The sequence below is a fragment of the Acetobacter pomorum genome, from assembly GCF_002738225.1.
GTDB classification, from domain to species: Bacteria; Pseudomonadota; Alphaproteobacteria; order Acetobacterales; family Acetobacteraceae; genus Acetobacter; species Acetobacter pomorum.
In genome coordinates this window covers 1-47577 of the sequence record NZ_PEBQ01000178.1, presented here as the reverse complement: position 1 = coordinate 47577, position 47577 = coordinate 1, and the positions used below count along the sequence as shown (strand labels likewise).

Sequence of the window (47577 nt, the reverse complement as noted above, 5' to 3'; positions counted from 1 at the left end):
GGCATAGCATAGTGGTAATGCAGTAGCCTTCCAAGCTACTGAGGAGGGTTCGATTCCCTCTGTCCGCTCCATTTTCATCTTCCCCAAAAAGATATTGTTCAAAAACTTCTCTACTCACTTGGTGAGGAAGAGTTATTTTTATTTGTGTATCTGGTGTCTTTTTGTGTTTCGTGTTTTGTGGTGGTTTATCGCCTGTTTTTGCGCTCTTTTGTGGGCACGAAGGATGGCGGAAATAAAATTGGCGCCTCAGGGATGTTGCGTGGGAATGATGAGCATGCTAGAGGCCGCGCCGATGGTTGCGTGCTGTTAAGCCTGCTAACGGATTAGCTGCGGCGCCGTCAGAGTTTGTTAGTGTGGAATGCCGGCGCGCACAGAAGGAAAGAACCAAAAGAGTGGTGGCCTCGGGCGTAACGACAGCACAACCGGTTGCTTTTGCTTCCAATGGTCTTGAAGGCCGTTATGCAACGGCGCTTTATGATCTTGCAGCCGAACAGCGCCAGTTGGATGCAGTGCTTGATGAAGGTGCCGCTCTTGCGCGCCTGATTGATGAAAGTGCGCCTTTGCGCACGGTGTTGGAAGACAGGCGTCTGGATATTCTTGTGTCTCGCAAAGCCGTTTTGGCTGTGCTTGAAGCGCAAGGGTTCGGGCAGATTCTTCGTAATTTTGTGGGTGTTGTGGCTGATAACCGCCGCCTACCTGTTTTGCGCCGGATTCTGGCAGCGCTGGATGCGTTGGCCGTTTCCCGCCGGGGTGAAGTGGTGGCAGAAGTTGTCAGCGCTTATCCGCTTACGCCAGAGCAGCGTGCCCAGGTGCAGGCACGGCTGGCTGAAGCCGGATACTCCCGTATCAATATTCGCGAGCGTGTCGATTCCTCCCTCCTCGGCGGTTTGGTCGTGCGGGTGGGGGCAAAGCTTTATGACGCCAGCCTTAAGACTCGCCTGTTTCGTTTGCATTACGCCATGAAGGGAGCCGCGTGATGGAAATCCGTCCCGCAGAGATTTCGGATATCCTCAAGCAGCAGATTGCCTCGTTCGACAAGGAATCTGATGTTGTCGAAACCGGCACGGTTCTGTCTGTTGGAGACGGTATTGCCCGTGTGTTCGGTCTGCAGAATGTAATGTCAGGCGAACTGGTGGATTTTCCGACCGCTGGTCAGAAGGGCATGGCCCTGAACCTGGAAAGTGATAACGTCGGTATCGTTATTTTCGGTGATGACACCAACATCCGTGAAGGTGATACCGTCACCCGGTCCGGTATGGTGGTGAGCGTTCCCGTTGGTAAGGGGCTGCTTGGCCGCGTTGTTGATGGTCTGGGTAACCCGATTGATGGCAAAGGTCCGCTGACAGACGTTGAGCTGCGTCGCGCTGAAGTTAAAGCGCCTGGCATTATGCCGCGTCAGTCCGTGCATGAACCCATGCAGACCGGTATTAAAGCCATTGATGCTCTTGTGCCGGTTGGCCGCGGACAGCGTGAATTGGTGATTGGTGACCGTCAGACCGGTAAAACCACCATTCTGACAGACACCATTCTTGCCCAGAAAACCGTGAATGATGAAGGTGACGACAAAAAGTCACTTTACTGCATTTACGTTGCTATCGGCCAGAAGCGTTCTACAGTTGCGCAGCTTGTGCGCCTGCTGGAAGAAAAAGGCGCGATGAAATACTCCATCGTCGTTGCCGCCACCGCATCCGATCCGGCTCCGCTGCAGTATCTGGCACCTTATGCCGCTTGCGCGATGGGTGAATACTTCCGCGATAACGGCATGCATGCCCTGATCTGCTACGATGATCTTTCCAAGCAGGCTGTGGCTTACCGTCAGATGTCCCTGCTGCTGCGTCGTCCGCCAGGCCGTGAAGCTTATCCGGGTGACGTGTTCTTCCTGCATTCCCGTTTGCTGGAACGTGCTGCGAAGATGTCTGATGAATATGGTGCAGGTTCCCTTACGGCTCTGCCTGTTATTGAAACGCAGGCCGGTGACGTTTCTGCCTATATTCCGACAAACGTTATCTCCATTACAGATGGTCAGATCTTCCTTGAAACGGATCTGTTCTATCGTGGTATTCGCCCTGCGGTGAACGTGGGTGGTTCTGTGTCTCGTGTGGGTTCTGCTGCACAGATCAAGGCCATGAAGCAGGTTGCTGGTAAAATTAAGCTGGAACTCGCGCAGTACCGTGAAATGGCTGCGTTCTCACAGTTTGCCTCTGACCTTGATCCGGCAACCCAGAAGATGCTGGCGCGTGGTGCCCGTTTGGTTGAGTTGCTGAAGCAGAGCCAATCTTCACCGCTTACGGTAGAAGAACAGGTTGTTGTGCTCTTTGCCGGTACCCGTGGTTTTGTTGATGGTATTGCCGTTGATAAGGTTGTGGGCTGGGAACGTGCGCTGCTGAACGATGTTCGGAGCGCAGGAAAAGATATTCTGGATACCATCAAAAAGGAAAAGGCTCTTTCCAAAGATCTGGAAGCGCGCCTGACTGAATATCTGACCACCTTCAACCGCAACTTTGCCGGCTAAGAGGGTAGATATCGTCCAATGGCTTCCCTAAAGGAACTCCGCGCGCGTATCGGAAGTATCAAATCGACACGGAAGATTACGAGCGCCATGAAAATGGTGGCGGCTGCCAAGCTGCGGCGGGCTCAGGCCAGTGCGGAAGCCGCGCGTCCCTATGCTGCGGCCATGCGCCGTATGCTGGGTGAGCTTGCCGCTGCCACAAAAGGTGAGGACGGTGCACCGCGCCTTTTGGCAGGCACAGGGCAGGACAAAGTGCATTTGCTGGTACCTCTGACCAGTGACCGCGGGCTTTGTGGTGGTTTTAACTCCAATGTGCATCGCCTGACAGTTCAAACAATCCGTCGCCTTCAGTCTGAAGGTAAAACGGTAAAGCTGTTGCCTGTTGGCCGGCGCGCGTTTAACTTTTTTTCGCGTGATTACGCTGATCTTATCATTGATAAGGTTGTCGGAGTTAGCGGTAAGGAAGTTCCTTTTTCTGCTGCCAGCAATTTGGGTGAAAAAATCAACGCCCTGCTGGAAGCGGGAGAGATTGATGTCTGCACACTTGTGTTCAACAAGTTTAAAAATGCGATGACGCAAGTGCCGACGTGTCAGCAGCTGGTGCCTATGGTTATGGATGAGGCAGACGAAAAACCTGCTGCGGCATCTAATGATGTGGCTCTGTATGAGTTTGAACCAGATGAAGGAACGCTGCTGGAAATGCTGCTGCCTCGTAATCTGCAGGTTCAGATTTATGCTTCGTTGCTGGAAACTGCAGCGGGCGAAAACGGTGCCCGTATGACGGCAATGGATAACGCCACGCGCAACGCTGGCCGTTCCATTGATAGTCTGAGCCAGGTTTATAACAGAACCCGCCAGACAAATATTACTAACGAATTGATCGAAATCATTTCGGGCGCACAGGCTGTCTGAGCCCGCTCATTTGCCCCGCAGGAGCTGACCCATGTCGGATACCACAACCCAGACCCAGGCCCCTGCGGCCACGAAGACCAATGCTGTTGGCCGCATTACCGAGATTAAGGGCCCGGTTGTTGACGTGCAGTTCGAAGGTGAACTGCCTAAAATTCTGAATGCCTTGCATGTCAAGCTTGGTGAGCACACACTGGTGCTGGAAGTTGCTCAGGAAATTGGTGAGCATGAAGTGCGCTGCATTGCCATGGACAGCACAGACGGTCTTATCCGTGGTGCAGAAGTGGCTGATACAGGTGCACAGATTTCCGTGCCAGTTGGCCCCGAAACGCTCGGTCGTATTCTGAACGTGATCGGTGAGCCGATTGATGAAAGAGGGCCTATCCCCACTTCTCGTCGTGCTCCTATCCATCGTCAGGCCCCTTCCTTTGAAGATCAGGCTGCTGCATCAGAAATTCTGATGACCGGCATTAAGGTTGTTGATCTGCTCTGCCCCTATCTTAAAGGTGGTAAAATCGGCCTGTTTGGTGGTGCCGGTGTGGGCAAGACCGTTATTATCCAGGAACTGATCAACAACATTGCAAAGGCACATGGTGGTGTGTCTGTGTTTGCAGGTGTTGGTGAACGTACCCGTGAAGGGAACGACCTGTATTACGAAATGCAGGACGCCGGCGTGATCAAGCTGGGTGAAAATGGATCTACCGAAGGCTCCAAAGTGGCGCTTGTGTTTGGGCAGATGAACGAACCACCTGGTGCGCGTGCCCGTGTTGCTCTTACGGGGCTGACACTGGCTGAATACTTCCGTGACGAAGAAAATCAGGACGTTCTGTTCTTCGTTGATAATATTTTCCGCTTTACGCAGGCTGGTTCGGAAGTGTCCGCTCTGCTGGGCCGTATTCCTTCCGCCGTGGGTTATCAGCCAACACTGGCTACGGAAATGGGCGCACTGCAGGAACGTATTACGTCCACTAAAAAAGGGTCCATTACATCTGTGCAGGCCGTGTACGTGCCAGCCGATGACTTGACTGACCCTGCCCCGGCCGCAACTTTTGCTCACTTGGATGCCACAACGGTTCTTAACCGTTCAATTGCAGAAATGGGCATCTACCCGGCAGTGGATCCGCTGGATTCCACATCACGTGCTCTGGATCCGCAGATTGTTGGACAGGAACATTATGATGTGGCCTGTGAAGTGCAGCGCATTCTGCAGACCTACAAATCCTTGCAGGATATCATCGCCATTCTGGGTATGGATGAACTGTCTGAAGACGATAAGCTGATTGTGGCGCGTGCCCGCCGTATCCAGCGTTTCTTGTCTCAGCCGTTCCATGTGGCGGAAGTGTTTACGGGTGCACCGGGTAAGCTGGTTTCCGTGGCTGATACCGTGCGTTCCTTTAAAGCCATCTGCGCTGGTGAATATGACGATCTGCCAGAAGCTGCCTTCTACATGGTAGGTTCTATTGAAGATGTTGTTGCTAAAGCAGAAAAACTGAGGGAATCGGCCTAACAGCCGGTTTCGGGAAGGAGCGCATTCATGCCGGTCCAGATTGAGATAATTAGTCCTGAAAAGGTTCTGGTGTCGCGTGAAGTAGATATGGCCGTTCTGCCTGGTATGGAAGGTGATATTGCTGCCATGCCAGAACGTGCGCCTATGATGCTTCTTCTGCGTGGTGGTATTGTGGCCCTGTATGAAGGGGAAACAGTAACGGATCGCTACTTTGTTGGCGGTGGCTTTGCAGATATTACGCCGACACGTTGCACAGTGTTGGCTGATAAGGCTGTGCCGGTAAGCGAAATTTCTATTGATAACGCCACAGCTCAGCTGGAGGCTTTGTCTGAAGCTTGGGATCAGGCGGATAAGACGGATACAACCCGTTTGAGTGTTCTGCAGGATCAGATTCAGGCTGTACGTGCTGAAATTGAAGCTGGTTCTTCAGCTGGCTGAGCATGTTGAGGCTATTAAAAAAAGCCACCTATATGGTGGCTTTTTTTATGGTTTTTAGCCACGTCCGCGGTAGGTAGGCACATCTTGTGCAGGCACCCAAACACCCACCGGGGGTTCACCTGTTTGCCAGAAAACATCAATTGGAATACCGCCGCGAGGGTACCAATAAGCACCAATTCTTAGCCACCGCGGCGCTAATCTTTCCACAAGCGTGGTCGCAATCTGAATTGAGCAGGCTTCATGGAAAGCACCATGATTGCGAAAACTGGTGAGATACAGTTTGAGCGATTTGCTCTCTACAATCCATTTGTCCGGCACATAATCAATCACAATATGCGCAAAGTCAGGCTGGCTGGTGATGGGGCAAAGTGATGTAAATTCTGGCGCAGTAAACCTTATCAGGTAATGTTTGTCTGGATACGGGGCTGGCACGCGTTCCAGAATGGCTTCTTCCGGGCTTTGCGGGGCGGCAACAGGTTTGCCAAGTTGGGTCAGTTGGTCTCGACCATCATCTGATGGGGTCATTATTTGCTCCTGCATGTCTGATTTTGCAGATGTTCCGTGAGTTGGCTTTTACGTCAAGTTTCACGTGTAACGTTTGGTCACTTCTTTTTCCAACAGTCTGGATGTATGAAGAAAAACATGGCCAGATCAGCAACACCTGAATTTCCTCCCGCACGCCTTATTTCCTCTACTCAGGAGTTAGAGGCGGCTCTTGCACCTTTTCATAACGAAAACTTCGTAACTGTTGATACGGAGTTTATGCGTGAGCAGACATATTGGCCGGAACTCTGTCTGGTCCAGATTGGCGCTACAGATGACATTGTGCTGATAGATGCGCTGGCTGAAGGAATAGATCTCACACCGCTCAAAAATCTTTTTGCAGATACAGCGGTGTTAAAGGTGTTTCATGCGGCCCGGCAGGATTTGGAAATTTTCCTTCATTTGTTTGATGCATTGCCAACGCCTCTTTTTGATACACAGGTTGCGGCCATGGTGGCCGGTTTTGGAGACCAAGTTGGGTATGACAGCCTGGTTGGTTCTTTAACTGGACATATGATTGATAAAAGCCATCGCTTTACAGATTGGTCTGTACGGCCGCTTTCTCCGGCACAGCTGACATATGCCGCGGGGGATGTAACGTGGCTGCGGCTGGTTTATGAACGGCTTGTAAAAAAGCTGGAGCAGGAAAAGCGTTTGGATTGGGTTGCGGCAGAAATGGCCGAGCTGGAAAATCCGGCCACTTTCCGCCCAGACCCGGAAAAACAATGGGAGCGCCTGCGCGCGCGCACCAACAACCGGCGCATGCTTGCTGTTTTACGTGCTGTTGCAGCCTTGCGTGAGCGTGAAGCCCAGCGCGTGAATGTCCCACGTCAGCGGCTTGTGAAAGATGAAAGCTTATTGGAAATTGCGGCAACCACCCCCGCAACAACAGAGGCACTTATGCGTGTCCGTGGTGTTTCACGCGGGTTGGCAGAAGGGCGTACCGGACAAGCCCTGCTGCAAGCTATCAAGCAAGCGCAGGCATTGCCGGATTCGGAGCTTCCGCGGTCTCCACGCGGCAAAAGCAAAGATACGCCGCGGCCTTCTGCATCCCTAGTGGCATTGCTGAAAGTACTTTTAACATCATGTTGTGAGAAACATGATGTTGCCCCGCGTTTGGTGGCCTCTGCGGATGATCTGGATGCTTTGGCACTGGACCCGGCGCAGCCTCATGCTGTGCTGGCAGGATGGCGGCGGAAGGTATTTGGCGAGACAGCACAGGCTTTGTGTGAGGGAAAAATAGCCTTGTGCGTAAAGTCCGGGCGTGTGGTGGCCATACCACAAAATGTGGAAGCGCCTTCTGCCTGATTCCAAGGCAGAAGGCATATCTATAAGGCTTAGAAGCCCATTTCTTCCCACAAGTTGGAAAGTGGGCGTGCGCCGTAGTGTGAGATAATCTCAGAAGCTGCAACTGAAGCCAGACGCCCACATTCCGGAAGTGTGCGGCCAGATGTCAGCCCGGCCATAAAGCCAGCAGCATACGCATCTCCAGCGCCTGTTGTATCCACAACCTGTGTGGGCACCGGCGCAACCTTGGTCATTTGCCCATCGTGTAGGACAACGCTGCCCAAGCCAGAGCGTGTGAGCGCTGCAAAAGTTGTATCCTGTGCGGTATGACGTGCAGCAACGTCAAAATTTTCTGTTTCGTACAAAGCGCAGATTTCATCCTCATTTGCAAAAAGGATGTCCACATGGCCTTTAACCAGATCAAGAAAGGCCTGACGGTGGCGCCCAACGCAGAATGGGTCTGAAAGGGAAAGAGCAACTTTGCGCCCGGCTGCATGTGCCAGTGCGGCTGCGCGGCGGAAAGCTTCCTGCGCATGAGGCGGATCAAACAGATATCCTTCCAGATACACAATGCTGGAATCGGCAACAACGTCAGGCAATACATCTTCTGGTGTAAAGCAGGTGCATGCGCCCAAATAGGTTGCCATTGTGCGCTGCCCATCCGGGGTGACCATAACAATGCAGCGTGCGGTGGGCAGGTTATCAAACACCTGTGTGTTCAAGGGCGCAGATGGAAAGGTAATGCCGTTGCCGCGCATATCTTCGGTAAACTGTTTGCTGGCCTCATCTCGTGCAACTTTGCCCAGATAGGCCACGCGTGCACCAAACTGGGCAGCAACAACACAGCTATTTGCCACAGACCCACCGCCCATAATCTGTTCGGGAGAGAGAAGGGCTTGCAATGTATCTGCGCGGTCAGCATCAATAAGTGTCATGCTGCCGGGGGTGAGGCCCTGCTTTTGCAAAAAGGCAGGTTCTACACGTGCCAGAATATCCGTAATGGCATTACCAATACCAAGGATGTCATATTTTACATCTGAAACAGTCATGATAACGGAAGATTTTCCTGAAAAATTTCATATACCGGCTATTTCGCTACAGTGCTGCCATAAAAAGGGCAACACTAGGCCTTATGGAATGCTTGCCGCAGGACCGCCTGGCTGTATAAGAAAATGAGTACATGGCGAGACGGTTTGATGCGGGTGGGTGCCTGAGCGGTGGGGCCCGTCCAATAGTGAACAGCCAGCAAGGCGGGGGATTTTCTTGTTTAAAAGACGTAAGCCCGAAGATAATCGGCCATCTGAGCAGTCTGGTTCCGCCAGTCAGGCGGGCGCACAGCGTTCCGCTGGCGGGTTTGGTTCCATTTTTTCTTCTAATCCAGCGGGAACGCCAGCAAAACCTGCGCCCCGCCCTGATACAGTAAAGGAGACCTCATCTATGGGTCGTGCGCCTCTTCCTTCCGGTTCCCCCCTGCCTTCTGGTGCGGGCCTGCCTCCGTTTCCGGGTGCTGCTGCAGCACGCGGCATGCCGCAGCAACCCCAGCAGCCTAAAAAGGATGTGCCGGAACAGCGCACTCTGGTTGTGGGGCGTGGTATTAGCGTGCAGGGCACGGTGCAGGATGCAGAACGCCTTGTGGTTGAAGGTACGGTTGAATCCAGCATGATTACCGCCAAAGAACTGGTGGTTATGCCGGGTGGCTTGTTCCGCGGCGGTGTTGAAGTGGAAAACGCAGAAATTGCAGGCACTGTTGATGGCACGCTGACAGCCCGCGGAAGCCTGACTTTGCAGGGCAGCGGCCGCCTGCTGGGCAAAGCTGCCTGCCACCGCCTAAAAGTTGAAGATGGTGGCCAGATTACCGGTCAGCTTGAAATGCTGAGCGGTGATGCGGCCTCCAAACCCGCTTCTGCAACGCCAGAACCGGAAAAATCCGCAGCAGCTGAAAGCTGATTGGCACGCCCCTGACTTGCCCCTGAAGGATTGTTTTTTAAAGCCTTCAGGGGATGGGGTTTTGATAATTTAAGAACAGTTAGGCGACGTTATCACGCCTGTCGCGCAGCCTTACATAGGCAATTTGCGCATGTTCCTCGCAATAGGGTTTGCCCGGTATTGGCGTGGCTCCACAAAAATGAAAGCCTGGAGTGCCTGGGTCTCCAATAGGCCAGCAGCAGGATGGGCCGCGGCGTTTTTGTGGTTCTGGGTCAGAAATACTGCGTAAAGATGCCTTGGGCTTGCTTTTGCTGGAAGCGGCAGGCTTTTCCTTTTTAACAGGTTTTTCTTCTGCTGTAGGGGCTGCCGGCGCAACGGGTGTTGTAACGCGAGCAGAAGTTGGAGCCTGTGGTTTTTCTGCTGCTACGGCGGGTGTGGCTTCAGCCTGTTTTGCAGGTTGAGAAGGTATGGCCGTTTGTGCTGTTGCGGGCGTAGAAGCTGCTTCTGTCTTTTCTGTTGTTTTGGGTTTGGCGTTACGCCGAATGGGAGAGGGCCGCGGTGGCAACCCCAGACGATGCGCCTTTCCGACAACTGCATTTTTGGTGATGGAAAGACGCCTGCCAATTTCTGCCGTTGAAAGACCTTCCGCCCATAATGCCTTGAGCTGGGCGATAATTTCTTCGGTCCACTCCATTTACGGCCACCTTACTAAAAATAATATTGCATCGTTCACGGGTAAAATACCACGCTTTCAGTCGCAGAGATATTACGGTGATGCCCGCTGCACCTCAAGAAGAAAGCCTGCAGAACAGGGAACTCCCAAAGAATAAGTTGGTTGCCACAGATTAGTCCAGCTTGTTTACAGAATCTGGTGTGTCCGGCAAATCATCTGTCAACGTAATGGAAAACTGCGTGGGTGGAACTAGGGGGAGAGGTTTGTGGCTAAAGATTTTCCAGCCAATAAACAGAATGATAGCCAGAATGGGAATGCAGGCGACGGAGAATGATCCTGTCGGGTAATCAAATGCCATCAGCACAATGACACTACAGAAAAACAGGATAGTAGCCCAAGATGTAAACGGTGCACCCGGCATGGCAAATCCGGTAGGGGCGATACGGCCAGCTTTGATAGCCTGCCGCAGTTTGATCTGACTGAGCAGAATAAAGCACCATGTGCTGATAATGCCTAAAGAGGCCAGATTAAGAACAATTTCAAAGATTTGCGCTGGCAGCAGATAGTTCAGAAAAACGCCAATAAGGTAAATGCCGACCGTTGTGAGAATGGCGGCAGAAGGCACGGATTGTTTGCTCATATGTGTGAGATAGCGTGGTGCCGAACCGTTTAGGGCCAGTGCGCGCAAAACGCGACCAGTGGAATATAGGCCGGAATTGAGACTGGAAAGTGCTGCTGTCAGCACCACGATATTCATAATGGAATCAACGCCCGATATACCCAGATGGGAGAAAAACGTTACAAACGGACTGGTGCCAGCCTGATAGGCAGACCAGGGCAGCAGCAGAACCAGTAAGGTAACGGTGCCCACATAAAAAATGGCAATGCGCCACATGACGTTATTGATGGCAGCAGGCAGAATAGAGCGCACATCCTGACATTCTCCAGCGGCGGTGCCTATCATCTCTATGCCTGAATAGGCAAAAATAACCCCCTGTGTCAGCGCCAGAGCTGGTAACACACCATGCGGAAACAGGCCTCCATGCTGTGTAATCAGGTTCAAACCGGTTTCGTGGTGATCTATGGGCATGCGCAGGCCCAAAATGGCGCTGCCAATAACAAGAAAAAGAACAAGTGCTACAATTTTGATAAGGGAAAACCAGAACTCCATTTCCCCAAACCATTTAACCCCAATCAGGTTCATGCCGGTTATGAGCAAAAGCGCCATCATGGCAAATACCCATTGGGGCATATGCGCAAATGTGCCCCAGAAGTGCATGTAAAGGGCCACAGCCGTAATATCGACAATGCCTGTCATGGCCCAATTGAAAAAAGACATTGCCCCGGCAATGTAAGATGCCTTGGGGCCCAGAAATTCCAAGGTGTAGGAAACAAAGCTGCCGCTGGTGGGGCGGTACATCACCAACTCACCCAAAGCGCGCAGCATAAGAAAACAGAAAACACCGCATACTAGATAAACAAGGGCCAACGATGGCCCAACAGCTTGCAAGAGGCCTCCCGCCCCTAGAAACAACCCTGTGCCAATAGCGCCTCCAATGGAGATCATCTGGATCTGCCGTTTATTGAGCGCGCGATGATAACCCTCTGATGTATGTGATGGCGTTGTGTGTGGGGCGGAGGGCGTATTGGGCATACAGACATTCCATGCAGATGGTGGTTCTGTGCCTTCACAGTAAAATGAAAATACAGAACCGATTTATACACAAATGCAAAAGGTTATAGTAAGTTCTTGCATATAAAACGTTATTCTAACGCAACATATAAAATGAGTGGTGTCAATCCAGTGTTATAAGAGGGCCTTTGCCTTACCGAATATTCGGGAAGATTTTACCCTGAGAAATATCGAGCCCAAATTTTTCATCTTCTGCATGCTCTGTTATTACAGGTGTTGTAATATCAAGTGTCCGCTGCGTGGTTTTTACAGTGTAATGATACAAACCATTTGGGTTTCGGGTTTGGGAAAGAATATGCGCGGCTCCCTTGTGCGCGACAAACCGGACCTCGGAGGGGCGAATAAAGACAGTTGTTTTGCCGTTATTTTCAGTTACCGGAAATGGCAGAACATCCGTATCTTCGGGAATAAAGTGTTTATTCTGTATCTCACCGGCAAACTCCAGAGTTTCACCTAGAAACTGCATGACAAAAGGTGTTTGTGGGTAAGCGTTAAGCGTATTGGCATCTGCATCCTGTACAATACGCCCATCCTGCATAACAACAAGCCTGTCAGCAATATCCAGAGCTTCTTCATGATCATGCGTAACAAGAATGGTGGTCAGGCCCAACTTGTCGTGAAGTTCGCGCAGCCAACGCCGAATGGTGCGGCGCACTATGGGGTCCAATGCTCCAAAAGGTTCATCCAGCAAAAGCAGCTTGGGTTCTGTGGCCAGTGCGCGTGCCAGAGCAACACGCTGCCGCTGGCCACCAGAAAGTTGATCTGGCCGGGCATGTGCCAAATGCGGCAATTGGATGAGATCAAGAAGATCCTGCACCCGTGCAGAAATATCTGCGCGATCTGGCCGATGTTTGCGAGGCAAAACATCAAGCCCAAAGGAAATATTGCGCGCCACACTCATATGCCTGAACAAAGCATAGTTCTGGAAAACAAAACCGGTTTTGCGTTTTGGAAGATCAGAATGACCAATGGGGAGGCCATCAATCAGCAAATGCCCCTCATAAACCGGAGACAGGCCACCAATTGCACGCAGCAAAGATGTTTTGCCAGCGCCAGATGGGCCAACAAGCGCAATAAAGGCCCCATCTTCAACAGTGAGGTTTATGTTGTCCAAAATCTTGCGGGAGGAGCCGGGCGCATATTGTGTAAATGACTGTAAGGTAACGCTCATGAAGGCTGTTTCCTAAAGGAATTCTCAAATAGGGTACGCAGCACAACAGTGCTCATGGCGCACAGGGCAAGAAGGGCGGCCATACTAAAGGCCGCAACTGTTTGGTAACCATTGTAAAGTGTTTCAATATGCAGGGGCATGGTTTCTGTCACACCCGGAATGTGACCAGATACAACAGAGACAGCTCCAAACTCTCCAATAGCGCGGGCTGTCGTGAGGAGAATGCCAGAAAGCAGTGCCCACCGTGCATCTGGCAAAGTTACCTGCCAGAGTGTTTGCCAAAAATTTGCACCAAGTAAAAATGCAGCTTCTTCTGCATCGCGCCCCTGTTGTTCCATATAAGGCATAAGGGTGCGCGTAACATAAGGAAAAGTTACAAACAGCGTGGCTAGTACTATGCCCGGCACAGCAAAAGCAATTTGCATGTTATGCGCAGTCAACCAGTTTCCCCACCAACCTTCCTGACCGAAAAGAAGAAGCCATATCAAACCCGCAATAACGGGCGAGACACTGATGGGAAGTTCTATCAGCATGATAAGAAAACGTTTGCCGACAAAAGAATATTTTGTCAGGCACCAGGCTGCGGCAATGCCACCCAGAGTGTTTATGACGGTGACAATAATGGTGACAAAAGCGGTCAGTCGAATAGCTGCAAGGGCATCTGGTTCTAAAAGTGTTGAGAAAGCCGTGTGAAGTCCCTGCCGGAGCGCTTCTGTAAAAATCAGCACAAGTGGCAGCAAAAGCATAAGAAGCACAACAGCATAACTGCAGCCGCATAGAATAAAGCGACTTATGGAAAAGCGTGCAGGTGTCATTTCACTTCTTCCATAATCAACCCGCGTGAAAGGCGCAGGCGCAAAAAGCTTACGCCAGCAAGGCAAATAAGTGCAGTAAGCAACAGCAGCACTGCAATGGTGGTGGCGCCGGAATAGTCAAACTCCTGCAAGCGCATAACGATCAGCAACGGCGCAATTTCACTCCGAAAAGGTTGGTTGCCAGCAATAAAGATAACAGACCCGTATTCTCCAATGCAGCGGGCAAAAGCCAGGCCAAAACCACTTAATGTTGCCGGCAGAATGGCCGGAAGAATAACCCGGTAAAATTTCTGAAAAGGCGTTGCACCAAGAAGAAAAGCCGCTTCCTCCACTTCTGAAGGAAAGTTTTGTAAAACAGGCTCAATTGTGCGTACCAGAAATGGCAGGCCTACAAACATCAGGGCAATTACAATCCCGGCTGGTGTAAAGGCAATCTGCAAACCTGCATGTGCCAGCAGCTTTCCCATCCAACCGTTGGGGCCATATAACGTAGCAAGGGTAATGCCAGTGACAGCCGTGGGAATGGCAAAAGGCAGATCAATGCAAGCAGTGATAATCCTGTAACCCGGCGGCTGAAGGCGGACCAATGTCCATGCCAGCAGAATACCCAAAGGAAGATCAAGCAAAGCGGCACAAAGTGCACAACTGAAGCTGACACGAAAAGCCGCAAGGACGCGTGTATCATGCAAAGTTTGCAATATAGTAGCTGTGCCATCCTGCCAGGGGCGCACAACAAGAGCAATAAGGGGTAAAACAACCAGCAATCCTACCCATAAAAGCGTGATACCAAAGGTAAGCGGAAAGCCGGGCAGGGTATGACGGCGCAGAAAGGACATGGGCAAGCAGATAAATCCATCGGGAGGCATGCTGTAAGCATAATTTGTTTTGAAAATGGAATATGCCATGCGGCATACTCTGTTGGTCAAACCATGCTGGGTCTTCTGAATTTTCCCTATGCTGTGATTATTAAAACATATCCTACCGCGAGAAATAACAAAATACGAAAAAGATACGTGCTAAAAAATTTTTGAGTGATTCGCGCAATTTTTTTGGTGTTTCAGAAAAGATTTCTGAGGCAGGTTTTTTAATAACTTATTGATAACAATCATAAAAATAACATACGTTGTTTTTCGTTGTTAAAAAAAACAACAAATCATAATGGTTTATTGTTGCGCAGTTGTGTGTTTCCTCATAATGTCATCTCGTAACAACGCAGCAGAATCACAAAGGTGATGCGCATGTATCCGGTTTGTTTACGAATGTGTAGGGCCATTCGATGTTGTTCATCCACGATGGGTGAACATACGCCTGTTTTCTCTTTCTGATCTGGCCGGATGCTTTGGTTGCCGGCTGGATGTTATATTTATCCAGAGGCATCAACATGCTGGAATCTCAAATTATTGAAGTAAATGGTACTTTTCTGGGTACTATTATCTTGGAAGCGGATCGATCCACACGTCGTTTTTATGCTGCGCATGAAAGTGTAAAGTCTTTGCACAACAGTAAGTTTGCGCAGACAGATGACCCGGTAGTGTCAGTTGCATATGTGTTTCGGCGGGGCCATTAGGGTGAGGTTTCGATATTGAAAATCGGCCTGAATGATCTGTTCCTTGCTTATAAAAAGTAACCTTTCTGGGAAAAATTTTGAATTTTAACCCAGAGGGTTACAGCAAGTTAATGGTTCTCAGGTCGAAACAATATACGTGAACGTGTGTTCAAATAAAATCATAAGTATTTTTTCATATGGGTTAAAAACAACCATGGAGGTTGTTGGGGGCGTTTAATGACAGGTTCCGTTCGCTCTGGTTTTTTGCTGACAACAGCCATATCGGGTCTGTTTTTTCCATGTGTATTACATGCAGAAACATCGGAAGCTGAGGTTGCGGCCTTGCGGCGTGAAATGGCCATGATGCGCCGTGACATGCAAGGTGAAATCCACCGTTTGCAAATGCGCGTTGCACGGTATGAGCATGTTGCACAAAGTAATGGCAAAAATGCCAAAGTGGCCTCTCATGCTGCACATCCACACCTTGTTGCAGCCGGGCCGGAAGAGCCGCAACCTGTGTTTGCAGAAGAACCTTCACACCCTGTGCAGCATGGTCCGCGCATGGGTGCGGAAGGGCATATTGCCCTGCCAGAAGGTCCGGTCGCATCATGGGCAGAATTCAAGGCCGCTTCGGCTAAGGAAGAAACCGTTCATATTGGCGGGATTCAGGTCGGCTTTCCAAAAGGTCGGCCGACCATTGCCTCAGATGATAAAGCATATGCTTTTTCTATCGGTTTGCTGGCGCAGGAAGATGTTGGCGGATTTTTTGGAATGTCTCCACGTAATGGAGAAACCAAAGGTAATTTTAATTCATTAACGCAAAATGCACGCCGTCTGCGTCTTTATCTTTCATGGAGATATAAGGATTGGGTCGTTAACGTCACGCCAGATTTTGGATCCAGCAGTGTGGATGGTACAGTGGGCTTGTTTGAAGCAAATCTGAACTACACAGGTTTGCGAAACACAACGCTGACAGTTGGGTATTTTCAGCCGCGTATGGAAGAAGAAAGTGCGGAACGTTCAGGCGCTTTCGAATTTCTGGAACGCCCGACCATTGTGGATCTGGTGCGTAATCTTGCCGGTGGTGTGGCGCGCTTTAGTATTGGTGGTGAACATTACGAAAAACGCTGGCTTGTTGCAGGATATTTTACGGGTCAGAAGTTTGGGGATCGGTCCAAGGATACAACTATCGTTGATAGTCAGACCGGTGCTGTTGTGCGGGCTGCGGGGCGGCCATATGTTTCAAAAGATATTGATGTACATGTGGGTGCAGGTGCAACATCCGTATTCAAGGTTAATGAAAACAGTAGTGGACGACAGCTAAAATTATCAGACAATATGGAAGTTCCTTTGGGAGAAACCAGCCTGCTAACATCTGGCGCATTGACGGATGTTGCACAAATTTGGGCGGCTGGTCCACAGTTGGCGCTACGTTGGAAACGTTTTTTGTTGAAGGGTGAATACTATCATATTGGCGTGCAGCGTGATCATCAGGCGCAAACCGTGCATCTGCCTTCCCTTGGGTTTGATGGTTGGTACGTGGCGGCTAACTATACTCTTTTAGGAACTCCTAGAGTTTATAGTGAAAAAACGGCAGCCTTTACTACACCTGGCGTAACGTATGATTTTGATCCGGCAACGGGACACTGGGGTGCGTTAGAAGTGAGTGGACGCTGGAGTGTGACAGATTTGTACGGCACGGAAAATCAGGGTGGAGAAGGTGTTAACGGAAACCAGCAGACTGTCTGGCAAGGTGGGTTCAATTGGTATCCTAACCGGCATATCAAGGTAATGTTGGATTACGCACACTTTATAGTCACGCGCTCCAAGGGTGTATCTGGGGGTGTTAATCTGTTTGGGCGTGATGGAAATGCGGTTGTTGGCCGTGTGCAGGCTGCATTCTAAAAACTGCTTTAAAGGTCTCATAATCATGAAAAATAAAACCTTTTCTTTGTCTCGCCGTCGCCTGCTTGTTGGAGCTGCTGCTCTGGGGGGAGGAGTCTTGTTGGGTGGGCATATAAAGCAGGCACAGGCTGCTTCTCTCAATCTGCTGAATGTTTCTTATGATCCCACGCGTGAACTTTATGCTGAAGTAGACAAGGCTTTTGCAGATACGTGGCATAAGGCACACCCAGAAGACAGTGTTACGGTAAAAACAGCACATGGTGGGTCTGGCGCGCAGGCTCGTTCTGTTCTGGAAGGTGTACCTGCAGATGTGGTGACACTGGGCTTGGCTTACGATATTGATTTGCTGGCTCAGAAAGGTTTGATTGCGCCAGATTGGCAAACGCGTTTGCCGCATAATTCTACGCCTTATACAAGCACAATTGTTTTTCTTGTGCGCAAGGGAAACCCAAAAAATATTAAAGATTGGTCAGATTTGGTGCGTGATGGCGTGCAGGTTATTACGCCTAACCCCAAAACATCAGGCGGTGCACGCTGGAATTATCTGGCCGCGTGGGGCTGGGCTTTGCATCAAAACAGTGGTTCGGAAGATGCTGCAAAAAACTATCTGAAAAGTTTGTTTAAGCATGTTCCTGTTTTGGATACCGGAGCGCGGGGCGCAACAAACAGTTTTGTGCAGCGTAATCTGGGGGATGTATTACTGGCATGGGAAGATGAAGCTTTGATGGCTGCCCGTGATATTGGGCCAGACAAGTTTGATATTGTTGTGCCCTCACAAACCATTCTTGCAGAACCACCTGTTTCTTTGGTGGATAAAAATGTAAAGGCGCATGGCACAGAGGCTGTTGCCAAAGCATATCTGGAGTTTTTGTTTAGTCCAGAAGGCCAGAAAATAGGAGCCAAGCATTATTTTCGCCCGGTAGATCCAGCTGTATTATCAGAGTATGGGCAGGTTTTTCCAAAGGTAGAGACGTTTGATGTTGCAAGTCTTGGTGGTTGGACAAAGTTGCAGAAAGACCATTTCTCCAATGGAGGAATTTTTGACAGCCTTTACAGATAAGTCATGAATTGCAAAAATGTATGAGAGTACACATGGCGCTGGCATTTTATGTGAGCGCCATGTAGCCGTTATATGATCAAGCATGACTGTGCTGAAAATTTATATAAATGTGCAGTCTCCAGTATCAAGTAAAAGGGATAGATAGATCCTTTATCTGTGTGGATGGCTGAAGTTTTTTTATTATATATTTAAACACATTAAGAATAATTGCATCTATAATGTATTTATGTAATATAAATCAGTATAATATAGAAATATAAAAGAATATTTAATTTAAAATTAGAAATATACGCTTAAAGGCTTGTGTGTAATACACTACACAGCATATTATCACAAAAAAGTGATCATGACACAATCAGATCCAGACTGCTATGCCGAGAGTCGCTGTACCCGGTAGGATTGTTGCGTTCTAGGCAAACCAGATATGAATATAGTGTTTGACAAGCCGAAGGTTTATGCAAGAAACAGGACCAAAATGATCTTGTATAGGCAGTTCCTGGTTGTATCCTGAAGGGCTGACATTGTGCGGATGAAATATGTGGTTTTTTGCGCGTGCAGGGTGAGCAAGATGTTAATTTAAAACAGTATCTGTAGAGGTTGGAGCAACGATTATTTTAAAATTTCTTAAAAGGATTCCCATATGAAGCGGGAAGTCAGAGGTTTAACCCATGCTGCTGTTGTGGGGATGCTTATAGGATTGTCAGGGTGTGATCAAAAGGCATCAACCCCTGAAATGCCACCGCAGAGCGTGCAGATTCAGGTTATGAAAAAGCAGTCTGTTGCGGTGCATACATCTCTTCCCGGTCGTACGGATGCCTTTGAAATTGCACAAGTTCGCCCTCAGGTTACGGGTGTTATTGAAAAACGATTGTTCCGTGAAGGCGCAGATGTTGTTGCGGGCCAACAACTCTATCAGATAGATCCTTCACGGTATAAAGCGGTGTATGATACAGCGCGCGGGCAGTTGGCTGAAGCACAGGCAGCCGAGGTAACAGCACGCGCCAAATTAAACCGTTATCGCGGTCTTGTACAATCCCATGCGGTGAGCCAGCAGGATTATGATGATGCCCTGGCCGCAGAAAAGGAAGCCCAGGGGCGTATTCTGAACGCACAGGGGCAGGTGGAAAGCGCCCAGGTGAATCTGGGCTATACAAAAATGTATGCGCCTATTTCCGGCCGTATCAGCCGTACGCTGATAACCGTTGGCGCATTGGTTACAGCAAACCAGACAGACAATACGGCCATCATTACGCGGCTGGACCCTATTTATGTTGACGTCAATTTGCCCGCCATCACGCTGCTACGCCTGAAGCGAGAACTGGCAGATGGACGTATTCAACGGCAGGAAGATGGCAAGGTTCCGGTAAAAGTGACATTGGAAGATGGATCTGTATATGAACATACAGGCCAGATGGCACTTTCTGAAGTGAATGTGGATACGGCCACATCCACCGTTATTGTACGTGCCATCATGCCCAATCCGGATAAGTTGCTGCTACCCGGTATGTATGTGCATGCCCAGTTGGATGAAGGTGTGGACCCCGCAGCTCTTGTCGTGCCGCAGGATGCCGTAACACGGAACACACATGGTGATCCGCAGGTGTGGGTGGTGAAACCCGATAACACGGTTGATCTGCGCCAGATCACGACCGGGCAAACCGTTGGCAGCAGTTGGATTGTGACATCCGGGCTGAAGGAAGGCGAACGCATTGTTGTGGAAGGGCTGCAAAAAATTGCGCCCGGCGCCAAGGTGGATCCGCATGAAGAGGCCTCACAACCCGCAGCCAGTGCGACTAGCCCCGTAGATCAGAACTCTCAAAAGAGCCAGTAACCAGCATGAGCCTTTCACGTTTTTTTATTGATCGGCCAATTTTTGCGTGGGTGATCAGTCTTATCATCATGCTGGTTGGGGGGCTGTCCATTTTTCGGCTGCCTATTTCCCAGTATCCCAGCATTGCGCCACCACAAATTGCTATCAGTGTCACGTATCCGGGTGCCTCGGCTGATACGGTGAATGATACCGTTGTGCGCCCGATTTTGCAGCAGATGTTCGGGCTGGATCATCTGGAGTATATCTCGGCACAATCCTATGCCTCGGGTCAGATGGAAATTGATCTGACCTTTGCGCAGGGAACGGACCCTGACATTGCGCAGGTACAGGTACAAAACAAGCTCCAGCTTGCGCAACCAAAACTGCCAACAGAGGTCACAGCACAAGGCCTGAGTATTACCAAAGCCGTGAAAAACTTCATGCTTGTGGTGGCCTTTATTTCCACCGATGGCAGCATGAATGGTGGTGATATTGCAGATTATGTGGCGTCTAATATCTCGGACCCACTCAGCCGTGTTTCTGGTGTTGGGGACCATACGCTGTTTGGTTCCGAATATTCCATGCGTATCTGGATGGATCCTGCCAAGTTGTTCAACTATGGCTTGACCGTAAGAGATGTTGAAACAGCTATTCAGACCCAGAATATCCAGCTTTCATCTGGTGAGCTTGGCGGCTTGCCAGCCACCAAGGGTATTCGGCTGGATGCCACCATTATTGGTCCGCAACGTCTGACATCCCCAGAAGAGTTTCAAAGAATTCTGCTGAAGGTGCAGCCCGATGGCTCTCAGGTGCGTATTCAGGATATTGCCAAGGTTGAGCTGGGGCCGCAGACTTACAACACCAATTCCTATTACAACAATATGCCCGCTTCTGGCATGGCGCTCAAACTAGCGCCGGGTGCAAACCAGATTGCAACAGAGGCTGCTGTACGGGCCCAGTTGCAGGAGCTGGAACAGTTTTTTCCGCCGGGTTTGAAAACCGTTTATCCGCTGGATACCGAACCTTTTATTACACTTTCCATTGAGGAAGTGGTTGAAACACTGCTGGAAGCCATTGGCCTTGTTTTTCTGGTCATGCTGGTGTTTTTGCAGAACTTTCGCGCCACGCTTATTCCCACCATTGCGGTGCCCGTTGTGCTGTTGGGTACTTTCGGGCTGCTGAATCTGTTGGGCTATTCCATCAATACGCTCACCATGCTGGCCATGGTGCTGGCTGTTGGCCTGCTGGTGGATGATGCCATTGTGGTGGTGGAAAACGTTGAACGTGTCATGACGGAAAAGCAGCTTTCCCCGCGAGAAGCTGCCCGTGTTTCCATGGATGAAATTTCTGGTGCGCTTGTTGGCATTGTGCTGGTGCTGTCTGCCGTGTTCCTGCCTATGGCGGCGTTTTCTGGGTCAGTAGGGGTTATTTATCGGCAGTTCTCCATCACCATTGTTTCGGCCATGTGGCTTTCTGTGTTGGTGGCTATGGTGCTGACACCTGCTTTGTGCGCCACTATGCTCAAACCTGGTCAGCATGAAAAAACCAAAGGTCTGGCCGGGTGGTTTAACCGCCACTTTGCAAGGCTGACGCAAGGATACCTTGGTGGTGTAAATTACCTTCTGCGGCATTTTGTGCTGGCAATGGGGGCTTTTGTTCTTATTACAGCTGTTGTGGTTGTTTTGTTCCTGCGGGTGCCGGGTGGCTTTTTACCGGATGAAGATCAGGGGCTTATTTTTGGGCAGATTACCATGCCGCCCAATGCCCCCATGGAAAAAACAGCCGAGATCAATCACGATGTTGCGGACTATATTCTCAAGACAGAAGCAGATTCCGTTGAATCTGTTTATGCCGTAAACGGCTTTAACTTTGCCGGGCAGGGCCAGAACTCTGGTGCGTTCTTTATCCGTTTGAAAGACTGGTCTGTCCGCCCGAAGGCTTCACAATCTTCTGCGGCCATTGCAATGCGGATTATGATGCACTTTTGGGGCAGCCCCAAAGCGCAAATTTTTGCGTTTAATCCGCCAGCAGTTCTGGAGCTGGGTAACGCAACAGGCTTTGACCTGGAACTGGAAGATCGGGCTCATCTAGGGCATCAGAAACTGCTTGAAGCCAGAAATATGATTCTGGGTCTTGCTGCGCAGGACCCCAGCCTGATGGCCGTGCGCCCGAATGGCATGGAAGATGCGGGCCAGTATCATCTGGATATTGACCGCGAAAAAGCAAATGCCCTTGGTGTGACAATTGATGATATCAACACCACGATTGAGGGGGCGTTGGGGTCCATTTACGTCAACCAGTTTACACGTAATGACCGTGTCAAGCAGGTGTATATTCAGGGTGTTGCCAGTTCCCGCATGCAGCCGCAGGATCTGGATAAATGGTATATCCGCAATTTTACAAACACATTGGTGCCGCTGAATGCTTTTGTAAGTGCCCATTGGATTTCTGGCCCGCAGAAGGTTGAAAACTATAACAGCTTCAACGCTTTTGAAATTTTGGGCCAACCGGCGGAAGGGTACAGTTCTGGGCAGGCGCTGGCAACAATTACCAATATTCTGAAAAAACTGCCCGCAGGGATTGGGTATGAATGGACGGGCCTGTCTTTTGAACAGAATGCATCAGGTTCTTCTACAGGCCCACTCTATGTGCTGGCTATGATTGTTATTCTGTTGTGTCTGGCGGCTTTGTACGAAAGTTGGGCTATCCCTCTGGCCGTTGTGCTTGTGATTCCTCTGGGGGTTATTGGTGCAATTATCGCAACACTTGTGCGGGGGTTGGCAAACGATGTCTATTTCCAGGTAGGGCTGCTTACAACAGTTGGGTTGGCGGTAAAGAACGCCATTCTGATTGTTGAATTTGCCAAAATGGGTTTTGAGCAGGGTAAAACTTTGGAAGACGCTGTTTTAACAGCAGCGCGAGAACGTTTGCGCCCCATTTTGATGACATCCATTGCCTTTGTGGTGGGGGTTTTTCCGCTGGCTATTGCATCTGGTGCGGGGTCTGCCGCGCGCGTTGCCATTGGCACGGCCGTGGTGGGCGGTATGGCATCAGCAACATTGCTGGCGGTTTATTTTGTGCCGGTATTCTTTGTTGTTGTGCTTCGGCTTTTCAAGGTGAAGCGGATCAGCGAACGGACAGACCCGCATGCCCAAGTGATACATACTGACGGACACGAGTAAAATTATGACGCATTTTTCTGCATTACGTCAGCCACGCCTGTACCGTCGGGTTACGTGTTTTGCCTTGTCTGTTGGGCTTTTGGGTGGTTGCACCATGATCCCCAAATACAAGCGGCCTCATCCGCCGCTTGCGCAGACATGGGCAGATTATCAGCATACAGACAATACTATGCTGCAAAAGGCGGCATCCGATATTGGCTGGCGAGACTTTTTTATAGATCCGCGTTTGCAACAGCTGATTACCATTGCCTTGCGTGAAAACAGAGATATCCGGCAGGCCGCAGCCAGCATTATGGAAGCACAGGGGCGGTATGATATCCAGCATGCTGGGCTGTTCCCCAGTATTGGGGCAACGGGTGGGCCCATGTATCAGGCACCATCGGATGCTGCTGGTTTGAGCTTTGCGCCGGGTTTGGATACCGATAAAACAAGTAACGGTATGGCGCGTGATCCGTTCCGTTTCTATCAGGGCGGGATAGGGTTTTCTGCCTATGAAATTGATATTTTTGGCCGTATCCGCTCTCTTAGCCGGGAGGCCGCAGAGGAAACACTTGCCCAGCGCGAAAACCTGCGCGGTGTAACCATTAGTATTATTGCGCAGGTTGCCAATGCCTATATTGCGTGGTTAGGAGATAGGCAGGCTGTTACACTTGCACAAAATACCTTAAGCAGCCAGCAAAGTACACTGCAGCTTATTCAGGATAAATATAACCATGGAGAAGCTGATCTGCTGACTGTCAGGCAGTCAGAAACGCAGGTTGCGCAAAGTGCTGGCCTGTTGGCTGATTCTCAAAGAAAGGTAGAACAGGATGAAAATCTTATCAGCCTGCTGATAGGTGCGCCCATTCCTGCAAATCTGCCGCCGCCTTCTGTTTTGGGGCAGCAAACCCTATTGGCGGATGTGCCAGCGGGCCTGCCGTCAGATCTGCTGAACCGTCGGCCGGATATTGTGCAGGCTGAGCATGACCTGTTATCTGCACAGGCTGATATTGGTGCCGCACGCGCTGCATTTTTTCCGCGTATTACACTTACGGCCAGTGATGGCATTTCTAGTTTGCAGTTCCACAAACTGTTTACATCAGCAGCAACAACTTGGGGAGTTAACCCCAATATTCAGATCCCCTTGTGGACATGGGGCCAGAATTCAGGAAACCTGAAAGCTTCCAAGGCACGTCGGGATAGCAAAATTACAGCTTACGAAAAAACGGTTCAAACCGCGTTTCGGGAAGTGGCAGATGCACTGGCTGGCAGAAAAGCATATCTGGATGAACAGAAGCAGGTGGATGCTTTGGTCAGTGCGTCAGGCGATACGTATCGTCTTGCAAAAATGCGTTACGATGCAGGGATTGATTCTTATTTAACCACTCTGGAATCACAACGTGCTTATTTGCAGGCACAGCAAAACCAGATTTCTGTTGATGTATCCCGGTATCAAAATCTGGTCACCCTTTATCGCTCACTTGGAGGTGGGTGGAAAGAAAAAGGGTAGGAACCTATTTGGAAATACTACAAATAAAAAGCCGCCCTAAAAGGGCGGCTTTCCACAGCATAAAACTGCGATTTAAAGCAATTAAATTGCTTTAATGCTAACCGCAGATGTTTTGCCGTTACGGCCAGCTTCCAGTTCATAAGAAACGTGCTGACCTTCGGTAAGGGTATGCATACCGGCGCGCTCAAGCTCAGAGATATGAACGAACGCGTCCTGTCCCCCGTTATCCGGCTGAATGAAACCAAAACCCTTTGTGGGGTTAAACCATTTTACGGTGCCTGTTGCCATAACAAGGCTCCTTTTTCACAACAGCGGTCGTGCACAAAATACACACGAAATCATAACTTTTAAGGAGAAAAACTGACGCAACATGCGCCGATGACTCAGATAAAAGCATCCGCTTGCGTTATCTAATGTGCGTAAAACAAAAGGAATGCAAGGAGAAACTGATGAGTTGCTAAAAATTAAATTATTATTTCCAAGCCAACACACTGTATAATAATATTTTTCAGTATTTTTATTTTTAAATTTCCAAATTCAAAGGAAGGTATCAGCATATAAATTCATGTGGAGGTTATTGTTTTAAAAGAGGCAGGGAGAGTCGATCATTTCTGATATAGACGGACGATCCTTGAGGTATTTGCGTATAGTGTGTGCGCAGAAGATCAACCACACAAGACATAAACTTTTTCGGGTCATGCACCCCCCAGATCACCCAGCTATCAAAATAAATGGCAGGGGGCATCTCTTTGGGTAAATCAACGCATAAATCACGATTGTATCCATGCCACGGGTGGGCTGCATAATCGGCTTCCCACGGGAGATAGGCGTGATATTTCTTTATAGGGAAACGATGCGCCAGAAGGTAAACATCGGGGCTGTAGGGAACAGCCAGAATCCGCTCATCGGGGCGTGTATAGGCGCGAATGGTTCTGGTAAAATCAACAGAGTCATTTTGTGTCAGATGCCATCCAGCCGCACGTCTTTGTGCCAGTGTCTGCCCCCACGGGGAGGAGATGGCATGTTGGGAAGAAAGAAATAGCCCTCCAACGCTTCCCAATGCCAGAAGCGATAAAATATTGGGATAATTTTTTAAACAGACTGTGGTCATCACGCAGGCCAGAGCAAAAGCGGCCATAAGAAAAGCCCCGTTTTGAAAACCGTCCATTCCCCGTATCTGCAATGTCATCAGCCCACAAATTACCAGAAGGGCAGAGAATTTATATGTGCTTTTCCAAACAAGAAGAAAACTGCCAAGACTGAAAGTTATGACAGCCAGTGTTTCTATAATGCGATCAGGCGCGAGAGAAAGCGCCATACCGTGCAAAAAGGCATCTATGCCAAAGGGAATGTAATGTGCGTACCATTTCTGGTTGGCGATAATATGGAAAGCAATCATGCCACCAATATCACCATACAAAACAAGCCAGATGGTCGTTATCAAACAGGCACAAAAGCACCCTAGCGTTATCTCTTTTATGGTTTTTTTGTAAGCTGAATGGTTAAACATCCAGATCAGGAAAGGGATAGCGTAAAATAAAATGGCGAGTGGACCAAACGCATAGGCTACAAAAGGCAGAAGCGCTGTGGCAAAACCTCCCCAAAACGCCTGAGGTAGAGAGACTGGCCTATTAAAGCAAAGTGGCAAGACAACAGTTGCCATACTGATAACAGTTAGGGCACCGCCAATGGGCCAATAGCTGTCCAGATTCAGGCCTTGCACGGTCCAGACAGTGGCAATGCCTCCCAACCACATGGCGGTGGCCAGATAACGCTGCCAGTGAAAGATAAAAAGAGACGTATGAAAAATGGCCAGTGCGGCAAGGCTGGCCATAAAGGTAGAAACAAGCCGGAAAACCCAAAGATGTGCAACACCAGCAATCGGCCCTAATATCCATGAAAGCATGAAAACAAGAGGCCCATGCGCATCAATATAATCCCGATAAAGCCGATCCCCATGCTGCATGGTGAGAACACCAAGAATGTGCCCGGATTCATCGCTGAAGGGTAGGCTGCCAAAGCCTTCTATATTTCTGACTATGAAGAAACTTGCAAAAACGGAAAATAGAACCAGCGGCGTTATCAGTTTTTTGGTAACGCGCATATTGGCTCTATTTTCCGTTTGGTTGCATATGCGGAAAAAGTATCAGAATTCCGTAGAGAAAGTGAAGTGATAAACGCGGGGCAACCCGGCATACAGGCTGGAGGCTGCGCCAGATGTGCCACTTGGCGCACCGGTATAAACAGAGGCCCAGTAACGTTCATTGGTGGCGTTACTTACCCCAAAACGCACAACCCACGGAAACTGCGTAACATGGAATGCATAACGCGTGCCCAGATCCAGCGTTGTATAGGACCCGGTATGCAATGTGTTGGTAACATTAGCTGCACGGTTGCCCATGTAATGCACATTGGCATTGAAGGCCCAGCCAGATGCAAATGACCCCATTGAAGCCGGGAGTCGATAATCCAGCAGCATATTGGCCTGCAAAGGTGCCGCTCCAACAATTTCCTTGTTGTTGAGGGTGGAAGAGGAAGCATGCACCAATTCTGCATCCAGCCATGTCATGCCAGCAAGAACAGAAAGATTGGGCAGGACTTCTCCTGAAATCTGAGCTTCCACCCCGTAGTTACGCTGCGTGCCCCCATATTGATAGGTCTGGCAGTTTGTCATGGCTGCGCACCCGGCATTGGGGTTTCTGGCCGCGATATACATTGCGTAAGGTGAGGTCATACGGAAACCGGCAACGTTAAACTGCATTGTTTTATAACGCAGTTTGTAGCCAACTTCATATTCCTCGGAATGTGCAATGGGCAGCGCCATGTTTGTATTGGTATAGCTTGCGCTGTTGGGTGTTACAGGTCCGGCCTCAACAGAGCGACCATATGTAAAGTAAATGGTCTGGTTATCTGTTGGTTTGTACATCACGCTGGCCGTTGGGCTGAAAGCGGCAGATGTATCAAACGTCTTTCTCAAAGGTGTTTTGGAATTGAGTGCGCTTTCCTGATTTATCCAGCTCCACGCAAGCGTGCCCATAACTGTCCAATGTTTGTTGATACGCATTGTATCACCCACAATAAAGGACTGGCTGGTGACGCTGCTGGATTTGTACCGCCCATGATAATAAGGCTGTGCGCCATTGTTGGGTGAGGGGCCATAGAGGTTATGTACCCCCAGATTTTGCGCACTTGTTACCGCTCCGGTGGGGTTGTAGTTCCCCATCATGTAGCCGTTTGTTCCGATTACCAGATCATGCTGAAGCGGGCCTGTGTGAACACGACCATTGAAATAGGCCATATTACTGCCCACACGGAAATCATCCGCTGTGGTTGTGGCTGTGGCCTTGGAGCTGAACCAGCCATCGCTGCCCCTTAGTCCACCACAGGTTTTGCTGCCATCGCACAATGTATCGGCAACACCAAAGGATTGTCTGGCCGCATCTTGGTACAGGCCGCCCAGTGTAAAGCTCCAGTCCCGGTTGATCTGGTGTTTGATCTTGGCAAGGAAAGTATTGGTTTCCATGTTGTAGCCGCTCCATTCAGGAGCCAGGCGCTTGCTGAGATCCGGCGCTTCCGGAAGATGGTCTCCGCCCACGCCGGTGGCCAAAATGCCAAAACCCGGAGCCGTACCGCGTTGGTCAAATGTATAGTGGCTGGCGTCAATTTCGATAACTGTCTTGTCATCAAGATGGATATCGAAATCACCGCTTACCATTTCGCGGCGTACCATACTGCCTTGTGTATAGGCCGTGCCATTGGCATGCAGCATGTTCAGACGGTAACCAAACCAGCCATTCCGTCCTAAACGACCAGAAATATCGCCATTAACTGTTGGGGTGCCAATGGAATCCACCCCAACAGAAAGGCGTTCTGTACGCCGGTCAGTTGGGCGTTTGAGTGTATATTCAAAAACGCCGGCCGGGTTTTCTGGCCCATACATTGCGCCAGCCAGTCCGTTAAGGACCTGCAGGTTATCGACCCATTCAGCCGGATAAGGTGTGGTGGCAACCACATTCAACCCATCCAGACGCGAGTTGGATATCACATCAGCTTCAAAGCCACGGGATTGAGGGCGCGATGTATTGGGGTCACCACGGACTTCCAGCTGCACAGAAGGCAGATATTGCGCCATATCATTGAGATTGCGGATTTGCTGATTAACCACAACATCATGCGGAACACCCATAACGGAATAGGGGGTATCCAGAGTATCTCGGTTTCCCAAAGGTCCAAGATAGACAATCTTGTTCATATACTTGGCGCCAGTGCCATCTGCGGCATGGTGGCCATGAACATTCACAGTCTCACCATTAGAGCCATCCAGTATTCCGGCAATAGGGGCGGCAGAGGCCTGTGTTTTGGGTGCAACAGCTTTGGTGGCGGCTTGTGTGCTGCTTGTATGCGACTTTGTAGAAACAGGCGTTGCCGCCAGTGCCGAAGTTGTCAACAAAAGAGCGCTAAAAGTACCGGCAGCGCAAAAAGTATAAAAACGATCGTGCATAGATCTGGCAGGTCCGGGTTTGAAATAAAGAAGAAAGGGTGAGGTTCTTTTGCCGGGGCAGATATGCGTTTGTCTATGTTTATCCGTACATAAATATGTATATAGGTGAATATGGACAAAGAGTGATGCCAAAATAATACAGTCAGGCTGATATGGTCCTGAATTAGGATATATTTCCTATTTTGCGAGAATATAACAGCCAGAATAAGTGCCCTGCTTTTGTCTCATCAAGCGATAAGAAAATTGAGCTGGATAATACGGCAGAAATAGATATTCGTTCTGCTTTTAAGACCTGTGTAAACTATTGGCAGATAGCAAATTTCCGCATCGCGCGGCTTGGCAGGTGGGCCGTGGAAGAGCACTGCTCTTCCACGGGGATTTTTCTTTATTGGCATCGCATTAAAGATAAATTTAGATTTAATGTTATCGTGTCTTAAAGAATCGTTAGTTGGCTTTAAGCCAGTCTTGTTTCCAAATCGGCAAAAGCATCGGCTGATAGAGAGTACACACCATCACTGACCTGATTGAAACTTGTTCCCACTAAACTATCCAGAATTTTGGTTAAATGGCTTGCCATGCTTTCTTTATAGTACATGGTTGCTTTTTTCATCATATTGAGAAGTTCATTGCGCGAAAAAGTTTCTTTGCCTTCATATATTTGCAAAGTAACAGCGGCTGCCTCTGCTACCTGTACGCCGGTTTTGGCTGCAAGTTTCTTTGCAACGCTGTTAACGTGAAGTTTCTGCCCAGATGCGAGAGAAGGAACTTGGTCTGCGTTTGCTGGATGTAGTGGAATATGCTCGGACTCTTTTTCCTGAGAAGGTGTGCTGGCAGACAAATTCTCAATATATGAAAAGAGTTCTTTGATTTCAGTGAGGCTGAAAGGTGTTTCTCCTTCATACTCAAACTCTACCGCATCAACTTTTATACGTATTGTGGTAGTCATGAGGTACCTCCGGTTAACCGCAATTTTTGGCGGTCTAAATTGGAGATAAGAGAAGCTGTTTAAGTATCAAGAATAGCAGGCCATCATTTAACTGAATTTAATGGAGTGTGTCGGATACAAAGCATGAGCATGCGGTTGGATGATCCGTTAAGGACTTTTTGGGCAATAAAATGTCTTTTTATTTCTCACACCCATCCACAATGGTTGATGCGGAGTGAATCGCTTTAGAAGCACATTGCCCATGGTACTCGCTCATGGGCAATGTGTTCCTAAAGTGTGTCAGTCAGCCAAGTTTCATAGACAGTTCGACGTCTCCAGCAAATGGCAGGGATAGGTAACCCCCAGCAGGAGCGCGTACCTGCGCCAGATAATCCGGACTGTAATCAGCATTGTCGGCGATAATCATCGCGCCAGGCCGCAGCCTACTTTCCAACAGCGCAAGGATATCAGGATAAAGCGGCTTGGCACCGTCAAGCAGCACAAGGTCGATGGTCTCAGGCAGATTGGTGGTGAGCGTGCTCAGGGCATCCCCCTCGCGTATTTCCACAAGATCGGCCAGCCCGGCTTCTTCAACATGCTGCCGTGCACGGACGATTTTGGAAGTTTCAAATTCGGTGGTGATCACTTTGCCACCGCCATTGTCGCGCAGAGCAGCGGCAAGATGGAGTGTTGAGATTCCGAAGGATGTTCCGAACTCCACAATATTTTGCGCCTTCATGGCGCGGGCCAGCATGTAAAGAAGCGTGCCAGTCTCGCGTGAGACAGGAAGCCACAGGTCTTTTGCAAGACCGTAGAAGTTCACATAGTCAGCCCTGCTGCTGACCAGACGCTGCAACTCCTCTGGGGTCAAGCCGGAGATGGCAGGGCTTGTGGCAGCGTCCGCCTCGGCGAACAGCCGGTCGAGCAACGGGGCGACGGGTGCACTCATCAGGGTGAGTGCTTTATCAGGAGTCATGATGTGATCTCTGCTCAGTAACGGGGTTGTTGCTACGCTTTACTTTGCGCACCCTGTAAAAATACGATTGATTACTCGCATTTCCTATTCGCATTCTCCGGAACATCATGACCCATCGCCGTAACCCAAGGATTTCCGTTCGCAAACAGCCCAGCCAGGCGCGTTCGGCGGCACTTGTCGCCACCATTCTGGAAGCGGCTGTTCGTGTTCTGGCCGAGGAAGGTGCCGCGCGTTTCACCACGGCCCGTGTGGCGGAGAAAGCCGGTGTCAGCATCGGTTCGCTCTACCAGTATTTCCCTAACAAGGCCGCCATTCTGTTCCGGCTTCAGACCGATGAATGGCGGGAGACAACCGCAATGCTGCGCGATACGCTTGAAGATGCCGCCAAACCACCGCTGGCGCGTTTGCGCACGCTGGTCCACGCCTTCATTCGTTCGGAATGTGCGGAAGCGTCAGTTCGTGTAGCGTTAAACGATGCTGCTCCCCTTTATCGAGATGCGCCAGAAGCTGTCGAAGTGCGACAGGCTGCAAGTGTTATCATCCAGCGTTTTATGCGCGAGGTTCTGCCTGATACTCCAGATGCCGCGCGCGAAATGGCGAGTAACCTCATCAGGACAACTTTTAGTGCCGTCGGCAAGGCGTTCTCGGAGCAACCCCGAAGTGATGCAGAAATTGAATCCTATGCCGATGCCATGGCCGATATGTTCGAAGCGTATCTGATATGGTTTTCTAAAAAATATAATCCAGAACAGCAGAATTACGATATACATAAGCGCTCTGAGCCAAGCAGCATTGCTCCGCTTTGCAAAGCCTGAAATGGATTTGTCTTTTAAGAACCATCGGCACTGGGTCTGACAGCCTCTTGACGGAAGCAGGGGGGAAGAATGATTGTTGAACGATTCTGACACATATACAGATAATGCTAGCGTTTCTGATGTTATATTTTCTGCGAGTTTCATAAAAACTCATTAAGCCGTCGCAGTAATACATCAGGAGCTTCTTCCTGTGGGCTATGGCCGCAGTCAATTGCGTGCCCACGCACGTCAGTCGCTTTTTCGCGCCATGTTTCCACAACGTCATATAGCGCTCCTACGGTGCCGCGTGCGCCCCAAAGTGCTAGTAATGGCGCTTCAATCCGTTTGTTGGCATCGGCTGCATCATGAACCAGGTCTATACTGGCTGCGGCTCGATAGTCTTCACACGTAGCATGCCGCATTGCCGGGTCAGCATAGCAGCGGCGGTATTCAGCCATGACGCGAGGGTCGACTGATCCCGGTATTTTGATCTGCCCTGCTATGTGGTTTTCTAGAAAGAAATTGGGATTCCCATCAATCAACTTTTCTGGGAGTGGATAAGGTTGAATTAGAAAAAACCACCAGAAATAACGCCGGGCAAACTCCATATTGGTTCTGGCATACATTGTTGCTGTTGGTGCAATATCAATCAGCACTAATTTTTCTACGGCCTGTGGTGTATCCAGCGCCATGCGATGCGCCACTCGTCCGCCCCGATCATGCCCCACAACCCTGAACCGTTCAAACCCGAGTGCTTTCATGACACCAACCTGATCAGCGGCCATTGCACGTTTGGAATAATTAACGTGATTGACGCCGCCTTTTAGCTTTTCACTATCGCCATAACCGCGCAGATCAGGTGCCACAACGGTAAAATATTCTGCCAGTGTGGGCGCAACCTTGTGCCATGTCAGGTGCATTTGTGGGTGGCCATGTAGCAGAAGCAACGGTGGTCCACTTCCACCGATGGCTGTGCGGATCCGCACGCCTTCTACTTCAATATCCCGCCATTGAAAGTCGGGTAATAATTCTGGAAATGTTCTGATCTGGCTCATGATTGTGCCCATATTTATCGGGTCATACATATCATAAAATACAGGGTATCAGAAAAGCTGTTTCATTTTGATAAAGACCTGTTGATGACTCATTCGCTGATGGTTTAATAGCTTTCTGCGTTTCTGGTGTTGTTAGATAGTTCAACCATGTTGCGCATACTGAGCACATCAACCAACAGTCGTTAAACGTCACATCGTTATGATGCGATCATCATCCGGTAATGAACGCCAGGATATCTGCATTGATGACGTCTGCATGTGTTGTGTGCATACCATGCGGATAACCGGGATAGATTTTCAGCGTGCTGTTCTGAAGCAGTTTGTCCTGAAGAATTGCCGCATTTTTGTAAGGCACGACCTGATCGTCATCGCCCTGCAGCACAAGCACCGGCACTGTGATAGCCTTCAAATCCTCCGTCTGATCCGTTTCGGAGAATGCTTTGATGCCTTCATAGTGAGCCTTGGCGCTGCCCATCATGCCCTGACGCCACCAGTTGCGGATTGTGCCTTCCGAAACGTCTGCTCCCGGGCGGTTGAAGCCGTAGAACGGTCCGCTCGCTACATCCAGGAAGAACTGCGCGCGATTGGCCGCAAGCCCTGCACGTAGTCCGTTCAGGACTGAGATCGGTGCGCCATCAGGGCTGCGGTCCGTCTGAACCATCAGGGGCGGCACGGAGCTGATGAGAACGGCCTTGGCAACACGTCCCTGAGGTTGACCATATTTCGCGACATAGCGGGCAACCTGGCCCCCGCCGGTCGAATGCCCGACATGGATGGCGTTTTTCAGATCGAGGTATTCCACAACGGCCGATGCGTCAGCCGCGTAATGATCCATGTCGTGCCCATCGCTCACTTGTGCCGAGCGACCATGACCGCGACGATCATGCGCGATCACGCGAAATCCCTTGCTCAGGAAAAACAGCATCTGCGTGTCCCAGTCATCGGCGCTAAGCGGCCATCCATGATGGAAGACGATTGGCTGGGCATTCTTCGGCCCCCAGTCCTTGTAGAAAATTTTCGTGCTGTCGGACGTCGTTACGAATGACATGATACGTCTCCTGAACAATTCAGAGCTTGATATTGCCCAGACGCTAACGTTGAACATAAGTTCAACGTCAAGATGAATCTGGAATGGGAAACCGGATATGAAGATTGGAGAACTGGCACGGCTAAGTGGCCTTACGCCATCAAGAATCCGGTTCTATGAGCGCATCGGACTGCTGAAAACGGTTGACCGTTGTCCCAACGGATACCGAACCTATCCGCAGCAGGCCGTGATGATCCTGGGTCTTATTACAACGGCGCAACGGGCTGGGTTTACACTGGATGAAATCCGCACCCTGCTGCCCCCTGATCTGAAACACTGGGACCATGCTGCCCTGACACGCAAGATTGCGGATATCGAAGCGCTGCAGGTACGCTTGGCCCAGAGCAGAACGCATCTGCTCCGTCTGATCGAGGATATTCAGGTGCGCCCCAACGACATGGACTGTGCGGCCAATGCGCATCGTGTCCTGACGAATATGCTAGCGGAACACCCCAAAGCCTTCGACGTCACGTCGGACGATATCCGCCTTTTGGATATGACGGACCGCCGTCAGTCAGTAAGCCCTGGTCGCCGTAAAAAGACGGCATCCCGTTAAGACCTATCCAGAAGCGCCACCACTTTTCTTGCCGTTGCTCTGGCGGAAAAGGGGTTCTGTCCTGTCACCAGTTGTCCATCCGTCACGACATGAGACATGAACGGAAGTAGCGCCTTTTCATAGATCGCGCCTCGTGCCTTCATCTGTGCCTCCGCATTGTAGGGAATTTTGCGCGCGACACCTGCCAACTTCTCCTCGGTCCACGAAAACCCGGTGATTTTCCGACCGCGGACCAGAAATGAGCCATCGGCAAGCCGGGTGTTCAGCAGCCCGCAATATCCATGACAGACAGCGGACACCACGCCGCCCTTTTCCCATAGTGCGCGGGTGATGGTCTGAAGGCCCTCATTGTCGGGAAAATCCCACATCACGCCATGACCGCCGGTGAAGTAGATCGCATCGTAATCGCCCGGATTGATGTCTGCGGGGCAATCTGTTGAAGACAGCAGGGTCATTTTTGTCGGATCGGTCAGCCAAGCCTTGGCGGAGGCATCGCGCATTGGCCATTTTAATGCGCGCGGATCAAGCGGAACCCTGCCACCTTTTGGGCTGACAATGCGTTGTTCATAACCGCTGGCGGCAAATATGTCCCACGCATGCGTCAGTTCCGACAGCCATAATCCAGTCGGATGCGCGGAATTGCCGAAATGAGCGGTGTTGGTGACAACGTGAAGGATATGACGGTTCATGGCTGGCCCCTCCCATGCGGCAGCTTTTCTGACCACCGTCCTGTAACGTTCAAGCCCGGTTAAAGGTCAATCTGTGGTTTGACATTAAATCTGACTTCAAGGTTAACGGTGTAAGGGCAAACCACCTGACATCATGGAGGCAGCCTCACATGCAGACAATACTGGGCGCAAATGGTCAGATCGCCACGGAACTGGCGCGGACATTGCATCAGCATCATACGGGGGCGTTGCGGCTTGTGAGCCGCAATCCTCGTAAGGTCAACGAAGACGACATGCTTATGGCGGCAAACCTGCTGGATGCAGGGCAGACGACACAGGCAGTGAAAGGAAGCCGGATCGTCTACTTTACGGCCGGCCTGCCCCCTGACAGCAAACTCTGGGAAGAACAGTTTCCCGTCATGCTGAGGAATGTCTTGCAGGCGTGCCGGTTGGCGGGCGCCAGTTTTGCCTATTTCGACAATACCTACATGTATCCGCAGAACAGCCAGATCCAGACGGAGGAAACGCGCTTTGCGCCGGTTGGCCGGAAAGGACGGGTGCGCGCCGCAATGGCCACCATGGTGCTGCAGGAAATGGCACGCGGAGACATTCCCGTGCTTATCGCCCGCGCACCGGAATTCTATGGTCCAGGAAAAACCCAAAGCTTCACCAACGCCCTGATCATTGACAGGCTGAAAGCAGGTAAAAGGCCCCTAGTGCCTGTCCGTGACGACACCCGCCGGACCCTCATCTGGACGCCGGATGCGAGCCGTGCGCTGGCAATGCTAGGCAATACACCGGGTGCTTTCGGACAGACCTGGCATCTGCCGTGCTGTGACGATCGGCCGACTTACAAGACATTTGTCACCATGACGAGCAGGATTTTCGGACGTCCCCCTTCCTATTCGGTTATTGGAAAATGGCCACTGATCATTGCAGGCATTTTTTCAAAAAAGGTGCGGGAGATCAGGGAATTGCTGCCTCGTTATGAACAGGACAATCTTTTTGACTCAGGCAAATTCAAACGTCATTTCCCCGAGTTTCCCGTGACGACATATGAGGAGGGTCTGGAACTGATCCAGAAGGAATAGAGGGACGGATACCGTCTTCATGCCAGATATCTGGAAATCAGAAAGGGGTTTCTCTAACGGGCCGTGCAACCGCATAGCCTTTAGGCTATGACGCGATTCATGAAATCCTGTAAAAAGGGAAAAACACGTTCAGGGATGTCTTCAAGTAACGTGTGTTTGGCGAAGGGCAGGTTCAGCAACCTGGCACCTTTGACCTGCTCAGTAAGTTCAAACGCCTGTTGCCGCGATACCAGCATATCGTCGTCACCATGCACGACGAGCAGAGGGCACTGGATGTTTTTTACAGATGCGCCGGGATAGGCGTTTTCATCGCAACCGAGCCACATATGCGTTGCGGCCGTAAATAACTTTCCGAAATCTGGTTGGGGATTTTCTGCATTATAGACCGATATTTGATCCCCAAACATCTCATGCCATTTTTCAAGAGTGATCGTCTGATAAATCCGTCGGGCCGGATCATTTTCCGGCAATACCCAATGCGCGCCGACCGCTATGACGAATTCGGGTTGTATGGCACGCGATGCAGCCAGACGCAGGGCGACAATGCCGCCATCACTATGTCCGATGATACCGGATTTTTGCAGCCCCAGTGTGGTGAGGGCCACGGTAAAATCATTCTGAAGTTGTCGATACGTCAGGGGAGCCGTTCCGATACCAGAGCGACCATGCCCGCGCGTATCAATGGCAATCAGCCTGTAATCTTCTGCTAGATACTTTGCGAGTGGAATGAAATTGAGCCGGCTCTGCAAACCGCCATGAAGCAGTACAATAACTCTCCCTGTCGGGTTCCCGTCTTCAGAGACGAACAAACTTGTATCGCCAACTGATACAAACTTCCCTGAAGTAAACATTCAATGGCTTTCATAAAGTTGAGCGCTCTGGATCGTGCAGTGAGATTATAATCGATCAAGTTATATACTCAAGATTTTATGCTGCTCATGCCAAATGAAGGTTTTAACATCGCTCGACATACAATTTAGATAAATAAAAATGTCTGCTATTTTAGGTTCGAGCGCAGATAGTGGACGCTCTGCTCACCCCCACATAGCTGCTTGCCGACTTTCTGTTTTCGCACAGCAGACGATCTAAGATCCCGCGGCGCATACTGCGATCTTGTATGCCCGTTATGTTATGAGTCTACGGGTAATCTCGCTTTGCTTACGTTATGGTAAATTTTAAGTAATGAACACCTCATAGAAAATGAACGAAGTAAAGGAGTTAAAGAGGCGTGGTACAAGCAAGCTTTCAGACTAACCCGATTGACCTTTACCGACTGCTCGACGAATGTGATCGTGGTATTATATAATTGCCTGATTTTCAACGAAGTTCGGTATGGGATGAAGATCGCATTAAAAGCTTGATTGCGTCCGTTTCCCGTGCCTTCCCTGTTGGTGCTCTTATGTCATTGGATACGGGTGGTCCCGTGAATTTCAAGCCGCGGCCTGTAGAAGGCGCCCCGGCAGAAGCCTGCACCACATCACCCCAATCCCTGCTTCTTGATGGTCAGCAACGTATGACATCCCTTTATCAGGTCACGTTGCGGGGGAAGGTTGTCGAAACAGTCACGCCTAAAAACAAGCGTGTCAAACGATGGTTTTATATCGATATTGCTAAAGCGATTGATCCCAGTGTTGATCGCGAGGAAGCCATAGTCGGCGTGCCAGAAGATCGTATTGAACGAGCGGATTTTGGTCGAGCGGTTACACGCGATCTATCGACCCCTGAAAAGGAATACGCGGAACTTATGTACCCAGTTAGCCAGGTTTTCGATTGGGATATGTGGCAAGATGGCTTCACCGACTACTGGTCTGGTGAACTTCATAAGGAAATGCGAGAAAAATTCCGTACCTTCAAACGTGAAGTTCTCGAAAATTTCAAGATGTATCGTGTTCCAGTCATCGCGCTCGATCGCAGTACATCAAAAGAAGCTGTATGCGTTGTGTTCGAAAAGGTGAATACGGGTGGAAAACCCTTGGATGCTTTCGAACTGGTAACGGCGATGTATGCCGCTGAAGGGCATGAACTACGCAAAGATTGGTATGGCGACAAGCATATAAAAGGCCGACATCAACGCCTAGCAGATGCCTGTCGTTCCGCTTCTTCTGATACCGGCATTCTTGCTGGCGTAAGCAATACCGATTTTCTCCAGGCTGTTTCGTTATTTTATACTCGGGGACTACGCCAGATAGCAGAACAAAACGGTAAGAAAGGCAAGGAACTTCCGGCAGTTTCGGGAAACCGTCAGGCGCTGCTTAATCTCCCGCTTTCCGCTTACAAACGTTATGAAGCTCAAGTAGAACATGGCTTTATGCAAGCAGCAAAATTTCTGCATATGCTTCATATTTACCGAATTTTCGACCTTCCATATCAGTCACAGATCATTCCGCTTGCAGCGATCCTGGCTGATATCGGCGATGCCTGGGAGCATGAAGCAAATCGTGCCAAGCTTGTCCAATGGTATTGGAACGGTGTGTTTGGTGAACTTTACGGTTCTGCCGTAGAAAGTCGCATTGCTCGTGATTTTCTAGAGGTACCATCTTGGCTTATGGGCGGACCAGAACCCTCCACAGTTAGCGAAACCATATTTCGTAACGATCGCCTAAAAACCATGCGGATGCGGCTTTCTGCTGCATATAAAGGGGTCAATGCGCTTCTGATGAAAGAAGGTGCTGAGGATTTTCGATCAGGACAGAAATTTGACCATACCGTATTCTTTGGGGAGAATGTTGATATCCATCATATTTTTCCTAAAGATTGGTGCAAGACACACGGTATCAAGCCTGCCGTTTTTGATTCGATCATTAATAAGACCCCTTTGTCCTATCGTACAAATAGAATCATTGGTGGGGTGGCTCCGTCAGAATATCTGCGCAAATTGGAAAAAGGGAATAATTCAACTCCACCGATCAGTGCCGACAAACTCGACAATTATCTACGCACTCACCTCATAGATCCCGTGTTGCTTCGAGCAGATGCTTTTGAAGCCTTCATGGAAGATCGACAAAAGCGCCTCCTCCACCTCATTGAGCAGGCTATGGGCAAAGAGGCATATAGTGGCACTGTTCCTGAAGAAGGTGAGGATAATAGTGCATTTGAGGATGGTTCGGAAACAGAGTTGGTGGTTCTTCCCACTGAACAGAGATGATGAGCATCCGAACGCTGGCGACAAAGCGATTGATAGGAATACAATCTTTGTCACTGGAGTGTGTGGTAGGAAAGCTTATTGAACATCCAGTGGAAGAAGTCCATGATTTTAAGAGCACGGCACTCAAAAATAGACCTATAGGTAATTTCCAACAATCAGATAGCCACTTTGTGATTATTTAAATCTAAAAGCCGATCTTCAGCTTTTCCCCCTGCTTAGCGGTGGGATATAGTGAGTTCAACAAAATCGATTTAGTTTGCTCACCCAATAGAGCGGTTTTTTATCATTCATGGTTGAAGGAAGCTGTTTAGCTCCTGTTGAAGATATCCAAGGCGGTGGCAGGGGGATATGAAAGGTCGGATAGTCCAGAATTCTACCACCGGCTGCAGGTTCTGCATGGCAATGCCACCTTGGTTACGCAGCTTGGTCTAAACTGTCTGCCGGAAAGAGTGGAAAGTCACACTTTCCGGCAGACCAAGGCGTTTTTTGAATTTTGAAAAGGTTTGGGCAAAGTCCGTTCCTCGCCCTCGGGCAGGGGGCAGGTCTGGGAACAGGTAATGTTATCTCTCCTGTACAAGGTGCCCCAGAGGGCCGAGAGGCGTGAAAAATGGTTTTTGACCGTCTTACCGCTCAGTGTTTCCAGCTCTTGCTCTTTGGCTCGCACAATCGCGTCATGAATGCCAAGAGAATTTTTGTGCTTGCCGTGCGTCGAGGGCAGGGCAAACAGCATGTCCCGAAACTCCCCAGCCATCCCGCCAGTAATCTGCTCCACTAGCTTGTCGCCAAAAGCTTCCACGAAAAGACCGATGGTCTTTCCGGTGTCGCGAATAATGCCGGGGCTTTTGGTTTTATCGCGATAAATGAACTGGTCGGCCATTTCCGTGATAGTCGGGGCTGTCTTTTTCTGAGCGCTGGATGTGGCTTTATTGGGAGCAGGGCGGGCCGAAGGCTCCTCCTGCACAAGCATAAAAGCAGCCTGTGTCTCCTGCGCTGCATTTTTGATGGCCACCACGATGATGCTCAGGTTGAGCAATCTGCTCCCGCAGCATGGTTTTTTCTGTGGCGTTGCGCAGATAGTCTCTGGTGGCAGTGGCATGTAGCTTCTCGAAGTCCGCCATCAGCCTGTCTATGCCGTCATTGGATATCTTAATAAAGTCTTGCAGTCGCTTCAGGCTCTGCATCTTGTCGAAGTAGAACCGTGCGCCTGTTCATAGGTTCGTTCGGCTTTCACCCTCTCATCCTCAATTGCAATCATACGATGTGTATCGCGTATGATGTCTTGATAGAGAGCAATAAGCTTTCTCAGGTCCTCAGGTGAGGCATCTTCGTACATGACTTTGGCTTTACTGAAGAACTCTTCGGTTCTGGCATAAAGCCCGGCTGCGCGTTCGCGTGCAACCCGTTTGCTGTTGGTCTGGAGAGAAAGGGAGATTTCCGTGCGGCCCAGCAGGGGGAGAAGGACGTGGGGAATGGTGCGGCGGAAGTGGTAGTGTGAGCCAAGCAGCCGGAGCATGTCGGTTCCCATTATGGGAAGGTGAACGGGACACGGTCCTTTTGTCCTGCCAGGCAGGAACTTTATTCAATAGTTTCAAGAGGTTAGTGGTGCGAACTGCGGGACTCGAACCCACAGTAACACCTAAAAAATACTATAAACTATTGTTTTATATAGTTTTTTCATCCGTTCCTTCTACAGTAAACTGTAGAAAGTAGCGGTAGAAAAATCAACCAAAATTAGGTCTAAAAGTCGGGGTTTTTGGAACCTTCTGGACATGCTTGTTTAAGCCGTTTTCTGGCTCGTCAGGTTCGTTTTGAAGATTTTGTATATACTCCTCTTTTTCCCTCTGATTTGAGCCTGTGACAGCTTCCATAGCCTTGTATGGGTCGGCTTCTTCTTTAGCTTCCATAAAGTCTTTGACGCCCTGGCTATCCAGATCATCTAAATCTTGATCCAGTAAATTCCCTAGACGGTTGTATATACGTCTGGCCTCTCTGGCTTCTGGTCTATTCTGCCATTTCTCAATTTCCGCAGTTTTCTCCATGGCTACGCGGTTTGCTATGGTATCTATGCCTTCTTCTCGTGTTTTTTCATTTTTTAGCATTTTTTCAGCAAGTTCACTTTCATGATATTGAATAAGTAACTGCTCTCTTTCTGACTGTGTTAATAAGTCTATATCTTCAACGCCTTCGCATAAACCTAAGTAATGACCAATATTTTTAACAAGTGCCATAGCTAATAAAAAGGCTTTTTCCATAGCTTCTTTTAATTCATTTTCTTCCAATTCCTTAGCTGTTTTTTTATTATTGTTGAAGAAACTAGAATTATCTTTTAAATACTTAATTTTATTTTTAAGTTCAATAACATCTTTCTTTTTTTCTTTTAAATCATCAAATTGGTTTTTAAATTCGTGCCTAATTCTTTGTTTAATAGTCATGCTTGACTCTTCAACAAGGTCAGGATGTGGAGCATTTATTACCTGTAATAATTTTTCTTGTTCTTCTTTAATGACATCCTCAAAACTTTTTTTAGATACAGGCATGTCCATGCGGTTCTTTACGGAATCCTGAACATCGTTTTCCACATCATTTTTAAAGATAGAAGCAACAGGCCCATTATTCAGGGCTTCCAGCATATCGACAGGCTCGGATACTGGCATGTCTGAAAGGTGTAAATTAATAGCACTATTTTCTTTTTGCTCAATAATATCTGTTATTTCCTTAGCATTCATTTTTAATATTGACGCAACAGAACCAATAACAAATTTACCGTTTTCGGTAGCAATAACAGGTGTTAATTTACCATCCTTTCTTTTATACTGTCCATCTATTATTTGCATTCCTAGCGGTTGTAATTTCTCTTGTATTTCCTGATAATTCTTTATTCCATCACATTCATTTTTTGCTATTCTGCATAGCTTTTTTATATCAATGTCGTTACGTTTTGCTTCCTGTAATGCCTTTGGTGTATATTTCTGTTTCGGTAATGGCTCTTGTGCCAGCTTACCAGCAACAGCAGAAACTTCTGGGTTTAAGTCTTTTGTAGCAATTTCAACGGCTTTGTTATGTCTTCCTACTACATGCGTAAATCCAAATTCATTTTCTAAAGTTCTCGCTATTTTCTCGTGTCTTTGATAGTTCTTTTTGTCAGATAATACTTTTCCGTTCTCCAAAATTTCGGGAACAGTTATATGATAATGCTGGTTAGATACTTCTTTATCATCTGTATCCTTTTCTTTTGTGTGACGAACAACAACTGCATCATCAACATTAAATTCAAATTCGTCCGCTAATGCCTGTAATGTCCTGTTAAACTGCTGATCGTTCATTTTTTCAGTGCTGTTAACAATCCAATGTCTCAACGCATATTTTGACGGCTTGCCAGCTTTATTACGTGCAGAATCAAAGGCTTCAACCATGTCCTGGCGGTTCCCTTTGATTAATTCAATAGCTTCATTGTCTTCAATTTTGTCCAGTAAATGCCTACTAATATTAGTAGGCCCAGATTTCGTTTTTATGCGTGTTGATTTAATAATTATACTCATCGTTTTTAATCCTCATTTTATAATTGTCCTTAATTATCTCCAAACTTTCTTTAATGCTTTTCTGAGTTCTTCACGCATGTCTGAAAGGTTCCTATCAATGTTTGATAAAGTTCCAATTTCACCCGTAGTATTCGCGTGTTTTGCAATTTGGTTTAAGTTATTGCCTATTGCTGATAGCTGTCTTTTTATCTCTAATAATTCGGTAGCAATAGAAGCTCCACCATGCATAATTTCATATAAAGATTTTCTCATTAAGTGAGACATCTTAATATTATTTTTCTTACAATACTGTTTAACTTCGTCATGATAATCACGAGGTAAACGCATTTTTAACTGTCTCCATAATCCTGGATGACTGTTATTTTTCTGTTCTTCATTTGACATTTTTTAATACTCCCATGTGTTAAAATTCAATGTCTCAAATCTGCCAAAAAATGAGCGGAAGCCTCATTTTTCCAGCGTCAATACACCGTATTGGCATGGCTGGCTTCGTCAGTTCACTGGCATGGTTCTATTATAGCACATAAGAACACACATAATATTTAGATCACGAAAAGCACTATAAAATAAGAAGAAAAAGGAACCGTCTCTTTTTTGCAAAAAGAACCGCTATAATGTGTTTAGAACTCTCTCACATTAGAGAGTAAACAGGAGATTATTACCATGAATGAATATGAAGAATACGATTTAATTGCTCGTAAAGTTAGAGGCTCAAACGAATATATACTGTTTGTAGAGCAAGAAGATTACGCAGAAGATATATTTTTAAGACAAGAAAAAAAGACATCTTATTTTGTGTGTATATCATCAACCAAACATTTTAATGTTAAAAGTGTTATTGAAGTGATCGAGAAAACAAAATTAACGAAAGATGTAAAAAAAATCCTGGAAGATTATCAAGAAACCAAAATGCTTTTTGATTCTATGATATAATAAAAATTGAGTGTTTTGCTCGTTTGTTTTTTGTTCCTAAAAATTGAATGTCTCTATATCAGGAATGGTATAGAGATTTTTTTTATATATTTTTCCAAAAATCATTTTGGCGGTTCTGTTTTTCCTTATATTTATTGATAATAAAATTTTTTTATATTTTTTTTATCGTTAGCGATATTTTGTGGTATTATATAAATATCCCGCAATTACGGGATATACAAAAGGAATATAAACAATGAGTAACACAAAAAAATACATAGTAGTTTTTGATTCAGAAGGTTTTAATGCTGGAATTGAAATTATTGAATCTAATGAAAAATCTCTTAAATCTATCGTTAAAGGTTTATCAAAAAAGGTTTTTCAGGATTTAGTAGCTTCTACTGATGTCGAATTAAGTGATTTTCATATAGAGTCAGGAATATCACAAGATCAGGCTAATGAAAATTTTGCAAAAAACATATTATCAGAAACAACTATTTATGTAATTGATTCTGATAAATGCGATTTTGAAGATTATGATTATGACGACTTAATGGATTTCATTTCTGAGAATGATATTAAACCATATTCAAGATTTACAGACATCTAAAAATTATAGGTTTTCCCAGATTTCCTTAAAAAATCTGGATTTTATAAGGAATAAAAACAATGGAAAAAATATTAGAAAATGGGAATAAGTTAGTAATTGCAGAAAGTCAGCAACATGGCTCACCAAAATGGGGCAGGCGTTACGGTATATACGTTTTAGAAATTGAGCCAGATACTCATTTTTACAGAAAAAACGGTAAAAATGTTATTAAGTTAAGATATGAAGCGTCAGCGGTAAAATGGATGGGAACAAATTCAAGTCCTGAGTATCGTTTTTACTCCGAACGAGCAGAAGAATTTTTTAACTCAATTCATTAATAATAACGGGTTTTTCAGATTTCCCGCCAAAAAATCTATTACAATAAGGAATTTGAACAATGAGAAAAATTATTATATATCAATCAGATGATAACTTTTATTATATTTTATCATCGCAACAGAAAACGACAAGAAACAGTAATTACGATTTATATAGATATAGTCTTATAAAAACTGATTCGTTAGATTTTAATAGAATGAATTCAAAACACATTATAGAAAAAATATTTGTTGGTGAATTTGCAATAAACGAACATTATATAAAAAGTCAATATGTTGTTTGTCTTGGATTATTGAGCAATATTATTTATAACAATGACAATAAATATTTTACTGTTAATTATAAAATTGATTCATCTGATAAAACAACAGTTTTAAAATCTGGTGGTGTGAATATAGATAATATTGATGTGTTAAGTAGTTCTCCAGAAATTGCGAGTATTTTAACATCTTATAAAGATTATAAGTTTATAGATACTTATCAAGATATAAGACAGTTTTTAATAAAAGTAAAAGTGTGTATTTATAAAAACACTACTTATAATAAGGAGGATTACAAAAAAATATATAGTAAATTCTACAGAATTAAGAAGATTATCAATAAACATAATCTAAATTTTAATATATCTAATATAGATATTAAAAAGTTAAAAGGCTAGTCATTTGACTAGCTTTTTTTTAATGCTGAATCCTGATATTTACATAATTATTATTGCCATTATCGCAATTTTTTATAACCTGGATAGGTGTAAATCCATCAGGATGATCTTCTTGCATACCCGTTACCGTCATACTTTGAGCAACATTTTTATAATCCAAAAGCCCTAAGCGTTCACATGCTGACTGCGGAAGATATAAAAAATTAAAGGCAAGGTATATATTATCTCCTTGGTTGTCCTTCTGATAATTAAAAGGTATTACCTCAATTTTTCCACCGTATGGCGTTACAATCAGACCATCTTTTATAAATTTAGATGGTATTAATCCAGATTGTGCAAGAGATTTAGAATCTAAATCTTTATATGATGATTGAGAAGCGGTAAGCGAATTACAGGCATCAATTAATAAGCTAACTTCCGTTATTAGCTGTTGTGTCTTTTGTTTTTCAGAAGCCATACTATATAAAACCATCACAAGACCGATTAATATAGCCATAATGCCTAAGACAAATAACGCCTCAATTAAGGTTAATCCTCTTCTTCTATGTGTCTTTAACTCATTGTTTTTATTCATTTTTCTAATCCTTAAATTTCTAATGATTTTGGTTTAAATTGTCTTTTTTGATCTGCTAATTTTTCTGCTCGTTTGCTTTGATTGTTCTCAAAGATAGACAGACAACCAGCAAAATATTCCCTGACATTACTAATTTTAGTATCCAAAAAATGGCGGTTTTCCGCCGTTAAATGAGGGTTTGCACGCTCTGCAATACGGCATATTCCTGCGGTTGCGGGTGGTAATGTGTCAATTTCATCTTTAAAAGGTAATGTCTTATTATCTACTATAGAAAAAATGACATCAGCACATACCATAGATGATATAAAATTACCGTTAATTGCTTCATCACATAAAACATTAAAACATTCATCAACAATATTGATTAAATCAAACATTTTTAAATACTCCTTTATATTCCTACAATTATTATAATCCAAAAATACGAATATTAGGAATTTTGAAAAATCGAAAATGTATATACAGAGATACCCAAAATAATACTATTTTTTATAGTGAAATTGCGCGGGTTTTTGGTCGATTTTATGGAAAATTGCGCGGGTGAAATTGCAAACACAAAACAGGACTAACGGGAAACCTACCAGGCGTAAGCCTCTCAAAAATGGCGGTTTTCTGCGGTTTTTTGGGTGCTTCTTTGCTGATTTCTGGAATTCTGCAACGCCATTGCATGATATTTTTTTTATACAAGTCTGTTACATCTGCGCGGGTTTTTGCTCAAAATTCCCCAAAATTGCGCGGGTAACTTGCACATAGGAGCCATTTCAGAGGGGTTAAATTTTCTCATGTGCTAATATACAGCACCCCCTTTTAGGATGCTGAAAACGGCTTAAAATAAGTGTATATACAAAATGTTACCTCAATAGGCAGGTGGTAAAATTTCATTTTTCAGGTGGTTTATATATACAAAAACATAAAAAAACCGCTGTTATCACCATTCGGCCAGCGGTGACGACCCCTTTTTTAAGGGGTCTAGCATTGGGGTTTTAACGGTTTTTACATAAAATTCATTAAAAACTCTAATGTGTTAACTGCACCAACTGCAAAAAGCGGTGGAAATATGAACAACCAGAAAATAAATTTTATGGGGCTAACGTCTGTATATTCATCATTATCTTTACTCATTGTTTTTTATCCTTTTTCATGTTTTCGCATTTGAAAACCCTTATATTATATCACAAAGAAAACAATAATATCATTGCAGGGACATAGTGCGAAAAGCTAACGGCCAATAGCTGTGCTCCTCTAGCCTTTCCGGCAATGAGGAAAGCCCTAACGGCTTGAGTGATTGATAGGCCGGGCAGGCCGTTAATGGTGTCCTATTATTGAATATGGCTTAAAATCTCCATATATCGCCGTATATACGGCTCCATATATATGTTGGCTACCACCCTACCTTGTATATACAGACATCACTGTAACGGCTTTAAAATGGGAAATACAGCTATACCAGATATAGGCGTATGAGTTGACACAAGTGTCTCCTGTTAGATTCCTGTTAAAATTGATTTTTTGGTATATTTGGGGATTTTTTAGCCTGAAAACCGTCTTAAAGCGTCTAAACTAAGTAAACTTTGTATATACTCTATAGGAATTTGGTCTTCATCAGTCAATTCAAAGTCAAGCCTTGGCTTGACTCTTGGATAATTAGAAATAAGTGAAACCAAATTATTATATGTAGTATTTTCTACAACATAATTAATGTCTG

Annotated in this window: 44 protein-coding genes; 21 read left to right on the top strand and 23 right to left on the bottom strand. The window is 47.5% G+C overall.

The features are described from left to right. The first annotated feature begins 353 nt into the window (after nucleotides 1-353). The 5 genes from atpH to atpC are packed head-to-tail and all read left to right on the top strand — an operon-like array spanning nucleotide 354 to nucleotide 5363. Nucleotides 354-977, top strand: coding sequence for an ATP synthase F1 subunit delta (gene atpH / locus CSR02_RS14315; RefSeq protein ID WP_183172650.1), 624 nt, complete (start codon nucleotides 354-356; stop codon nucleotides 975-977). Next, a complete protein-coding gene (gene atpA / locus CSR02_RS14310) occupies nucleotides 977-2512 on the top strand; it encodes a F0F1 ATP synthase subunit alpha (RefSeq protein WP_042786311.1) in 1536 nt (511 codons plus the stop codon). Before atpH ends, atpA begins: the two co-directional genes overlap by 1 nt. 18 nt (nucleotides 2513-2530) lie before the next feature. Continuing rightward, on the top strand, nucleotides 2531-3421 hold the full coding sequence (locus CSR02_RS14305) for a F0F1 ATP synthase subunit gamma (RefSeq protein ID WP_099542105.1): 891 nt from the start codon (nucleotides 2531-2533) through the stop codon (nucleotides 3419-3421). A gap of 31 nt (nucleotides 3422-3452) precedes the next feature. Further along, complete coding sequence (gene atpD, locus CSR02_RS14300) at nucleotides 3453-4925, top strand: F0F1 ATP synthase subunit beta (RefSeq protein WP_042786309.1); 1473 nt, start codon at nucleotides 3453-3455, stop codon at nucleotides 4923-4925. 27 nt (nucleotides 4926-4952) lie between these two features. Beyond that, on the top strand, nucleotides 4953-5363 hold the full coding sequence (atpC, locus tag CSR02_RS14295) for an ATP synthase F1 subunit epsilon (protein ID WP_042786308.1): 411 nt from the start codon (nucleotides 4953-4955) through the stop codon (nucleotides 5361-5363). A 54-nt stretch (nucleotides 5364-5417) separates the two neighbouring features. Here the strand turns inward: atpC and queF are convergent, their stop codons facing one another. Further along, complete coding sequence (queF, locus tag CSR02_RS14290; RefSeq protein WP_099542104.1) at nucleotides 5418-5888, bottom strand: preQ(1) synthase; 471 nt, start codon at nucleotides 5886-5888, stop codon at nucleotides 5418-5420. Nucleotides 5889-6005: 117 nt separating this feature from the next. Between queF and rnd the strand changes: the two genes are divergently transcribed. After that, complete coding sequence (gene rnd / locus CSR02_RS14285) at nucleotides 6006-7214, top strand: ribonuclease D (protein WP_099542103.1); 1209 nt, start codon at nucleotides 6006-6008, stop codon at nucleotides 7212-7214. Nucleotides 7215-7243: 29 nt separating this feature from the next. Here rnd and CSR02_RS14280 read toward each other — a convergent pair whose 3' ends face one another. Then, nucleotides 7244-8242, bottom strand: a complete 999-nt coding sequence (locus CSR02_RS14280; RefSeq protein ID WP_099542102.1) for an adenosine kinase — start codon at nucleotides 8240-8242, stop codon at nucleotides 7244-7246. 157 nt (nucleotides 8243-8399) lie between these two features. Between CSR02_RS14280 and CSR02_RS14275 the strand changes: the two genes are divergently transcribed. Continuing rightward, the gene (locus CSR02_RS14275) at nucleotides 8400-9140 is read left to right on the top strand and encodes a bactofilin family protein (protein WP_099542101.1); all 741 of its coding nucleotides are present in this window, start codon (nucleotides 8400-8402) and stop codon (nucleotides 9138-9140) included. Between the two features lie 79 nt (nucleotides 9141-9219). Here the strand turns inward: CSR02_RS14275 and CSR02_RS14270 are convergent, their stop codons facing one another. The 5 genes from CSR02_RS14270 to cysT all read right to left on the bottom strand — a co-directional run bounded on the left by CSR02_RS14270 (nucleotide 9220) and on the right by cysT (nucleotide 14307). Then, nucleotides 9220-9813 carry a GcrA family cell cycle regulator gene (locus tag CSR02_RS14270; protein ID WP_099542100.1) on the bottom strand — a complete coding sequence of 198 codons (594 nt, stop codon included), beginning with the start codon at nucleotides 9811-9813 and terminating at the stop codon, nucleotides 9220-9222. Between the two features lie 151 nt (nucleotides 9814-9964). After that, nucleotides 9965-11446 (bottom strand): amino acid permease, encoded by a 1482-nt coding sequence (locus tag CSR02_RS14265; RefSeq protein WP_099542099.1) that lies wholly within the window; start codon nucleotides 11444-11446, stop codon nucleotides 9965-9967. A gap of 172 nt (nucleotides 11447-11618) precedes the next feature. Next, nucleotides 11619-12656 (bottom strand): sulfate/molybdate ABC transporter ATP-binding protein, encoded by a 1038-nt coding sequence (locus CSR02_RS14260; protein ID WP_099542098.1) that lies wholly within the window; start codon nucleotides 12654-12656, stop codon nucleotides 11619-11621. Next, complete coding sequence (gene cysW, locus CSR02_RS14255) at nucleotides 12653-13471, bottom strand: sulfate ABC transporter permease subunit CysW (RefSeq protein WP_099542097.1); 819 nt, start codon at nucleotides 13469-13471, stop codon at nucleotides 12653-12655. The genes CSR02_RS14260 and cysW overlap by 4 nt, the downstream gene beginning before the upstream one ends. Further along, complete coding sequence (gene cysT, locus CSR02_RS14250; RefSeq protein WP_099542111.1) at nucleotides 13468-14307, bottom strand: sulfate ABC transporter permease subunit CysT; 840 nt, start codon at nucleotides 14305-14307, stop codon at nucleotides 13468-13470. Before cysT ends, cysW begins: the two co-directional genes overlap by 4 nt. Nucleotides 14308-14825: 518 nt before the next feature. On the opposite strand from cysT, the gene CSR02_RS14245 reads away from it, so the two are divergent. From CSR02_RS14245 to CSR02_RS14220, 6 genes are all read left to right on the top strand, one after another. Beyond that, complete coding sequence (locus CSR02_RS14245; protein ID WP_183172648.1) at nucleotides 14826-15038, top strand: hypothetical protein; 213 nt, start codon at nucleotides 14826-14828, stop codon at nucleotides 15036-15038. 216 nt (nucleotides 15039-15254) lie between these two features. Further along, on the top strand, nucleotides 15255-16922 hold the full coding sequence (locus tag CSR02_RS14240) for an OprO/OprP family phosphate-selective porin (RefSeq protein WP_099542095.1): 1668 nt from the start codon (nucleotides 15255-15257) through the stop codon (nucleotides 16920-16922). Nucleotides 16923-16947: 25 nt separating this feature from the next. Further along, nucleotides 16948-17982 (top strand): sulfate ABC transporter substrate-binding protein, encoded by a 1035-nt coding sequence (locus CSR02_RS14235; RefSeq protein WP_099542094.1) that lies wholly within the window; start codon nucleotides 16948-16950, stop codon nucleotides 17980-17982. 640 nt (nucleotides 17983-18622) lie between these two features. After that, nucleotides 18623-19813 carry an efflux RND transporter periplasmic adaptor subunit gene (locus CSR02_RS14230; RefSeq protein ID WP_099542093.1) on the top strand — a complete coding sequence of 397 codons (1191 nt, stop codon included), beginning with the start codon at nucleotides 18623-18625 and terminating at the stop codon, nucleotides 19811-19813. Nucleotides 19814-19818: 5 nt separating this feature from the next. Further along, complete coding sequence (locus CSR02_RS14225) at nucleotides 19819-22974, top strand: efflux RND transporter permease subunit (RefSeq protein WP_099542092.1); 3156 nt, start codon at nucleotides 19819-19821, stop codon at nucleotides 22972-22974. Between the two features lie 4 nt (nucleotides 22975-22978). Then, entirely contained in the window at nucleotides 22979-24463 is a 1485-nt protein-coding gene (locus CSR02_RS14220) for an efflux transporter outer membrane subunit (protein ID WP_099542091.1), read from the top strand. Nucleotides 24464-24544: 81 nt separating this feature from the next. Here the strand turns inward: CSR02_RS14220 and CSR02_RS14215 are convergent, their stop codons facing one another. The 5 genes from CSR02_RS14215 to CSR02_RS14185 form a co-directional block, all read right to left on the bottom strand. Further along, complete coding sequence (locus CSR02_RS14215) at nucleotides 24545-24751, bottom strand: cold-shock protein (RefSeq protein WP_042786295.1); 207 nt, start codon at nucleotides 24749-24751, stop codon at nucleotides 24545-24547. 286 nt (nucleotides 24752-25037) lie between these two features. Beyond that, nucleotides 25038-26567 carry a hypothetical protein gene (locus tag CSR02_RS16895; RefSeq protein WP_183172643.1) on the bottom strand — a complete coding sequence of 510 codons (1530 nt, stop codon included), beginning with the start codon at nucleotides 26565-26567 and terminating at the stop codon, nucleotides 25038-25040. 42 nt (nucleotides 26568-26609) lie between these two features. Beyond that, the gene (locus CSR02_RS14200) at nucleotides 26610-28964 is read right to left on the bottom strand and encodes a TonB-dependent siderophore receptor (protein ID WP_042786293.1); all 2355 of its coding nucleotides are present in this window, start codon (nucleotides 28962-28964) and stop codon (nucleotides 26610-26612) included. A gap of 454 nt (nucleotides 28965-29418) precedes the next feature. Further along, nucleotides 29419-29910 (bottom strand): hypothetical protein, encoded by a 492-nt coding sequence (locus CSR02_RS14190; protein WP_099542089.1) that lies wholly within the window; start codon nucleotides 29908-29910, stop codon nucleotides 29419-29421. Between the two features lie 283 nt (nucleotides 29911-30193). Then, nucleotides 30194-30865 (bottom strand): O-methyltransferase, encoded by a 672-nt coding sequence (locus CSR02_RS14185; protein WP_099542088.1) that lies wholly within the window; start codon nucleotides 30863-30865, stop codon nucleotides 30194-30196. A gap of 107 nt (nucleotides 30866-30972) precedes the next feature. Between CSR02_RS14185 and CSR02_RS14180 the strand changes: the two genes are divergently transcribed. Continuing rightward, nucleotides 30973-31680, top strand: coding sequence for a TetR family transcriptional regulator (locus tag CSR02_RS14180; RefSeq protein WP_099542087.1), 708 nt, complete (start codon nucleotides 30973-30975; stop codon nucleotides 31678-31680). Between the two features lie 140 nt (nucleotides 31681-31820). Here the strand turns inward: CSR02_RS14180 and CSR02_RS14175 are convergent, their stop codons facing one another. Then, complete coding sequence (locus CSR02_RS14175) at nucleotides 31821-32714, bottom strand: alpha/beta fold hydrolase (RefSeq protein ID WP_099542109.1); 894 nt, start codon at nucleotides 32712-32714, stop codon at nucleotides 31821-31823. 211 nt (nucleotides 32715-32925) lie between these two features. Continuing rightward, nucleotides 32926-33762, bottom strand: a complete 837-nt coding sequence (locus tag CSR02_RS14170) for an alpha/beta fold hydrolase (RefSeq protein ID WP_099542086.1) — start codon at nucleotides 33760-33762, stop codon at nucleotides 32926-32928. Between the two features lie 97 nt (nucleotides 33763-33859). On the opposite strand from CSR02_RS14170, the gene CSR02_RS14165 reads away from it, so the two are divergent. Beyond that, nucleotides 33860-34357 carry a MerR family transcriptional regulator gene (locus tag CSR02_RS14165; protein WP_099542085.1) on the top strand — a complete coding sequence of 166 codons (498 nt, stop codon included), beginning with the start codon at nucleotides 33860-33862 and terminating at the stop codon, nucleotides 34355-34357. Here the strand turns inward: CSR02_RS14165 and CSR02_RS14160 are convergent. After that, nucleotides 34354-35046, bottom strand: a complete 693-nt coding sequence (locus tag CSR02_RS14160) for a type 1 glutamine amidotransferase domain-containing protein (protein ID WP_099542108.1) — start codon at nucleotides 35044-35046, stop codon at nucleotides 34354-34356. The two genes, CSR02_RS14165 and CSR02_RS14160, sit on opposite strands and share 4 nt — an antisense overlap. A gap of 149 nt (nucleotides 35047-35195) precedes the next feature. Between CSR02_RS14160 and CSR02_RS14155 the strand changes: the two genes are divergently transcribed. After that, a complete protein-coding gene (locus CSR02_RS14155; protein ID WP_099542084.1) occupies nucleotides 35196-36116 on the top strand; it encodes an SDR family oxidoreductase in 921 nt (306 codons plus the stop codon). 80 nt (nucleotides 36117-36196) lie between these two features. Here the strand turns inward: CSR02_RS14155 and CSR02_RS14150 are convergent, their stop codons facing one another. After that, complete coding sequence (locus CSR02_RS14150; RefSeq protein ID WP_099542083.1) at nucleotides 36197-36967, bottom strand: alpha/beta fold hydrolase; 771 nt, start codon at nucleotides 36965-36967, stop codon at nucleotides 36197-36199. Nucleotides 36968-37422: 455 nt separating this feature from the next. Here CSR02_RS14150 and CSR02_RS14145 point away from each other — a divergent pair, with 455 nt between their 5' ends. Then, nucleotides 37423-39261, top strand: coding sequence for a GmrSD restriction endonuclease domain-containing protein (locus CSR02_RS14145; RefSeq protein WP_208616838.1), 1839 nt, complete (start codon nucleotides 37423-37425; stop codon nucleotides 39259-39261). Nucleotides 39262-39718: 457 nt separating this feature from the next. Here CSR02_RS14145 and CSR02_RS14140 read toward each other — a convergent pair whose 3' ends face one another. The 4 genes from CSR02_RS14140 to mobC form a co-directional block, all read right to left on the bottom strand. Further along, complete coding sequence (locus CSR02_RS14140; protein ID WP_099542082.1) at nucleotides 39719-40294, bottom strand: hypothetical protein; 576 nt, start codon at nucleotides 40292-40294, stop codon at nucleotides 39719-39721. A 135-nt stretch (nucleotides 40295-40429) separates the two neighbouring features. After that, nucleotides 40430-40774 carry a DUF6538 domain-containing protein gene (locus tag CSR02_RS14135; protein ID WP_143225608.1) on the bottom strand — a complete coding sequence of 115 codons (345 nt, stop codon included), beginning with the start codon at nucleotides 40772-40774 and terminating at the stop codon, nucleotides 40430-40432. Nucleotides 40775-40982: 208 nt separating this feature from the next. Next, nucleotides 40983-42800 carry a relaxase/mobilization nuclease domain-containing protein gene (locus CSR02_RS14130; protein ID WP_099542080.1) on the bottom strand — a complete coding sequence of 606 codons (1818 nt, stop codon included), beginning with the start codon at nucleotides 42798-42800 and terminating at the stop codon, nucleotides 40983-40985. A gap of 33 nt (nucleotides 42801-42833) precedes the next feature. Beyond that, nucleotides 42834-43184, bottom strand: a complete 351-nt coding sequence (gene mobC / locus CSR02_RS14125; RefSeq protein ID WP_099542079.1) for a plasmid mobilization relaxosome protein MobC — start codon at nucleotides 43182-43184, stop codon at nucleotides 42834-42836. 279 nt (nucleotides 43185-43463) lie between these two features. Here mobC and CSR02_RS14120 point away from each other — a divergent pair, with 279 nt between their 5' ends. From CSR02_RS14120 to CSR02_RS14110, 4 genes are all read left to right on the top strand, one after another. Continuing rightward, on the top strand, nucleotides 43464-43733 hold the full coding sequence (locus CSR02_RS14120) for a hypothetical protein (protein ID WP_099542078.1): 270 nt from the start codon (nucleotides 43464-43466) through the stop codon (nucleotides 43731-43733). Nucleotides 43734-43968: 235 nt separating this feature from the next. Continuing rightward, nucleotides 43969-44322, top strand: a complete 354-nt coding sequence (locus CSR02_RS14115; protein WP_099542077.1) for a hypothetical protein — start codon at nucleotides 43969-43971, stop codon at nucleotides 44320-44322. A gap of 59 nt (nucleotides 44323-44381) precedes the next feature. Beyond that, the gene (locus CSR02_RS16385) at nucleotides 44382-44639 is read left to right on the top strand and encodes a hypothetical protein (RefSeq protein ID WP_143225607.1); all 258 of its coding nucleotides are present in this window, start codon (nucleotides 44382-44384) and stop codon (nucleotides 44637-44639) included. A gap of 59 nt (nucleotides 44640-44698) precedes the next feature. After that, nucleotides 44699-45298 (top strand): hypothetical protein, encoded by a 600-nt coding sequence (locus CSR02_RS14110; protein ID WP_099542076.1) that lies wholly within the window; start codon nucleotides 44699-44701, stop codon nucleotides 45296-45298. 19 nt (nucleotides 45299-45317) lie between these two features. Here the strand turns inward: CSR02_RS14110 and CSR02_RS14105 are convergent, their stop codons facing one another. The 3 genes from CSR02_RS14105 to CSR02_RS17185 all read right to left on the bottom strand — a co-directional run bounded on the left by CSR02_RS14105 (nucleotide 45318) and on the right by CSR02_RS17185 (nucleotide 46994). After that, nucleotides 45318-45872 (bottom strand): type 4 pilus major pilin, encoded by a 555-nt coding sequence (locus tag CSR02_RS14105; RefSeq protein WP_099542107.1) that lies wholly within the window; start codon nucleotides 45870-45872, stop codon nucleotides 45318-45320. An 11-nt stretch (nucleotides 45873-45883) separates the two neighbouring features. Further along, complete coding sequence (locus CSR02_RS14100; protein WP_099542075.1) at nucleotides 45884-46249, bottom strand: hypothetical protein; 366 nt, start codon at nucleotides 46247-46249, stop codon at nucleotides 45884-45886. Between the two features lie 616 nt (nucleotides 46250-46865). After that, nucleotides 46866-46994 carry a hypothetical protein gene (locus CSR02_RS17185; RefSeq protein WP_264820768.1) on the bottom strand — a complete coding sequence of 43 codons (129 nt, stop codon included), beginning with the start codon at nucleotides 46992-46994 and terminating at the stop codon, nucleotides 46866-46868. Nucleotides 46995-47577: the final 583 nt, after the last annotated feature.

Bases quoted from the DNA above. Each gene is read 5' to 3' on its own strand.
- atpA (WP_042786311.1), top strand. From the start codon at position 977: ATGGAAATCCGTCCCGCAGAGATTTCGGATATCCTCAAGCAGCAGATT.
- CSR02_RS14305 (WP_099542105.1), top strand. From the start codon at position 2,531: ATGGCTTCCCTAAAGGAACTCCGCGCGCGTATCGGAAGTATCAAATCG.
- atpD (WP_042786309.1), top strand. From the start codon at position 3,453: ATGTCGGATACCACAACCCAGACCCAGGCCCCTGCGGCCACGAAGACC.
- atpC (WP_042786308.1), top strand. From the start codon at position 4,953: ATGCCGGTCCAGATTGAGATAATTAGTCCTGAAAAGGTTCTGGTGTCG.
- queF (WP_099542104.1), bottom strand. From the start codon at position 5,888: ATGACCCCATCAGATGATGGTCGAGACCAACTGACCCAACTTGGCAAA.
- rnd (WP_099542103.1), top strand. From the start codon at position 6,006: ATGGCCAGATCAGCAACACCTGAATTTCCTCCCGCACGCCTTATTTCC.
- CSR02_RS14280 (WP_099542102.1), bottom strand. From the start codon at position 8,242: ATGACTGTTTCAGATGTAAAATATGACATCCTTGGTATTGGTAATGCC.
- CSR02_RS14270 (WP_099542100.1), bottom strand. From the start codon at position 9,813: ATGGAGTGGACCGAAGAAATTATCGCCCAGCTCAAGGCATTATGGGCG.
- CSR02_RS14265 (WP_099542099.1), bottom strand. From the start codon at position 11,446: ATGCCCAATACGCCCTCCGCCCCACACACAACGCCATCACATACATCA.
- CSR02_RS14260 (WP_099542098.1), bottom strand. From the start codon at position 12,656: ATGAGCGTTACCTTACAGTCATTTACACAATATGCGCCCGGCTCCTCC.
- cysW (WP_099542097.1), bottom strand. From the start codon at position 13,471: ATGACACCTGCACGCTTTTCCATAAGTCGCTTTATTCTATGCGGCTGC.
- cysT (WP_099542111.1), bottom strand. From the start codon at position 14,307: ATGTCCTTTCTGCGCCGTCATACCCTGCCCGGCTTTCCGCTTACCTTT.
- CSR02_RS14245 (WP_183172648.1), top strand. From the start codon at position 14,826: ATGTTATATTTATCCAGAGGCATCAACATGCTGGAATCTCAAATTATT.
- CSR02_RS14240 (WP_099542095.1), top strand. From the start codon at position 15,255: ATGACAGGTTCCGTTCGCTCTGGTTTTTTGCTGACAACAGCCATATCG.
- CSR02_RS14235 (WP_099542094.1), top strand. From the start codon at position 16,948: ATGAAAAATAAAACCTTTTCTTTGTCTCGCCGTCGCCTGCTTGTTGGA.
- CSR02_RS14230 (WP_099542093.1), top strand. From the start codon at position 18,623: ATGAAGCGGGAAGTCAGAGGTTTAACCCATGCTGCTGTTGTGGGGATG.
- CSR02_RS14225 (WP_099542092.1), top strand. From the start codon at position 19,819: ATGAGCCTTTCACGTTTTTTTATTGATCGGCCAATTTTTGCGTGGGTG.
- CSR02_RS14220 (WP_099542091.1), top strand. From the start codon at position 22,979: ATGACGCATTTTTCTGCATTACGTCAGCCACGCCTGTACCGTCGGGTT.
- CSR02_RS14215 (WP_042786295.1), bottom strand. From the start codon at position 24,751: ATGGCAACAGGCACCGTAAAATGGTTTAACCCCACAAAGGGTTTTGGT.
- CSR02_RS16895 (WP_183172643.1), bottom strand. From the start codon at position 26,567: ATGCGCGTTACCAAAAAACTGATAACGCCGCTGGTTCTATTTTCCGTT.
- CSR02_RS14200 (WP_042786293.1), bottom strand. From the start codon at position 28,964: ATGCACGATCGTTTTTATACTTTTTGCGCTGCCGGTACTTTTAGCGCT.
- CSR02_RS14190 (WP_099542089.1), bottom strand. From the start codon at position 29,910: ATGACTACCACAATACGTATAAAAGTTGATGCGGTAGAGTTTGAGTAT.
- CSR02_RS14185 (WP_099542088.1), bottom strand. From the start codon at position 30,865: ATGACTCCTGATAAAGCACTCACCCTGATGAGTGCACCCGTCGCCCCG.
- CSR02_RS14180 (WP_099542087.1), top strand. From the start codon at position 30,973: ATGACCCATCGCCGTAACCCAAGGATTTCCGTTCGCAAACAGCCCAGC.
- CSR02_RS14175 (WP_099542109.1), bottom strand. From the start codon at position 32,714: ATGAGCCAGATCAGAACATTTCCAGAATTATTACCCGACTTTCAATGG.
- CSR02_RS14170 (WP_099542086.1), bottom strand. From the start codon at position 33,762: ATGTCATTCGTAACGACGTCCGACAGCACGAAAATTTTCTACAAGGAC.
- CSR02_RS14165 (WP_099542085.1), top strand. From the start codon at position 33,860: ATGAAGATTGGAGAACTGGCACGGCTAAGTGGCCTTACGCCATCAAGA.
- CSR02_RS14160 (WP_099542108.1), bottom strand. From the start codon at position 35,046: ATGAACCGTCATATCCTTCACGTTGTCACCAACACCGCTCATTTCGGC.
- CSR02_RS14155 (WP_099542084.1), top strand. From the start codon at position 35,196: ATGCAGACAATACTGGGCGCAAATGGTCAGATCGCCACGGAACTGGCG.
- CSR02_RS14150 (WP_099542083.1), bottom strand. From the start codon at position 36,967: ATGTTTACTTCAGGGAAGTTTGTATCAGTTGGCGATACAAGTTTGTTC.
- CSR02_RS14135 (WP_143225608.1), bottom strand. From the start codon at position 40,774: ATGCTCCGGCTGCTTGGCTCACACTACCACTTCCGCCGCACCATTCCC.
- CSR02_RS14130 (WP_099542080.1), bottom strand. From the start codon at position 42,800: ATGAGTATAATTATTAAATCAACACGCATAAAAACGAAATCTGGGCCT.
- mobC (WP_099542079.1), bottom strand. From the start codon at position 43,184: ATGTCAAATGAAGAACAGAAAAATAACAGTCATCCAGGATTATGGAGA.
- CSR02_RS14120 (WP_099542078.1), top strand. From the start codon at position 43,464: ATGAATGAATATGAAGAATACGATTTAATTGCTCGTAAAGTTAGAGGC.
- CSR02_RS14115 (WP_099542077.1), top strand. From the start codon at position 43,969: ATGAGTAACACAAAAAAATACATAGTAGTTTTTGATTCAGAAGGTTTT.
- CSR02_RS16385 (WP_143225607.1), top strand. From the start codon at position 44,382: ATGGAAAAAATATTAGAAAATGGGAATAAGTTAGTAATTGCAGAAAGT.
- CSR02_RS14110 (WP_099542076.1), top strand. From the start codon at position 44,699: ATGAGAAAAATTATTATATATCAATCAGATGATAACTTTTATTATATT.
- CSR02_RS14105 (WP_099542107.1), bottom strand. From the start codon at position 45,872: ATGAATAAAAACAATGAGTTAAAGACACATAGAAGAAGAGGATTAACC.
- CSR02_RS14100 (WP_099542075.1), bottom strand. From the start codon at position 46,249: ATGTTTGATTTAATCAATATTGTTGATGAATGTTTTAATGTTTTATGT.
- CSR02_RS17185 (WP_264820768.1), bottom strand. From the start codon at position 46,994: ATGAGTAAAGATAATGATGAATATACAGACGTTAGCCCCATAAAATTT.